45 protein-coding genes and 1 tRNA gene are annotated in these 52,115 nt (G+C 35.4%); 22 read left to right on the forward strand and 24 right to left on the reverse strand.

Annotated features, from left to right (window positions below; translation table 11 throughout):
* Nucleotides 1-44: 44 nt before the first annotated feature.
* Nucleotides 45-1,319: a tyrosine-type recombinase/integrase gene (locus A8L32_RS16655; RefSeq protein ID WP_075591018.1), complete on the reverse strand. Its 1,275-nt coding sequence runs from the start codon at nucleotides 1,317-1,319 to the stop codon at nucleotides 45-47.
* A 377-nt stretch (nucleotides 1,320-1,696) separates the two neighbouring features.
* Between A8L32_RS16655 and A8L32_RS23560 the strand changes: the two genes are divergently transcribed.
* Complete coding sequence (locus A8L32_RS23560; RefSeq protein WP_158027260.1) at nucleotides 1,697-1,837, forward strand: hypothetical protein; 141 nt, start codon at nucleotides 1,697-1,699, stop codon at nucleotides 1,835-1,837.
* A 54-nt stretch (nucleotides 1,838-1,891) separates the two neighbouring features.
* Here A8L32_RS23560 and hflX read toward each other — a convergent pair whose 3' ends face one another.
* Together hflX and A8L32_RS16665 are read right to left on the reverse strand one after the other, a co-directional pair.
* Entirely contained in the window at nucleotides 1,892-3,124 is a 1,233-nt protein-coding gene (gene hflX, locus A8L32_RS16660) for a GTPase HflX (RefSeq protein ID WP_075591019.1), read from the reverse strand.
* A gap of 123 nt (nucleotides 3,125-3,247) precedes the next feature.
* Nucleotides 3,248-3,928, reverse strand: a complete 681-nt coding sequence (locus A8L32_RS16665; protein WP_075591020.1) for an energy transducer TonB — start codon at nucleotides 3,926-3,928, stop codon at nucleotides 3,248-3,250.
* A 281-nt stretch (nucleotides 3,929-4,209) separates the two neighbouring features.
* Between A8L32_RS16665 and A8L32_RS16670 the strand changes: the two genes are divergently transcribed.
* A tRNA-Ala gene (locus A8L32_RS16670) sits at nucleotides 4,210-4,283 on the forward strand.
* A 48-nt stretch (nucleotides 4,284-4,331) separates the two neighbouring features.
* Here the strand turns inward: A8L32_RS16670 and A8L32_RS16675 are convergent.
* Nucleotides 4,332-5,027 carry an SOS response-associated peptidase gene (locus tag A8L32_RS16675; RefSeq protein WP_075591021.1) on the reverse strand — a complete coding sequence of 232 codons (696 nt, stop codon included), beginning with the start codon at nucleotides 5,025-5,027 and terminating at the stop codon, nucleotides 4,332-4,334.
* 160 nt (nucleotides 5,028-5,187) lie between these two features.
* On the opposite strand from A8L32_RS16675, the gene A8L32_RS16680 reads away from it, so the two are divergent.
* Nucleotides 5,188-5,571, forward strand: a complete 384-nt coding sequence (locus A8L32_RS16680) for a hypothetical protein (protein ID WP_075591022.1) — start codon at nucleotides 5,188-5,190, stop codon at nucleotides 5,569-5,571.
* 61 nt (nucleotides 5,572-5,632) lie between these two features.
* Nucleotides 5,633-6,487 carry a TraB/GumN family protein gene (locus A8L32_RS16685; RefSeq protein ID WP_075591023.1) on the forward strand — a complete coding sequence of 285 codons (855 nt, stop codon included), beginning with the start codon at nucleotides 5,633-5,635 and terminating at the stop codon, nucleotides 6,485-6,487.
* 73 nt (nucleotides 6,488-6,560) lie between these two features.
* On the opposite strand, the gene A8L32_RS16690 is transcribed toward A8L32_RS16685, so the two are convergent.
* From A8L32_RS16690 to A8L32_RS16710, 5 genes are all read right to left on the reverse strand, one after another.
* A complete protein-coding gene (locus tag A8L32_RS16690) occupies nucleotides 6,561-7,580 on the reverse strand; it encodes a branched-chain amino acid aminotransferase (protein WP_075591024.1) in 1,020 nt (339 codons plus the stop codon).
* Between the two features lie 243 nt (nucleotides 7,581-7,823).
* Nucleotides 7,824-10,922, reverse strand: coding sequence for a PAS domain-containing hybrid sensor histidine kinase/response regulator (locus tag A8L32_RS16695; protein ID WP_143525148.1), 3,099 nt, complete (start codon nucleotides 10,920-10,922; stop codon nucleotides 7,824-7,826).
* Between the two features lie 38 nt (nucleotides 10,923-10,960).
* Nucleotides 10,961-11,764: a molybdate ABC transporter substrate-binding protein gene (modA, locus tag A8L32_RS16700; protein WP_075591026.1), complete on the reverse strand. Its 804-nt coding sequence runs from the start codon at nucleotides 11,762-11,764 to the stop codon at nucleotides 10,961-10,963.
* A gap of 127 nt (nucleotides 11,765-11,891) precedes the next feature.
* Nucleotides 11,892-12,968: a lysylphosphatidylglycerol synthase transmembrane domain-containing protein gene (locus A8L32_RS16705; protein WP_075591027.1), complete on the reverse strand. Its 1,077-nt coding sequence runs from the start codon at nucleotides 12,966-12,968 to the stop codon at nucleotides 11,892-11,894.
* Nucleotides 12,969-13,095: 127 nt separating this feature from the next.
* Nucleotides 13,096-14,730 (reverse strand): hypothetical protein, encoded by a 1,635-nt coding sequence (locus A8L32_RS16710; RefSeq protein ID WP_143525149.1) that lies wholly within the window; start codon nucleotides 14,728-14,730, stop codon nucleotides 13,096-13,098.
* Nucleotides 14,731-15,068: 338 nt separating this feature from the next.
* Between A8L32_RS16710 and A8L32_RS16715 the strand changes: the two genes are divergently transcribed.
* From A8L32_RS16715 to A8L32_RS16725, 3 genes are all read left to right on the forward strand, one after another.
* A complete protein-coding gene (locus tag A8L32_RS16715; RefSeq protein ID WP_075591029.1) occupies nucleotides 15,069-16,280 on the forward strand; it encodes a glycoside hydrolase family 117 protein in 1,212 nt (403 codons plus the stop codon).
* A 199-nt stretch (nucleotides 16,281-16,479) separates the two neighbouring features.
* A complete protein-coding gene (locus tag A8L32_RS16720; RefSeq protein ID WP_075591030.1) occupies nucleotides 16,480-17,349 on the forward strand; it encodes a family 16 glycosylhydrolase in 870 nt (289 codons plus the stop codon).
* 16 nt (nucleotides 17,350-17,365) lie between these two features.
* Nucleotides 17,366-18,652, forward strand: coding sequence for a glycoside hydrolase family 117 protein (locus tag A8L32_RS16725; protein ID WP_198931805.1), 1,287 nt, complete (start codon nucleotides 17,366-17,368; stop codon nucleotides 18,650-18,652).
* A 115-nt stretch (nucleotides 18,653-18,767) separates the two neighbouring features.
* On the opposite strand, the gene A8L32_RS16730 is transcribed toward A8L32_RS16725, so the two are convergent.
* From A8L32_RS16730 to A8L32_RS16740, 3 genes are all read right to left on the reverse strand, one after another.
* Nucleotides 18,768-19,598 carry a LytR/AlgR family response regulator transcription factor gene (locus A8L32_RS16730; RefSeq protein WP_075591031.1) on the reverse strand — a complete coding sequence of 277 codons (831 nt, stop codon included), beginning with the start codon at nucleotides 19,596-19,598 and terminating at the stop codon, nucleotides 18,768-18,770.
* Nucleotides 19,599-19,676: 78 nt separating this feature from the next.
* The gene (locus A8L32_RS16735) at nucleotides 19,677-21,650 is read right to left on the reverse strand and encodes a tetratricopeptide repeat-containing sensor histidine kinase (RefSeq protein WP_075591032.1); all 1,974 of its coding nucleotides are present in this window, start codon (nucleotides 21,648-21,650) and stop codon (nucleotides 19,677-19,679) included.
* A 164-nt stretch (nucleotides 21,651-21,814) separates the two neighbouring features.
* Nucleotides 21,815-22,423 carry a riboflavin synthase gene (locus A8L32_RS16740; RefSeq protein ID WP_075591033.1) on the reverse strand — a complete coding sequence of 203 codons (609 nt, stop codon included), beginning with the start codon at nucleotides 22,421-22,423 and terminating at the stop codon, nucleotides 21,815-21,817.
* Between the two features lie 214 nt (nucleotides 22,424-22,637).
* Here A8L32_RS16740 and A8L32_RS16745 point away from each other — a divergent pair, with 214 nt between their 5' ends.
* The 3 genes from A8L32_RS16745 to A8L32_RS16755 all read left to right on the forward strand — a co-directional run bounded on the left by A8L32_RS16745 (nucleotide 22,638) and on the right by A8L32_RS16755 (nucleotide 24,503).
* Nucleotides 22,638-23,045, forward strand: a complete 408-nt coding sequence (locus A8L32_RS16745) for an OsmC family protein (protein WP_075591034.1) — start codon at nucleotides 22,638-22,640, stop codon at nucleotides 23,043-23,045.
* A gap of 18 nt (nucleotides 23,046-23,063) precedes the next feature.
* Nucleotides 23,064-24,071, forward strand: coding sequence for an NAD-dependent epimerase/dehydratase family protein (locus A8L32_RS16750; RefSeq protein WP_075591035.1), 1,008 nt, complete (start codon nucleotides 23,064-23,066; stop codon nucleotides 24,069-24,071).
* Between the two features lie 72 nt (nucleotides 24,072-24,143).
* Nucleotides 24,144-24,503 carry a DoxX family protein gene (locus A8L32_RS16755; protein ID WP_075591036.1) on the forward strand — a complete coding sequence of 120 codons (360 nt, stop codon included), beginning with the start codon at nucleotides 24,144-24,146 and terminating at the stop codon, nucleotides 24,501-24,503.
* 20 nt (nucleotides 24,504-24,523) lie between these two features.
* Here A8L32_RS16755 and A8L32_RS16760 read toward each other — a convergent pair whose 3' ends face one another.
* From A8L32_RS16760 to A8L32_RS16775, 4 genes are all read right to left on the reverse strand, one after another.
* A complete protein-coding gene (locus tag A8L32_RS16760) occupies nucleotides 24,524-25,111 on the reverse strand; it encodes a DUF502 domain-containing protein (RefSeq protein WP_075591037.1) in 588 nt (195 codons plus the stop codon).
* Between the two features lie 72 nt (nucleotides 25,112-25,183).
* Nucleotides 25,184-25,537, reverse strand: coding sequence for an MmcQ/YjbR family DNA-binding protein (locus A8L32_RS16765; RefSeq protein WP_075591038.1), 354 nt, complete (start codon nucleotides 25,535-25,537; stop codon nucleotides 25,184-25,186).
* A gap of 31 nt (nucleotides 25,538-25,568) precedes the next feature.
* Complete coding sequence (locus A8L32_RS16770; protein ID WP_075591039.1) at nucleotides 25,569-25,934, reverse strand: YraN family protein; 366 nt, start codon at nucleotides 25,932-25,934, stop codon at nucleotides 25,569-25,571.
* Nucleotides 25,935-25,996: 62 nt separating this feature from the next.
* Complete coding sequence (locus A8L32_RS16775; RefSeq protein WP_075591040.1) at nucleotides 25,997-26,899, reverse strand: S66 peptidase family protein; 903 nt, start codon at nucleotides 26,897-26,899, stop codon at nucleotides 25,997-25,999.
* A 224-nt stretch (nucleotides 26,900-27,123) separates the two neighbouring features.
* On the opposite strand from A8L32_RS16775, the gene metG reads away from it, so the two are divergent.
* On the forward strand, nucleotides 27,124-29,160 hold the full coding sequence (gene metG / locus A8L32_RS16780) for a methionine--tRNA ligase (RefSeq protein WP_075591041.1): 2,037 nt from the start codon (nucleotides 27,124-27,126) through the stop codon (nucleotides 29,158-29,160).
* Nucleotides 29,161-29,646: 486 nt separating this feature from the next.
* On the opposite strand, the gene A8L32_RS16785 is transcribed toward metG, so the two are convergent.
* The 4 genes from A8L32_RS16785 to A8L32_RS16800 all read right to left on the reverse strand — a co-directional run bounded on the left by A8L32_RS16785 (nucleotide 29,647) and on the right by A8L32_RS16800 (nucleotide 34,387).
* The gene (locus tag A8L32_RS16785) at nucleotides 29,647-31,395 is read right to left on the reverse strand and encodes a cytochrome-c peroxidase (RefSeq protein ID WP_075591042.1); all 1,749 of its coding nucleotides are present in this window, start codon (nucleotides 31,393-31,395) and stop codon (nucleotides 29,647-29,649) included.
* Between the two features lie 83 nt (nucleotides 31,396-31,478).
* Entirely contained in the window at nucleotides 31,479-32,933 is a 1,455-nt protein-coding gene (locus A8L32_RS16790; RefSeq protein WP_075591043.1) for an alkaline phosphatase PhoX, read from the reverse strand.
* A gap of 461 nt (nucleotides 32,934-33,394) precedes the next feature.
* Complete coding sequence (locus A8L32_RS16795; RefSeq protein WP_075591044.1) at nucleotides 33,395-33,904, reverse strand: DNA-3-methyladenine glycosylase; 510 nt, start codon at nucleotides 33,902-33,904, stop codon at nucleotides 33,395-33,397.
* A 12-nt stretch (nucleotides 33,905-33,916) separates the two neighbouring features.
* Nucleotides 33,917-34,387, reverse strand: a complete 471-nt coding sequence (locus A8L32_RS16800) for a nucleoside deaminase (protein WP_075591045.1) — start codon at nucleotides 34,385-34,387, stop codon at nucleotides 33,917-33,919.
* A 389-nt stretch (nucleotides 34,388-34,776) separates the two neighbouring features.
* Here A8L32_RS16800 and rplM point away from each other — a divergent pair, with 389 nt between their 5' ends.
* From rplM to A8L32_RS16830, 6 genes are all read left to right on the forward strand, one after another.
* The gene (gene rplM, locus A8L32_RS16805; protein WP_075591046.1) at nucleotides 34,777-35,232 is read left to right on the forward strand and encodes a 50S ribosomal protein L13; all 456 of its coding nucleotides are present in this window, start codon (nucleotides 34,777-34,779) and stop codon (nucleotides 35,230-35,232) included.
* Between the two features lie 5 nt (nucleotides 35,233-35,237).
* Nucleotides 35,238-35,624, forward strand: coding sequence for a 30S ribosomal protein S9 (gene rpsI, locus A8L32_RS16810; RefSeq protein WP_075591067.1), 387 nt, complete (start codon nucleotides 35,238-35,240; stop codon nucleotides 35,622-35,624).
* 180 nt (nucleotides 35,625-35,804) lie between these two features.
* Nucleotides 35,805-36,638, forward strand: a complete 834-nt coding sequence (gene rpsB, locus A8L32_RS16815; protein ID WP_075591047.1) for a 30S ribosomal protein S2 — start codon at nucleotides 35,805-35,807, stop codon at nucleotides 36,636-36,638.
* Nucleotides 36,639-36,668: 30 nt separating this feature from the next.
* Complete coding sequence (tsf, locus tag A8L32_RS16820) at nucleotides 36,669-37,493, forward strand: translation elongation factor Ts (RefSeq protein ID WP_075591048.1); 825 nt, start codon at nucleotides 36,669-36,671, stop codon at nucleotides 37,491-37,493.
* 88 nt (nucleotides 37,494-37,581) lie between these two features.
* On the forward strand, nucleotides 37,582-38,316 hold the full coding sequence (locus A8L32_RS16825) for a tRNA lysidine(34) synthetase (protein ID WP_075591049.1): 735 nt from the start codon (nucleotides 37,582-37,584) through the stop codon (nucleotides 38,314-38,316).
* A gap of 36 nt (nucleotides 38,317-38,352) precedes the next feature.
* Nucleotides 38,353-39,138 carry a class I SAM-dependent methyltransferase gene (locus A8L32_RS16830; RefSeq protein WP_075591050.1) on the forward strand — a complete coding sequence of 262 codons (786 nt, stop codon included), beginning with the start codon at nucleotides 38,353-38,355 and terminating at the stop codon, nucleotides 39,136-39,138.
* A gap of 76 nt (nucleotides 39,139-39,214) precedes the next feature.
* Here A8L32_RS16830 and A8L32_RS16835 read toward each other — a convergent pair whose 3' ends face one another.
* The gene (locus A8L32_RS16835; protein ID WP_075591051.1) at nucleotides 39,215-40,768 is read right to left on the reverse strand and encodes a glycine--tRNA ligase; all 1,554 of its coding nucleotides are present in this window, start codon (nucleotides 40,766-40,768) and stop codon (nucleotides 39,215-39,217) included.
* Between the two features lie 253 nt (nucleotides 40,769-41,021).
* Here A8L32_RS16835 and nadB point away from each other — a divergent pair, with 253 nt between their 5' ends.
* The 4 genes from nadB to A8L32_RS16855 all read left to right on the forward strand — a co-directional run bounded on the left by nadB (nucleotide 41,022) and on the right by A8L32_RS16855 (nucleotide 45,243).
* Entirely contained in the window at nucleotides 41,022-42,596 is a 1,575-nt protein-coding gene (gene nadB / locus A8L32_RS16840; protein WP_075591052.1) for an L-aspartate oxidase, read from the forward strand.
* Nucleotides 42,597-42,602: 6 nt separating this feature from the next.
* Nucleotides 42,603-43,862, forward strand: a complete 1,260-nt coding sequence (locus tag A8L32_RS16845) for a glycosyltransferase family 4 protein (protein ID WP_075591053.1) — start codon at nucleotides 42,603-42,605, stop codon at nucleotides 43,860-43,862.
* Nucleotides 43,863-43,865: 3 nt separating this feature from the next.
* Nucleotides 43,866-44,615 (forward strand): glycosyltransferase family 2 protein, encoded by a 750-nt coding sequence (locus A8L32_RS16850; RefSeq protein ID WP_075591054.1) that lies wholly within the window; start codon nucleotides 43,866-43,868, stop codon nucleotides 44,613-44,615.
* Nucleotides 44,616-44,856: 241 nt separating this feature from the next.
* Complete coding sequence (locus A8L32_RS16855; protein WP_075591055.1) at nucleotides 44,857-45,243, forward strand: DUF4890 domain-containing protein; 387 nt, start codon at nucleotides 44,857-44,859, stop codon at nucleotides 45,241-45,243.
* Between the two features lie 72 nt (nucleotides 45,244-45,315).
* On the opposite strand, the gene A8L32_RS16860 is transcribed toward A8L32_RS16855, so the two are convergent.
* On the reverse strand, nucleotides 45,316-46,497 hold the full coding sequence (locus tag A8L32_RS16860; protein ID WP_075591056.1) for a T9SS type A sorting domain-containing protein: 1,182 nt from the start codon (nucleotides 46,495-46,497) through the stop codon (nucleotides 45,316-45,318).
* Between the two features lie 526 nt (nucleotides 46,498-47,023).
* Between A8L32_RS16860 and A8L32_RS16865 the strand changes: the two genes are divergently transcribed.
* Nucleotides 47,024-47,674, forward strand: a complete 651-nt coding sequence (locus tag A8L32_RS16865; RefSeq protein WP_075591057.1) for a T9SS type A sorting domain-containing protein — start codon at nucleotides 47,024-47,026, stop codon at nucleotides 47,672-47,674.
* Between the two features lie 79 nt (nucleotides 47,675-47,753).
* On the opposite strand, the gene pbpC is transcribed toward A8L32_RS16865, so the two are convergent.
* Together pbpC and A8L32_RS16875 are read right to left on the reverse strand one after the other, a co-directional pair.
* On the reverse strand, nucleotides 47,754-50,120 hold the full coding sequence (gene pbpC, locus A8L32_RS16870) for a penicillin-binding protein 1C (RefSeq protein ID WP_075591058.1): 2,367 nt from the start codon (nucleotides 50,118-50,120) through the stop codon (nucleotides 47,754-47,756).
* Nucleotides 50,120-51,670 (reverse strand): ArnT family glycosyltransferase, encoded by a 1,551-nt coding sequence (locus A8L32_RS16875; RefSeq protein ID WP_075591059.1) that lies wholly within the window; start codon nucleotides 51,668-51,670, stop codon nucleotides 50,120-50,122. The genes pbpC and A8L32_RS16875 overlap by 1 nt, the downstream gene beginning before the upstream one ends.
* Nucleotides 51,671-52,115: the final 445 nt, after the last annotated feature.

The following is a 52,115-nucleotide window of genomic DNA, read 5'->3' on the forward strand; positions in this document are numbered from 1 at the left end:
TTATGCCCTTTAATTCTTAGGCATAAGTGAAGAATGAAACATACTCATTCAACAGTATCCCAAGTTTCACGCATTACCTTACTTTTAAATGCATCTGTAATTTTTAAGTACTTTTTTAAATGTTGTGGCTTTTTAGGAGCCCCCATTTCCTGAATAGCTTGAAGGTTGGCTCCAAGCATCAAGCTATTTGTAATAAAAGTTTTTCTGGCTATATGAAAAGTTATGGCTTCGTACAAAGGTTTAATTTCTTGAGTTATCTTTCTACCACTGATTTTAACCTTGACGACTTTTCTTTTAAATATATCCCTACCAGTATAATTATCTGCAATTTCTTTGCAGCATTCCTTAATGTAATCATTTGCTTTTTGGTTGCTAATTTGCTTTAAAGGATAGACTTCATCAATGTATTTATTAAGTATATTTTTAGCATGCTTATTTAAAGGTACCTTTACTCCTTCATGAGTTTTTTCCGTTGTTTTACTTACCATCCCATTTTCTATATGTTCAGGCAATAAAGTGTGTGCATCAGAATGTCTAAAACCAGTAAAGGCAGCAAAACAGAACAAATCTCGGGCTTGACTTAATCTTTCAAGTTTAAAGTTCCAATTATTTAAAATCATAAGTTCTTCAAGAGAAAGAAAGACTACATCAGTTTCTTTTTCTTTTATGGACAAAAGCTCTTCTTTAGGAAATTTATTAATATCATATAGACCTCTTTTGGCAGACCATTCCATATACCTTTTTAATACATTGGCAATTTTTACAAAATAGTCGTTGTCAATTTTTTCTTTCAAAAAACAATATCTCATAAGTTTGTCTGCAAACGTTACATCAATGGTACTAAATGACATGTTAAACTTTGTGGCTTTCTCAAACTTTGCTAAGAAATTGCGTACAGTTCTATCTCCTCTATAAGTGTTATATGCTTTTGTAGTTTTGCGAAATTCAAGATATTCATCAAACAAGTCAAAGAAATTAATATCCAATTTGCCTTCATCCTTTTCAAAATCAAGGTTAAGGATGTTTCTAATTTCTGCTTCTGTTACCTTTCTTTTTTCAATGAGAGCTTTGTTATCAAGATCTCTAATGGCAGCTTTTAGATTCTGTAAAAGTTCATTTGTTTTTGCAAATTCATCATAACTGTAGTGATTTACCTCCGGTAATTTAAGCCTATGATTTTTTTTATCCCATTGACTTGGTTTACACTTACAAATAGACTTCCTAACCTTTTGGTAATTAAAAGCTATCTGAGCAATAATTGGTTGTTTTCCTTCCTTGTTAGGTTTAACCGATTTTAAATAAAACTTAACTTCTAACATGACTAATAATTTAAAATTTTGGGGGCAAAATGGGGGCAACCATCTTGTAATACTTAGTCAAATCTAGAAAGTGAAAAAGAAGAAAAACCACTTAATGGCCTGTTGTAGAGCATTATGTGTTAAATGATGTAAGGTACTGTCAAATACTGTAAACCACAAATAACTCCGGCTCTGGGTACAGATAAACCTCTTGATTAGTTATTAATCAAGAGGTTTTGTTTTTTAGTGATAGTTGATTGATAGCGAAACTTTTGTTTTACTTGACTTAGTTCTGTAACTTATTAAAAATTAACACTATTTCATATTCTTCAACAGTGTGTGGCATAAAATTGGCTTTAGATCATTCCAGATTTGGTATTAATTTAAAACTACAGTGTATGTCAGAGAAAATGAAAGATTTTGTGAAAGCGTTTGCCATTGAATTACCGCAGGAGATAGATAGTAACCCATTTGAAGGCTTAACAGCAGATGAAGTGATGAGGATCAACACGAAGTTAAAAGAAGAGGAAATATATTAGATTTTTTGAGTTGTTGGAGGATAAAAAAAGCGGCATTGCCGCTTTTTTTATGTCTTATTCTTCTCCTGAAACTTCTAAATCATCCAAACTGATGTTCGGGTATAAAAAGTCGTTATATGGAAAACGAGCAGTATGTATTGTTCTTACTTCGTTATATATTAATTCCTTAAAGTCATTTAAGTTATCCTTGTTTTTGGCAGAGATAAATACCGTATCTAAGTCACGTGCCATCCACGTATTCTTCAAATCCTCTAACGAGTAATTTTCCTGATTCATTGGAGTCAGATCATCATCATCCTTTGGTGTATAGGTAAAGGCATCAATTTTATTGAATACCATAATCATCTTTTTCTCAGTTTTATCTAGCTCTTGCAAGGTTTTATTAACGATGTCTATTTGCTGTTCAAAACCACTATGCGATATATCGACTACATGTACCAGTATATCAGCTTCTCTAACCTCGTCTAGTGTGGATTTAAATGAATCTACCAGGTGATGAGGTAGCTTACGAATAAATCCTACTGTATCAGCTACTAAAAAAGGAAGATTGCCCACAACGACTTTACGTACCGTAGTGTCAAGTGTAGCAAATAGCTTATTTTCAGCTAGCACAGATGATTTACTTAAGGTGTTCATGAGGGTTGATTTACCCACATTGGTATATCCAACCAAAGCCACACGAACCATCTTGCCACGATTCTTTCTTTGCGTTGACTTTTGTTTGTCTATCTTAACTAAATCCTGCTTTAACTTGGTAATCTTATCTCGTATTATCCTACGATCCGTTTCAATCTCTTTTTCTCCAGGTCCACGCATTCCAATACCTCCACGTTGCTTCTGAAGGTGAGTCCACATTCGCGTTAAGCGTGGCAATAGGTACTGATATTGAGCTAATTCAACCTGTGTTTTAGCCGCTGCAGTTTTAGCATTCTTGGCAAAAATATCTAATATCAGGTTTGTTCTGTCTAAGATGCGAACCTTCAGCAAACCTTCTAGATTACGAAGTTGCGAAGGACTTAATTCGTCATCAAAAATAACAGAATCAACCTCATATACTTTAACTCCTTCTAAAACTTCGTCCAACTTCCCTCTTCCAACAAAAGTCTTATTATCGGGCATTGGCAAGCTTTGTGTATATCTTTTTACAGGAATTGCACCGGCAGTTTCTGCTAAAAAAGCCAGTTCATCTAAGTACTCTTCAAGTAATTGATGTGTGATTCCTGGTGTTCTTAGACCAACTAAAATTGTTTTTTCTAATTCTTTATGTGTAGATATCTGTTCTCCCATTCACGTATATAAATAAAATCGTGTAAAGATAAGCTTTTTTAATCAGAAGCTAGTAGCGTAAAATATAGCGCAAAAAAAAGAGGCATCCTAAGATGCCTCTTTATATACTGGTAACAATAAATGTTATTGTAATACAAAGTTAATAGGTACCGTATAAGATACTTTAACTGCTTTACCACGTTGCTTTCCAGGCTTCCATTTAGGCATAGACTGAACAACTCGGATGGCTTCTTTGTCAAGGTTTGGATCTACTCCACGAGCCACTTTAACCTGATTTACAGCACCATCTGTTCCAACAACAAACTGTACGTAAACACGACCTTGAATACCATTCTCTTGAGCAATAACCGGATACTTTACTGATTGCGCAATGTACTTTCTTAATTCTAAGTCTCCTCCAGGGAATTGAGGCATTTCCTCTACAATAAAGAATACAGGTGCATCATCAGTTTCTTCCTCTTCTAAAGAAAGATCAAATTCTACCTCAGTATCTTCATCAATTTCTGTGTCTTCAATGTCAAGTTCTTCATCAAGTTCAACATCATCATCCACGATGTTTAATACATCAGTTACTTTTGGTGGTGGTGGCGGCGGCGGCGGTTTAACTTCTTCCTGTCTTGTGATAGGAACAATTTCTTCCTCTACAGCGTCATCATCTAACATATCAAATTGACTGGCATCTACATCAGATGTAGACCACTCAAAAGCAATTAAGATGATTGCCAAAACCACTACCAAACCGATCTGCATAAAAACCGGTTTTTTGGTTTCTAGATCTGCTTTAGGTGACTTTTTTACTTCCATAATAAAATTAAATTTTGGTGCCTAAAGATAGCCATTTTTATATGGCATATCAACTATTTTCAATTCTAAGTAATACTTTCAAATTTTGAGTGCATAAAAATAGGACTTTATTATAAATATCACATTTATTTGTTTCTTTTTTTAAGCATAAAAAACGATTTTATTTGTAAATGTGCTGGTTAATTAGTGGTTAGCTATTAAATTGGAGTGCATGAAGTATGAAAATGTTATAATAAAGTATGAGGAATGCAAAAATATACTATATTTGCATCGCTAAAAATGGGGGATTAGCTCAGTTGGCTAGAGCGTTTGACTGGCAGTCAAGAGGTCATCGGTTCGATTCCGATATTCTCCACATTGAAGATTAAGGCGTTCGGGAGCTTCCATCCTGGGCGCTTTTTTGTTACCGCAAACTTTCCACTTGATGAGCGACTAAATTAAATTGTACAGGATTATTTATTAGATGCTGAATTTCTGATTTAGTGCTGCTTTCGTTTAACCAAATACTCTCAAGTTCTTTATTTAAAATGAGTGGGGTTCTAGATTCTTTTTTTTTGGGGTTATTGTGAATTTCTTTCACCAGCCCTTCTGCTGTAGTTGTAACTATGCTAAGTGTATGATGAATATGTAGATTTACTGTTTGGCATTTATCCCAAATTCCAGCAAATACCATTGGAGATAAATCTTCATTCTCAATTAAGTAGGGATAAGCTTTGCCATTCATATGTTTATAATCGTAAAACCCATCAACCATAACAATGCATCTTTGGAGGTTTGCAGCTCTTTTAAAAGATGGTTTTTCAAAAATCGTTTCACCTCTGGCATTTAAGGTTTTATTACTAATATCTTTTGCTTTTTGGTCATCTTTTATCCAGTGGGGTATAAGTCCCCAATTCACTAGTTCAGGAACCAATGGTGATTGACTTTTAAAAACCAATAACGGAGGATGAGTAAATCCGGATGCTATGTTTTGTTCGCTCATACCTTTCGTCAACTCATCTAATTGAGATTCAATTTGCGCGATTTCTTCAGGATTATCCCCTCTACGTTTAGCGTATTTTAGTTTTTTTTGAGTTATATATTTAACGGTAAAACACATAATACTTCAGTTTTTGTTAAGGTAGTACGTTTCTTTTAAATTTTAAATGAGGAATGAAAATATCATATCTAAATTATGCAATTATCTTTTTAAATATCTTACAAAGAACAAAAAAGGTTAAAATGACGTTTTCAAATAGACTTTTTTATAATTTTGTAGCATGATTTATATTGTAGTACTTATTATTGTGGCGTTGGTTGTGGCTTGGTTTGTTTCGCGAAGTAAGGGCAATGAGGAGAGCGAAGAAACTAATGAAGTTGCTGACGATTGCTGTGGCGCTCATGAAGTGTGCGAATCGGATAGTTTATTGAGTGCAGATGAAAACTTCGATTATTATAATGATGAGGAATTAGACCAATATAAAGGTGTTGCTGCAAATGCGTACTCCGATGCAGCCATTGAAGAATTTAGGGATGTATTGTATACTTTAAAGGAACGAGAAGTAGCTGCTTGGATGAAGAGCATGCAGTTAAGGCAAATAGACTTACCTTTTATTGTGCGTGAAGAAGCATTGATGATTGTTGAAGAACGAAGAGCCAGTTAAGTAATCCCGTATTTATTATTTTACTTACATTTGAGCAGTATTAATTTTAAAACCTACTCAAATGAAGAGTTTATTTCTTACCCTGACGTTAAGTCTATTTATTTTTATTGGAAGTTTCGCGCAAGAGTCTTCTTTACTTTGGAAAGTAACAGGTAATGGCTTATCTAAGCCATCTTACATTTACGGAACCATACACCTTATCTGTTCTCAGGATTATTCAATGGATGAGGTTGTGAAAACTAGTTTTAGTGAAACTGAACAACTATTTCTAGAGTTAGATTTTGATGATCCTGAAATGATGCAAAACATGATGGCATTATCTGTTATGACGGATGGTAAAACAGCCAAGGATTATCTTACGGATGAAGAATATACTTTACTCGATAATAAGTTTAAATCTACTTTAGGAGCTGGAATGGCTCAATTACAGACCTTAAAGCCGCTTATGCTTTTATCTATGAGTTATATGAGCATTCTTAAATGTCAGCCAATGTCTTTTGAAACAGTTTTTGTAGGAATGGCTAAAGAAGAAAATAAAGAAGTATTGGGCTTAGAAACAGTAGAATATCAGTTTAGTGTTTTTGAAGAAATTCCTGCAGCAGAGCAATTTAAGATGATAGCAAGTATATTAAATGATGAAAGTGCTGCATTGGAAGAATTTGATGCATTGGTAAAAATGTACAATAGTCAAGATATTATAGGTCTATTAGAGCTTATGGATGATAGCGAGTGGAATATGAAAAAATATGAAGATGCTTTGATTAATAATAGAAATATTGAATGGGCTAAGAAGTTTGCCACGATTGCAGAGGCGAAATCTACTTTTTTTGCAGTGGGTGCAGGACATTTAGCAGGAAATAAAGGATGGTTAGCTTTATTAAAAGAAAAAGGTTACAAAGTAGAAGCAGTCAAATAGAAGATATATATCTAACTAAAAATGCCAGATGAATACGTATTCATCTGGCATTTTTCATATAGTGTATGACTTATTATCCAATAATAGTTACCCAGTTATGGGTATCCTCTTCGTCGCCATATTGTATTCCCCTAAGGTGATTGTATAGCTTAGTACTAATAGGACCTGCAACATTTGGGTCACCAAACTTATACGATACATTTTCGTCTACATCATCAATTTGACCTATTGGGCTAATTACAGCAGCTGTTCCACAAGCGCCTACTTCATCAAATTCAGATAGTTCCTTCATTTCTACTTGCCTTCTTTCAATTTCTAAGCCCATATCCTGAGCTAATTGAATAAGACTCATGTTAGTAATACTCGGAAGTATCGAAGAAGATAAAGGAGTAACATACTTATTTCCTTTAATAGCGAAGAAGTTGGCAGGGCCAGCCTCATCGATATATTTTTTTTCTTTACTATCTAAATATAAAACAGAAGAGTAGCCTCCTTCGTGCGCAATCTGACCAGCTTTCATACTAGCAGCATAGTTGCCGCCAACTTTTAAATGGCCAGTACCCTGCGGTGCAGCTCTATCGTATTTTCTGCTTATCATTTGCTTAGTAGGTTTAAAACCTTCTTTAAAATAAGGTCCTACAGGAGTTACAAAAACAATAAATGTATATTCTTCCGCAGGTGATACGCCTACTTTAGGCCCAGACCCTATTAGCAAAGGTCGTATATATAAAGCAGCTCCAGATTCGTATGGAGGTACATAATCCATATTGAGTTCCACAGCACGGATTACGGCTTTAGTAAACAGTTCGGTTGGTACCTGTTGCATTAAAATACCGTCTGCCGAATTTTGTAAGCGTTTTGCATTTTCTTCCATACGGAAAACACGAACTTTACCGTCTTTACCTTTAAATGCCTTTAACCCTTCAAAAGCTTGCTGACCATAGTGAACGCATGTAGCGGCCATATGAATTGTAAGCGCTTCAGAAGTAGATTCTTCTAATTCGCTCCATTGACCATCTTTATAATAACTTCGCAGGTTATAATCCGCCTTGATATAACTAAACGATAAGTTTGCCCAGTCGATTTTGCTCATGGAAAAGTGATTAAAAAATGAACTATTATTTATTTTACCGACATAAAACTATAACAATAAAATGAATAATCACATGATAGATAGCAACATTAGCGTGCTACGGTCATACTTTTACGTATGTAATAGGCAGATTAGTAGTTGTATATAATAAAATAGGAGAAATAATTAATATAAAGAATAATTTGCCATACTTCCCTAGGTATAGCCAAATCTCGGCAATAAAAGATCAAGAAAATAATATTGTTAAATCCACTTATCTATTAGCCTAGCCAAATCATCTAGCTTAACAGGTTTACCAATATAATCATTCATCCCAGCCTCAATACACACTTCTCTATCTCCTTTCATAGCATTTGCCGTCATGGCAATAATTGGAGTTTTTATATTTTTATCTCTTAGTGCTTGAGTCGCATCTAAACCATTCATAATAGGCATCTGTACGTCCATTAAAACTAAATCGAAGCTATAATCGCCACCAGTAATCATTTCAACAGCCTCTTTTCCGTTGTTAGCAATGGCCGTTTTTAAGCCGATTTTATCTAACATTTTTTCGGCAATTTTCTGGTTAATTATATTATCCTCAACCAATAAAATAATTTTATTTTTTATTCTTTCTTCAAATGAAATCTGTTTTCTTGCACCTTCACTTGTGTTTGCCTCATCGGAGAAAAACATGGCATCTATGGTAGAAAATAGCTGTGTATGCTTAATTGGTTTATGAATTACCTGATCAATGCCTTTGAAGTTATAGTCGTTTGACCACCTTGAGTCCGAAGTAAAGAGTATGATTTTTACCTTAGGAATGCTGTTTTTAATAGTATCAATAAAGCTCTCGTCAACTTTACTAAAAACATGAGAGTCGATAATCACCAATTGAAAATCTTTTTCTTTATCGATGATGTCTAAAGCCGATTTTTCATCTAAACAACTCTTGGAGATAATACCCCAGTTATTTAATGTTTTCTTTAATAAGAGAACATTGGTTTTATGATTGTCAACAACCAGTGTTTTAATATCCTTAAACTTTTCTCCTTGAAGCTCTTCCGGTGCTTGGTTTTTATCTATTTTAAACGGCAACACAAAATGGAATATCGAACCAGGGTTATCTTTACTCCAAGCAAAATTCGGATTTGGACTTTCTACCCAAATTTTACCACCCATCAATTCAATAAGCATTTTTGAAATACTTGTTCCTAAACCAGTGCCACCAAACTTGCGGGTAGTTGATCCATCGGCTTGAGTAAACGATTCAAATATCTTTTCTAATTTATCCTTAGGGATACCAATTCCAGAGTCCTCAACCATAAAGTGTAAGGACATTTGCGAACCGATTTGTTTACTTACCTCTACTTTAAGAACAACTTCTCCTTCAGTGGTAAATTTAACGGCGTTACCCAATAAATTAACCAAAACCTGAATGAGTCGACTTTCGTCACCAATTAAAATACTTGGAATAGTCTGCTCAATACTGCTGATAAGCTCAATACCTTTTTCGTTGGTTTTAAACGACATCTGATCAATTAAATAATCAATGGTTGATCGAACATTAAAAGGGTAAGGCTCAATTTTCATTTTTCCTGCTTCAATTTTTGAGAAGTCAAGGATGTCATTGATAATATTTAAAAGATTCTCACACGAACGACTAATGATAGATACAACATTGTCCTGTTCTTTAGTCATTTTAGTGTTGCTAAGTAACTCTGTAGCTCCAATAATACCGTTCATAGGAGTACGAATTTCATGACTCATATTGGCTAAGAACTCGGATTTAGCTTTATTCGATTCCGCTTCTTTTTTCTGAACTTCTTTTTGGGCACTGATATCCATAAATGCCTCCAAGTATACATTTTCATGATTCAGACGAATAGGAATAATATTTTTAAGAATAGAACGAGAAATGTTGTTTTGCTTAACTTCCAAACGTTCTTCAAGCATAGATACCACAATGCGTGTGGTAGGGTCAGAAATATGCTCTTCCTTTTGGGTGAGAAACACTTCTCCATACTCAAGACCTTTCATCGATTCAATAACCTCATCTTGGTTATTGTAACCCATTATTTTGGCAGCGGTATCATTGGCTTGAATAATTCCTTTTTTACTATTTACGATTAGGATTCCAACGGGTAGATTCTCAATAATCGTCTTCATCGAATCAATAGATTCTTCTAAGGATAGTGTAAGAATTCGTTTTTCAGTAATATCTTCCTTTATGGCAATAAAGCTTGAAATAGTATTCTGCTTGCTTAATACAGGTGCCATTAATACCTTTTCCCAATATACTTCGCCATTCTTTTTACGATTATTGACTTCTCCTGTCCAAATGCGCCCCTCTTGAATAGTTTCCCAGAATGCAGGGTCGGTTTCTTCACTATTATTATGAAAGAAGTCAATGTTATTTTTAATAACTTCTTCTTTATCGTAACCTGTAATTTTTTCAAAGCCTTTGTTTACGTACTCAACGTTACCCTTTGTGTCGGTAATCATAATTGAAATAGGGCTTTGCTCAACAGCTTGTAATAACTTACCGTTGTTTTCTTCTGCTTTTTTACGATTTAGAATTACGTTTTTAATTTGTAGAATTAAATAGTACGTAATCACACCTGCAATTAAAGTAAAGATAAAGAGGCTTAGGTATTTGTAATTGTTGTATTTGTTAATAATACGAATGCTGGCGTTGTTGAGCTTAACAACATTCTTATTAATGTCGTACGAAATTTTATTTTCGATTTCGTTAATACGAGAAAAAAGACTTTCAGACTGCTTTAGGTAGTAGGCTACTTTTTGCTTGTATTCGTCGTTATCGTTTTCTTCATTTTCAATATTAGGAGCAATGATAGAATAAATTTTAGTCGCTAGCGTACTAATGTCATTCACCTTTGGTGAAAGCTCTCGAATTTCAGGAATGGTACCTGTATATTTATCAATTTCGTGAATTACTACCTCAGTAACTAATTCCTGATCTTGCAAGTTTACAGGCTTAACTTCATTTAAAGTGCCTCCTCTATCTAAAATTTCAACAATGTTTAAACATTCAGTAACAATGTTGTTAATACTGTTTTTTGTATTGGTTAACTGTTGAGGGTGATCGATATTAGAAAAGTCTTTAAATAGTAAGTTTAGCTTTAAGATATTCTTCTGAAGCACTTTATCTATTTTTTGCTTCTGCTCTTGATTGTGTATAATCTTTTGATATCGAACAATATAAGTTCTGTCAAAGTAATTCTCGATTACTAAGATAGTAGCAATGGTAAGTAAAAATATTGCAAGTAATAAATATAGTTTTGCAATGATAGGCTCTCCCATTTGAAGTAACCCTTTTTGCGACTTAGAAGCTTTTACCACAGAAATAATTTTCTAATTATTTAATTCAGGGTATAAATTTAAAAAATTAATGTTTTCCTCCTATTAAATCCATACTTTCTAAATACAGAAATTCCTTCTTCGCTAGTTGCAAAGTCTAAAAAACTTTGCGCTAATTCAGGATTTTTACTTGTAGAAAGTATTCCCGCGTAAATTTCGGAGGGCGCTTGTTGGAATTCGGGTATAGGGAAAATATCTACAAGCTCACGATTTCCGTTATTGTAAATATCACTCTCCCAATTAATAATTAATTGCGCTTCTTGGTTTTTAAGACTTTTAATAAGTCCTCTGCTGTCGGTAGATAAAGCGACTACATTTAGTATTAAGTCACCGTATAGCTCTTTGTTAACTAAGAATTCCCTTGTATCAGAACCGAGTGTACTTGTTTCTGGGTTGGCAATAATAACGGCGTGCTTTTTATCTATTAAGGTCTTTATATTTCCATCGTAACCAGAAGGATTACCTTTAGGTGCCATTACGACCAATGAATTATAACCTATAAATACAGAATCAAGAATATGAGCATTGTTTTTGTTACTTAGTTTCTTAAATCCAACGCTCGAAGCAGGTAAATAAATATCTCCTTTTTGAGTATATTGAATTAAGCTACTTAAATTCTGAGAACAGTCGTTGTGAAGTTTTACGGTGCACGAGTTTCCTGCTTCAAATTGTTCTTTGAGTTCCATTAAAGGTCCCAGCATTGCATTTTCGCAATAAATAGTAATTTCCTTTATTGTCTCTTCTTTTACTTGTTCATTTTTTGTTTCGCCCTCATTGCAAGCAAATAGAATAAAAATGAATGATATATAAATCAAGTACTTCACTCGAGTAGATTTTATTATAATAAATTGTATGGCGTGTGATACGTATTTTACAAGTAGCAAGTTACGGAGAAACGGTGATTCAGAAAGATTTTTTTGTCTAATAATAATTTGTGTTTGTCAAATATAACTAACGTTTTATGAAGTGCTTCCGTATCCAGCGCGGAACGAGCGCACCTCCAATGAATAAATATGGATAATAACTAATAGAACGCCAGAGGAATGCGAGTGCTATTCCTGTACCTACAGGGACAATGCCTGAAAGAAATTCGTTAAATACATATTCGGCAAATCCACTACCTCCTGGAGTAGGGCTTACAATCATCATAATCCACATTACAAGCTGTTTCCCGAAAACTAAAGTGTGACCCTCAAAATCTAAATAGTGAAAGCCAAAAAAGGAAATGATAACAGTATTGACTACCCAATATCTACTAATCCAGCTTAAAGAGGTGGCTGTGAATGCTTTTAACCAGTTTTTTAAACTCCACTGCTTGAACTCCGTAGATGTATGTATTAAGTCAGTACCAGACTCGTTAGCGTTAGGCCGCCATTTGCGTATGATAGGAAGTTTAAACACCCAAAGTAATAAAAACTTTAACCCTCTTGGGTTGATAAATAGACCGTAAGAGATGATGAGGGTATATAGAAATTTCAGTCCATATCCGCTTAAGGCGAAAATTAGAAACTGATTTTTGTACCAAGGAATATCCTCTATTGCATTAACTCCAAAGCTGAAAATATCACTTCGTCCTATAAAAATAAGTACGGCAGGAAAAGCAATAATAAAGAATAACTCGTCGAGAAAGGAAGTTACCATAACTATGGCCGAGCTTCGTCCTATTTTAATACCCTCTTTATTTAAGAAGAAAATAGCGACACTAGTACCTCCAATAGCGGATGGTGTAATGGCGGAGGTAAACTCCCATAGCATGATGATAGAAAATGATTTTCGCCAACTTAATTCATTACCCGAAAGTAATTTGATTCGATACATATAACCAAAATCTCTCACCACCATTAAAACAAAGGACACCCCAAACCAGAAAACTGTATTTAAGGTAAACTGCATAGTATCAAAACTGCCTGGTTTATACTCCCGATAAAGCATAAATGCAGAAAACCCTATGCCTATTATAATAGGTAGTATGATTCGTGATGGACGAATGCTTTTTACAATTTTTCCAGAGTTATCTTGAGATGGCATTTTTTAATGATATACTAATTTATGGTTTTAATCACGTAAAGCAGATTTTAAATGACAAGTACGACAATACTTATTACAAGCAGCAAAAGATACATTACTTGTATTTATAAGTCAAGAAAATATTAAGTTAAATTTTAGCGATGAATTCAGTCAGATTTTCTCCTTTGTCTAAACTCAATTTTTGCCTAAGTCTATACCTTGAGGTATGTACACTTTCAATGGAAATACCCAATAGTAACGACATTTCCTTACTTGAAAAATTAAGTTTGATAAGTGCACATAGTTTATGATCTCGTTGAGTTAATTCTGGGAACTTCTCACTAAGTGATTTATAAAAGCCTTGGTTTACAGAAGTAAAACGAGTGTCAAACTCTTTCCAGTCGTGTTTGCTATTGGCATTTATTTTAGCAATAAGCTCTTTTAAATCTTTATTCTTTACCGAACTAAGTTTGTTTTTAATTTCAATTAATAGCTGATCCTTCTCAATTAATTGGAGGGCTGAAGAAGTTAACTCTTTGTTTTTAAGCTCTAGTATTTCATGATTCTTTTCTTCCTTTATCTTTTGCTTGTTTTTAAGTATTTTTTCGGAAACACGATGTCTATGACGTAAGTAAAAGAAGGTTACTACCGAAATGAGAATAGATGAAATAAGAATGATAGTTAAAACCGTATTTCTTAGGAATAGGATTCTTTTTTCTTGCTTAAGTTCTGTAACATTAGCCTGCTCCAGAATTTCTTTTTGCATTTCTTGCTTTTGCCTGAAATCATCTTTTACTTCTAATACTTTTCTGTTATTGGCATTTCTAACACCAAACAAACTGTCTGTTGTATTAAACGATTTCTCCAGATATTGATAAGCGCGCTTGGGTTGGTTTATTGATAAATATAAGTCGCCAAGTTTCTTGTATACATCAGGCACAAAGTTTTGGTGACTTTTAAATTCTTCAGCAATAGCTAATGATTTAAGATAGTATTCAGAACTTTTGTCTACCTTATTCATTTTTGCATAAATATCTCCCATAAATGAATAGAGAATTACAAGGTAGGATTCATTTGAACTCAAAAAGCTTTGCTCAACGTCAAGCAATAAATCTTCAGCTTCTTGTAATTTGTTGTTATGGTATAATAAATAACCTTGTTCTGCATCAATATAGCTAGTGCTTCCTACGTTTCCGGCTTCCTTTCTGGTGATGTAACAACTATCTAAATAGGTTTGAGCCTTTGAGTAATTCCCTTGATCGCGGTAATTAATAGCCATCAAATAATATGTGTTGACAACATTAGTTGTAGCGAGTTGCTTAGAGGCGATGAGACTTTTTTTAATATTTAAGGATTTCTGAAAATTTGCCAAAGCTTCTTGATGCCTGTAGTATAAACCATACAGAACGCCTAGGCCATCATAAGCACTCCCAGTGTACATACTATCTTTCATGTCTTGAGATAAACTTAAAGCTTCCCAATAACCGTCATACGATTCGGAATAATTACCTTTTGTAGCATGTAGAGTTGAGGCCTCAATGTTACATCTGATAACCTTAGTAGTGTCTCCTAAAAGCATAAAACCGTCGCTGCATTTTTTAAATAAATAAATAGCAGTATCGGGTTTATTATACTTATTAGCTTTTGCTAATTCAAAATCGGCGAGTAAACTTTCTTTGTTTTGAGCATGTAAATTACAAACTACAAAGGTCACTATTAGAGTGTAAAAAATAGCAATCGCTTTTTTATTTAAACGGAAACGTAGGAATTGTAAATTAATCATTGTTGTGAGTATTGTTTTTGGCAACAATTAAATAATGTTAGGTTGGCAAATATACAAATACTTGATAATTCCACTAAAAATGCAGCGAAAATTCAGTAAAACTTACATAGGTGTCTAGCTAAAATATTACTTTGTCAAGTTTTGGTTCAGTAACTAGAGGTGTGATTGGCGAGTTTATTTACCATTTTTGAATTTGATAATATTTTACAAACTGTAAAGTTCAATATTTTAGAATATCTTAAAGTTTTGATGAAATGCCATCGTATAATTTAACTTAAATTGTATTTGGCTTTAGCAGGATAAATAATTTTAAATAATAACCTTTTAAATTGAAATCAATGAAGATTTTTAAGCATCTACTATTAGTAACAATAGTGAGTTTATTGGCTATTAGTTGTAGTAACAAATGTAATTGCGAAAAAGAATGTTGTGCAACCGAAACTGAGGTTTCTGATGATTTAATTTATCGTTATGGTATAACGGACAAAAATCATTTGAGTGCAGCGAGTAAAAGAGCATTAAAGTGGCCTGTTAAAGGTAACGAATGGTTTATTCGTTTCTCGGAGCAATATTTAAAAGGTGACCTAGCCTACGAAGAGGGAGTGGTTAGAAGAGATCCAAGTGCGATGATCATGAATGATGGTAAATACTACGTTTGGTATACCAAGAGTACAGGTCCAACTCAAGGTTTTGATGGAGATGTTGAAAAGGATAAAGTATTCCCTTGGGATAGATGTGATATTTGGTATGCGACTTCAAAGGATGGAGAGACTTGGAAAGAAGAAGGTTTAGCAGTGCCAAGAGGTGAAAAGGGAGCGTATGATGATCGTTCGGTTTTTACGGTTGAAATTATGGAGCATGAAGGTATGTATTACTTATGTTATCAAACAGTAAAATCACCTTATTCACATAGAGTAAAGAATCAAGTTGGTTTAGCTTGGGCTAGTTCTCCAGATGGGCCATGGACAAAAAGTAAAGATCCTATATTAAGTCCTGCAGATAATGGAGAATGGTTAGCTGGAAAGAAAAACCGTTTTGAGGTAGTTAATAAAGGAGACTTTGATAGCCATAAAGTACATGATCCATGTATCATTCCTTTTAAAGGCAAGTTCCTTTTGTATTATAAAGGAGAGCGTATGGGTGAGGAGATGTATTTTGGCGGTCGTGAAATACGACATGGTGTGGCTATTGCTGACAATCCTAAAGGACCATATGTAAAGTCCCCTTATAATCCAATTAGTAATAGTGGACATGAAATTTGTGTTTGGAAATACAATGACGGAATTGCGGCTTTAATTACAACAGACGGTCCTGAGAAGAATACAATTCAATGGTCACCAGATGGAATTAATTTCGAAATCATGTCATCTATTCCTAGTGCACCGCATGCTATTGGTTTAAATAGAACTGTAGATGGCGAAAAAGATCCTACTGAAGTAATGCGTTGGGGATTAACACATGAATATGTTACTGGAGATTATCAGTGTATTAAAAAGTTTACTTCAAGACGTAAAGAACGTCATGGAAACTTTGTTGATTTTGCGCAATAGCAACATTAAATTTATATTAGAAACAAGCCCGAAGATTTTAGATTTTTGGGCTTGTTTAGTTTTTAATGAGGATTTTTGCGGTGGTAAAATAAGCGTTTAAGAATAAGCCATCCAAAAAGCACTTAAAATACACCTAAGCTTTACAAGCTATAAAACTACTTTTAAACTTTAGTATTTACCAGTGTAAATGAATTGAATCATGTTAAAAATTCTATCAATTATAAGCCTTGTTTTTTTAGGAGGCATAATATCCATGTCAGCACAAGATTATAAGGTGAAAAAGGTACCTGCAAAAGCAGAAAAAGGATATAAGTGGGAGCTTGATAAAACTTGCTCTAACGATTTTAATGCCTCAAGCAAAGAAGATGCATTAAGTCCATACTGGAAAGATATGTACATGGGTAACTGGCGTGGTCCTGGTTTAAGCTACTTTAATGAAAGTCACTCTATTGTTGAAAACGGTAAATTGGTTTTGAAAGCTTCTCGTAAGGACGAGACTAATAAAGTAAACTGCGGTATAATCACCTCCAAAGAAACAGTGGTGTATCCAGTATTTGTTGAAGCTAGGATTAAACCTTGTAATCAGGTTTTGTCATCTAACCTGTGGTTATTGAGTAAAGATAGTAAGCGAGAGATAGATATATTAGAAATATATGCGGGCGATAGACCATCGGAAGTGAAAAAGGCGCAAAGCGCGTCGCATAACTACCATGTTTTTATGCGCGACCATACTGGCATTAAGGAGAACTTTAGTTTTGTGCAATATCATAAGCTAAAGGATAATGAGCCTTATAGAAACGACTTTCATCGCTTTGGTATGTATTGGAAAAACCCTACAGACATAGATTTTTATATTGATGGGAAACTTGTAAATACCTTAAGAAAGGAAAATATGACAGATCCTGATAGTTTGTACTTTGACAGACCGATGCATTTAATATTTGATGTGGAAGATCATGATTGGCGCTCGAAAAAAGGGATTGTGGCTACAGATGAAGAGTTAGCTAACGATAGCAAGAATAAAATGTATGTAGATTGGATTAGAGTTTATAAACCGATAAAGAAATAAATTAACACCTATAGAAATGATGAAGTTCGTATTGAGAAACATGACTATGCTGATGGTGGCTGTGTTTGTGCTGAGTGCATGTACAGGTCAATCAACTGCTGAAAAGGAGCAGGAAGCGCCAACCAAAGGATTTCCTTTTATCCTACCAAAGGAAAAACCTAATCGCCCATTAAGTAAAGCGATGGAGCGTAATTACGATAATTATATGGCACCTCGTCCTGAAGATAATGAACTGTATTCGCAGTTTAAGTACACTGAATTAAAGGGTTTTGATTATAACGATCATGATGGAACTATTTCGAGAAGGGATCCATCAAAAGTAATTTTCGAGAATGGTAAATATTACGTTTGGTATACCTATCGTAATACACCTACAAAGCCAATGGGTGCTAAAAAATGTAATGATACAATTCCTTCTGCGGATTGGGATTTGTCGGAAATTTGGTATGCAACCAGTACAGATGGAATTACCTGGGAAGAGCAAGGTGTTGCTGTGCCTCGTCCTCCAAAACCAGAGGTAGGTTGGAGATCTGTTACTACTTGTGATATCTTAAAGTTTAAAGGGAAATATTACATTTATTACCAGGGGTTTATGCAAGCCAGCGGATTGCGTGGTGATGATTGTCCAGTAGCAGTTTCGTATGCTGATTCGCCAGATGGACCATGGACAGCTTATAATAAAGTAGTGGTTGATAATGGAGCAGAAGGAGAGTGGGATCAATATTCTATTCACGATCCACATCCATTTGTATATAACGATAAGATTTATTTGTACTACAAGTCTGACTTTGATGGAGATCCTCGTTTAGTTCGTATGACAGGTTTAGCTACTTCAGATAATCCTCTTGGGCCATTCGAAAAGCATCCATTAAACCCAGTTATCAACTCAGGCCATGAAACTACAATGTTTCCTTTTCAGGAAGGAATGGCAGCTTTAGTAATTAAGGACGGTAACGAGCATTTTACTATTCAGTATGCACCAGATGGAGTAAATTTTGATATTGCTGCCATTACTATGTTAATGCCTACAGCAGCTGGCCCATATACGCCTGACGCATTTACCAATACCAAAGATGGAAGAGGTATTACTTGGGGTATTTCGCATTTAACTGCAGCTACAGGTTGGGATACTAACCACGCAATTTTGTTACGTTTCGATTGCGATTTAAGTCTTGATTTAGATGACAAAGATATGAAGCACCATAATTACTATTATAAGCCTGAGCATTATTACAAGCACGGTTTAAATGGTAAGCAGAGAAAGCGTATTGCAGAAGAGAATAAGAAATTGACAGGGAAATAATTTAATTGAACTGTTCAGATAATTAACAAGCCACCTTATGGGTGGCTTTGTTGTTTAGTGATGTTGAGGCGGATGTCATTGTAGAAGGGCTTAAATCTATAATTCTGTTGGGTTTTTACACCATTTTATAACAGGGCGTTGCAGACAAATCTTCAGCCACCACTTGGCTAAGTCTACGTTTTAAACCATCAAATCGGCGCGCATCTACGGGAATAGCCATTCCATTGCTCATTAAAACAACTTTAGCTTCGTATTCAAACTTAACTACATGGTTTAAGTTGATCACAAATTGTGTATGGCATCTGTAAAATAGATAGCTCTGAAGCATGGATTCGTACCTGCGCAAAGGGCGAGCAGTTTCAACGCTTTTTTGTGCAATAAAATAGAACCTTGAGCGCCCAAACATCGATTCGCCGCAAACAATATCATGTATTAAAACCGATGTAATGCCACTATCTGTATTTAATACAATTTGTTTATCCTTATTATCTATCTCTGAGTTTTTAAAGAAGGTCTGAATTTTAGTTTCGTAGCCCACATCCATTAAATCAGCTATAGCTTGGTCTATGGTAACTATTAATTCGTTAATGTCAAAAGGTTTGTATATAAAAGGAATTTGAGCAAAACGAATGTCCTCTAAAGCATACTCCTGATATGCCGACATAAATACAACCTTATAATCAAGATGGCTAGTTTGTTTGATGACTTCTATGGCAGTACCTCCCAATAGGTGGATATCCAGAATGGCAATTTGCGGTTTAAGTTCGTTCAAACTATCTATTGTTTGGTCAACAGAATCCGTCTTTGCAACCACCTCAATTGAAACAAAATTCTGTTTTAAAATTGTTTCAAGGGCATTACAAACCTTACTGTCATCATCCGCTATTAGTACCTTCACCGTATCCATCTGTCTATTCATTTCAATAACTAAACAACTATAGCTCATTTTTATCACCAAATTATATTCGGAGTAAACTAAGTTTCTGTGTGTCTAATTAATTTGCTCTGGCTATGCCAGTTTTACTTATTTTTTTATACCTACTGTTTTTAGTTTAGTGTCAGGATTAATTAATGGCATTCTAATTTTCACTAAAACGCCTGTTTGGTTTTCTGAGTTATCTTGTAAATCGGTTATTCTAAAAGATGTATTTCTTTTGGTCATCTTCTGAATTACCTCTAGTCTTTCGTTGGTTATTTGCGTAGCCATTGATTGGTGCTTGCTACTTTCTGTTTTTAATACTTGAGAACCTGCAAGACCTATGCCATTATCTTCAATAATAACGACTAAATCATTTCTGCTCTTGGTAAATCTTACCGTTACCTTGCCATGCTTGCCAATCGATTTAATTCCATGCTCAACGGCATTTTCTACAAACGGCTGAGTAATCATTGGAGGAATTAGAGTTCTGTCTTTATCTAATGATTCATCAATAACTATTTCGTATGAGAATGGTGGGTTAAACCTGAGCTGCTGAAGTTTTAAATAATACGTAATCATGCTTCGCTCTTCTTCTAAGGATACATAGTCACGTTGTGAACTCTGTAATACTTGTCGCATTAATCGTGCAAAATCAGATAAAAAACGAGAAGAGTTCTCCATGTCATTTTCGAGTATGTATACCTGAATAGCGCTTAAGGCATTGAAAATAAAATGTGGATTCATCTGCGAACGCAATAAACGTTGCTGCATCAATATGCTTTTGTATCCTTCGTTTAATCGAATTTGACGGAAGATTAAAACTCCCGCTGCAATAAGGGCCAGTACGAAAAATGAGAAATATAGGATCGCCTTTTTTTGTTGAGAAATTAGCTTTTTTTGCAATGTGCTTTCATTGTTCAGTTGCTGAATTTGAGCTTTTGCTTTATCCGATTCGTGACGTGCAGTAACAACTGTAATGTGCCTTAAGTTGGCTTCATCGAACAGGCTATCTTTATACACCTGTGCCATTCGTAAATGTTTTATAGATAATGATAAAGCATTTGTTTTTTCATAGGCTAAAGCGAGTAACTTACTACAGGCTTCAATTTGGTATTTAGATCCTATTTCTTGTGCTATCTGTAAACCTGATTTAAGGTTGTTAATGGCATTGTAATAATCGTATACTTGGATGTATGTTTCACCTAGCATGGAATAGCTGGTAGATACATTAATGCGATCTCGGGTTTCTTTATTTAAGATTAAGGCTCTTTTTAAATACTTAAGAGCTTGGCTATAATCTTTTTTTAAGCGGTAAGCATCACCTATACTATTGTAACATATAGCTTGTCCTACCTTAGATCCTAGTTGAGTATTGTAATCTAACGACTGATAAAAATATACCAAAGCCGAATCTAAATCATTAGCTAATTTTAACGCTTCTCCAATGTTATTGGAATTTATGGCTTGTCCTAGTACGTTACCTCTAGCAACGGCTATTTGAAAGGATTTCTTAAAATATTCAACCGAAGCGTGATGTCTTTTTAATCCTAAATAAACATTTCCAATACCATTTAAAGAAACGGCTATTTGAAAAGAATCACCCACCGACTCGGCCAGCTCCATGGCCTCCATGTGCATTTCTAATGCTTGTTTGTTTTCATCAACACGACGATAAACAACCGCTGCCATATTAATGTAGTTGGCCAATCTGGAATTGTCATTTAAGTTGCGGCCAATCTCAATGGCTTTATCCGCATATTTAATAGCATTGGCATATTCCGAGCGATTGCGGTATCTAACTTCAAGCGTGTGGTATATGGAGGAAAGGGGTGTTCTAAAATTATTTTTCACAGAGATTTCCTCGGCCTCTTTCAAAAAATCATCAAATACAGGTCCAGTAATAAGATTGTCAGAATAAAAAGTTTCTGATCGATCAATAAGTGTTTTTACAACAATGGAATCTGTTTCACGTATCGATAAAGGAATATCTTCTGTTTGAATAATTATCTCGGTATCATGCCCAGAAGTGCACGAAACGATGGAGATTAACAAAACGATTGTATAGAAAAACCTATTCACAGAAGAAAAATATTAATGTGTCAAAAGTATGAAAATAAGCTTAATAACGCAGCATGTTATGCTATGCTTTTATAAACTACTTATAAACAACTAACCTAGGGTATTGGAAATATATGGAGTGGTAAAAAAAAAGCCTCCATTTAGAGGCTTTTAAGTATGATTTATTATTCGCCTTTCAACGACATAATTCTACTGATATACTTTCCTAGAATATCAAATTCAAGGTTGATAATACTTCCTTCTTTAAATTGGTGGAAGTTTGTAAAGTCATGAGTGTAAGGTATGATAGCTACCGAAAAGCGATCGTCTTTGCTGTTTACAACAGTTAAACTAACGCCGTTTACAGTTACCGAACCTTTTTCAACGGTCATATATCCTTGGCCGGCTTTTTCCTTATCTATATCATACTGAAATGTATAGTACCAACTTCCGTCAGCTTCTTTAATTTCAATACACTTGGCTGTTTGGTCCACATGTCCTTGAACAATATGTCCATCTAAACGGCCATTCATTACCATGCTACGCTCTAAATTCACTTTGTCGCCAATATTAAGAACGCCTAAATTGGTTTTATCTAAAGTTTCCTGAATAGCAGTTACGGTATATGTTTTATCTGTTTTTTTAACTACCGTTAAGCATACACCATTGTGTGCAATGCTTTGGTCTATTTGTAATTCATCCGTAAATGAACATTCCATGGTGATATGAAGATTGCTTTGCTCCTTTTCAAGACCTACAATAATAGCAGCTTCTTCAACAATTCCTGAAAACATATTCTTTGCTTTTTAGTTTATTTATCGTGTTTGAAAGCGCAAAATTATAACAATTTAATGAGATTTGTGTAATCATTTTTTTCTATCCACTTGTAAATGATAGAAGAATGCATACTCATGCAATATGTAAATGCAATAAATTCATTATCAAACCAAAGGTTTAAAAGGATTTTTGTTTCTTTGATAGCTGTATGGTAAACTAACAAAAGTAATTATGAGTATTACTGTTAAAACAAAATATATTGGTGGCCTAAGAACTGAGAATGTACATATTCAGTCTGGAGCAAAAATTATTACGGATGCTCCTTGCGATAATAGGGGTAAAGGTGAAGCTTTTTCTCCTACCGATTTGCTGGCTACTTCGCTGGGGAATTGTATAATGACAATTATGGGAATTAAAGCCATGGATAATCAGATTGATATTGATGGTACAGAGCTGAATATTACTAAAATTATGGCGGCAGACCCAAGAAGAGTTTCTGAAGTTGTGCTGGCTTTTCATTTTCCAGCTAAAGGATATACTGATGCACAAAAAGAATTAATTGAAAGTGTAGCTGGAACTAGTCCGGTACCTTTGAGTATTCATCCTGAATTAAAACAGACCATTACGTTTAATTGGTAGTCTGACTAAGATAAATATATGGTATTAGTAACTGGTGGTACAGGTTTAGTAGGAGCACATTTAATATATCAACTCATTTCGAGTGGAGTTCAAGTGCGTGCTTTAAAACGAGAATCATCCGACATTGAAAAAACGCGATTTGCTTTTGCTTTTTATGGTGAAAAGGGGGTGCAATCATTTGAAAAGATTGAATGGGTGAATGGGGATTTGTTAGACTACGATTCCTTGTGTATTGCCATTGATGGGGTTGATAGAGTTTATCATACAGGAGCTTTAGTGTCTTTTAATCCTTCGTTAAAAGATGATATGATGGAGGTAAACGAAGCAGGAACGGCTAACTTGGTGAATGCTTGTTTAGAGAAGGGAATCAGTAAATTTTGTTTTGTGAGTTCTATAGCCACATTAGGTAATTCAAAAAGTGGAGAAACCATTGATGAATTTTCGTACTGGCAAGGTGGTAAGGATCATTCGGCTTATAGTATTAGCAAATTTAGAGCAGAGATGGAAGTGTGGCGTGCTACAAAAGAAGGTTTAAGTGCAGTCATCGTTAATCCATCCGTTATTGTAGGTCCTGGAGATTGGAATCAGGGAAGTCCTAAAATTATAAAAACAGTGTATAAAGGCTTGAAATTTTATACCCCAGGAGGCACCGGTTTTGTGGATGTAAGAGATGTAGTTAAAGGCATGGTTCAATTAATGGATAGCTCCTTAGAAAATGAGCGTTTTATTTTAAATGGTGCTAATATCTCTTATCAATCTTTTTTTAGTCAGGTGGCAGGTGCATTAAAGGTAAAGGCGCCAAGCATAAAAGCAAAAAAGCATTTAATAGGCTTAGCCTGGAGGTTTGAAAAAATAAGAAATAAAATATTTGGTACGGAGCCTCTGATAACAAAAGATTCCGCCAGAACTTCATTAAAGACTACACGCTATTCGGGTAAGTTTATTCAGGAGAAATTAGATTTTGAATATACACCGATCGAAAAAACAATAGTGGATACAGCAAACTACTTCCTTAAGACAAACTAATTGTTTTTAGAAAACAATATGCTTGGGCATCTGTTTATGAGTCATATAAACGTGTGATTAATAATTATTGTTATGAGTAAAACGAATAGAATAGTTTATTACGTTTCAACAGGTTTGCTGAGCTTAATGATGCTGATGTCAGCCGGAATGTATTTTTTTAATCACGAAATGGTGGCAGCCACTTTTACTAACTTAGGTTACCCCACCTATATTATTTATCCATTAGCAGTAGCAAAGATATTAGGTGTAATCGCCATCTGGACAAAGAAATCAAAGGCCTTAAAAGAATGGGCTTATGCTGGTTTTTTCTTTGATTTAATTTTAGCAGCTGGAGCGCACATCGCTATTAAAGATGGTGAGTTTATTCCTGCTGTAGTGGTTATTATATTGTTGGCTATTTCGTACAAGTACGATAGAAAACTTTTTGCTTAATGGCAGTTGTATAAAAAGGATTAGTCATTTTTAATTTTTGAAACACCACCAGAAACAATAAATTTCATAACCTCTGCAGAGTTTGCCTCAACAGGGGTTATTTGTTTTTTAGGCACCACATATAATTCTCCCAGCATTCCGTATGAGCTCGGAAGATAAACACCTACCATGTCATCTACCCCTAATTCTTCTAAATTGGTGTTGGTGATAAAACCAAATCGGTGTAATATTCCTGTTTCATCTAGCTTAACGATTACGGGCTGGTTGAATTTCTTCTCTCCTCCAACAAAGGCCGATAATAAATCCTTCACCGACGAATAAATCATTTTTATCAGTGGCGCTTTTTTCATCATTTTATCATATGCCTCTGATAATGGTGTAGAAATCATTCTTTGTCCAATATACCCAATGGCCGTTACGAGTACTAATATTAGTACTATACCTACGCCAGGAAAATTGTACTTTGCTAATTCACCACTTTTAAATAATTCTCGCTCCATGAGCAGACCATCTACCCATATTACGCTGAATACAATAACGTATACTGTAACCGCTAGAGGTACTATATATAATAATCCTTGAAGAAAAAATCTGATTAGCTTTTTCATGTATTTAAAAAATTGTATCAAGACAGGCGAGCGTCGAAAGCCCAGCTTTTAAATCATTCCCCTGCATTAGATTTATAAATTATTGAGCTCTTCTTTTTGCTTTTTAGTTAATTTAGAAACAACTAACTCGTAAGAATGATCAATCATCTTTTTAAGCAATTCAATTTTTAAGCTTCCTTCCATTTCAACTGTGTTCCAATGGCGTTTATTCATATGATAACCTGGCTGAATAGTCTCGTATTCTTCGCGTAAAGCAATAGCTTTTTCAGGATCACACTTTAAGTTGACCGAAAAGTTCTTGTTCAAACTAGTTAAAGCATACATTTTTCCAAGAACCTTAAAAACTAATGTTACCTCATCAAAAGGAAACTCTTCAGTTGTTCCTTTTTTTGAAAGGCAGTATTCTCTAAATTCTTCTATATTCATTTTTGCAATACATTATAATATATAACCCGCTTTAATTAGTGGGTGGATAAAAAGCTTCTTTAATATGATCGATTTTCCATGTTGTGCCATCCGGAATTACAGAAACCACATCGAAACGAACTTCTAAATCAATATCGTTCTCCATGATATAAGCTTCGGTGGCGTCTACTAAAAAACGAATCTTGCTGTTTGTAATAGATTCTTGTGGATGCTCCCAATCTTCGGTCGATCTGGTTTTTATTTCTGCAATTATCAATAGATCATCCTTCTGAGCAATTAAATCAATTTCTTTAGGATGATAACGCCAGTTCCGTTCTAATATTTTATACCCCTCAGAGGCAAAATAAACGGCAGCTCTTTCTTCTCCTTCTTTACCTAGTTCGTTATGGTCGGCCATGGTTTTTGTTTTTCAAAATACAACATAATCATGTTTAATACAACCTTGATGCGTAAGTGCGTTTAAAAGGAAACCAGACTTACTTCATCATTCATAACGTTTAACTCAACTTTCTCTCCTAATATTAAAGGGTAATTGGTTTCAATATGTCCTGCAGGGAAGTTAAAGGCTACAGGGTAATTATATTCGGCAACAGCATTATAAATAATTTCTTCTATGCCTTGTCCAAAGGGAGTTTCATTGTCGTGCATATCCGTAAACTGACCAACTACCAAGCCCGACAATTTCTCTAGAACTCCGCCTAGCTTTAGGTTGTACATGGTTCTATCCAAGTGATATAAATATTCAGATAAATCCTCTATAAATAGGATTTTGCCATTTGGGTCAAAGTCGTATTTCGTTCCACGCAAAGCATGAATTAAAGATAAATTTCCGCCAACTAATGTTCCTGTTGTTTTTCCTAATCGGTTAGTAGGATAAGGATTAATCACATATTCGGGAGACTGGCCTTCTAAAAAAGCAAAAAGAATATCAACGTCCGCCGAGCTATCTGTATAATTCGAAAAGCTCTTGGTCATTGGTCCATGAATAGAGGCTAAATCATGCTTTTGTAACGCAGCGTGCAAAACGGTAATATCGCTAAAGCCCACCAACCATTTAGGACTTTTTATTATTCCAGTAAAATCCAGTTGGTCAACAATTCTGATGGCACCATAACCTCCGCGTGTGCAAACAATCGCTTTTATGTTTTCGTCATCCATCATTTCTTGTAAATCATCTTTCCTGTTTGCATCAGTAGATGAAAAGTTAAAATGATGCTGATGAACAGATTTGCCAACTTTGGTTTTGAACCCCAGGTGCTCTATGCGAACACAGGCTTGTTTTACAATATTGCTATCAATTCGTCCTGCAGGAGCCACTATTCCAATAGTATCGCCTTTTTTAATTGAAGGAGGATGTATCATGAATTATATTCTTATCTAAAACTAAGTTGTAAATGTAAAAAAATACTTAAGTGTTCGCCAATGCAAATAAACATGCTTGTGAACTTTAAAAACTTTTAACCTTACCAACTTTATAAACTTTAAAAAACCTTATCTTTGCGGCAATCATATATGATGATGATAAATCCGTGCTTAAATATTTAGCCGGATTTTTATTTTTCACCATACAATTAGCGCTTTAGAAAATGGATAATTTTAAAAGAACACTTGTTACAACAGCTTTACCGTATGCTAACGGACCTGTTCATATTGGCCACCTTGCCGGAGTATATGTTCCTGCGGATATTTATGTGAGATATTTACGAATGAAAGGTGAGGATGTTTTATTGATTGGAGGTAGCGATGAGCACGGTGTTCCTATTACTTTAAAGGCTAAAAACGAAGGTGTTACTCCGCAAGATATTGTGGATAGATATCATGGCATTATTAAAAAAGCCTTTGCTGATTTTGGGATGACCTTTGATGTTTATTCCAGGACAACTTCAGAAACTCATTACGAAACAGCTTCTGAATTCTTTAAAACTCTGCACGAAAAAGGTGAGTTTGTAGAAAAGGTTTCTGATCAGTATTATGATGATGAGGCTAAGCAGTTTTTAGCGGATAGATATATTACGGGTACTTGTCCGCATTGTGGGAATGATGGGGCATATGGTGATCAGTGTGAGAGCTGTGGTACTTCTTTAAATGCTACCGATCTTAAAAATCCAGTTTCGGTCATCTCGGGCAGTGTGCCAGTGGTTAAAAAAACCAAGCATTGGTATTTGCCTTTGGATAAACATGAGCCTTTCTTGAAAAAATGGATTTTAGAAGATCATAAAGAATGGAAGGCAAATGTATACGGTCAGTGTAAGTCTTGGATTGATTTAGGTTTGCAGCCACGTGCAGTAAGTCGCGATTTAAATTGGGGTGTACCTGTTCCTGTTGAGGGAGGAGATGGAAAAGTATTGTATGTGTGGTTTGATGCACCTATTGGGTATATTTCTGCTACTAAAGAATTAACTCCTGAGTGGGAAAAGTATTGGAAAGATCCAGAAACAAAAATGCTACATTTTATTGGCAAGGATAATATTGTGTTCCACTGTATTGTATTTCCAGCTATGCTAAAAGCTGAAGGTTCTTACAATTTACCAGAGAATGTTCCTGCCAATGAGTTTTTAAATTTAGAAGGTGATAAAATATCTACTTCAAGAAATTGGGCAGTTTGGTTGCATGAGTATTTAGAAGATTTTGAAGATCAGCAGGATGTGCTGCGTTACGTTTTGTGTGCCAATGCGCCAGAAACAAAAGACAACGATTTTACCTGGAAAGATTTTCAGGCTAGAAACAATAATGAATTGGTTGCCATATTAGGTAATTTCGTGAATAGAGCTATTGTGTTAACCCACAAATACTATGGCGGTAAAGCGCCTGCAATGGGCAGTGTTGTTGAGGATTTCGACAATGAAACTTTAGCGCAGATAGATGGAATAGTTAAAAAGGTTGAAGCTAGTTTGAATACTTACCGTTTCCGTGAAGCGGTTAAGGAGATGATGAATTTAGCTCGTTTAGGGAATAAATACCTAGCGGATACAGAGCCTTGGAAGTTGATTAAAACGGATGAGGAGCGTGTTAAAACAATCATGTATGTATCTCTCCAAATTACCGCTAATTTATCGGTTTTAATGGAGCCATTTTTGCCTTTTAGTGCAGTGAAGCTTCAAACCATGTTGAATTTATTCGGCGTTAACTGGGAGGATTTAGGACGTACAGATTTAATTCCCGAAGGGCACGAAATTAATAAGCCTGAGCTTTTATTTGCTAAAATTGAAGATGAGCAAATTCAAAAGCAGCTGGATAAGTTAGAAGCTACAAAAACCGCTAATGAAGCTGCTGCTAAAACAGTAGAGCCAGCAAAAGACAACATTAGTTTTGATGATTTTACCAAAATGGATATTCGTGTTGGTACAATTGTAAGTGCCGAAAAGGTAGCCAAAACGAAGAAGTTGTTAAAGCTTGAGGTGGATACAGGTATTGACGTAAGAACCGTTGTGTCTGGAATTGCAGAATATTACCAAGCGGATGAAATAGTTGGAAAGCAAGTGAATATTTTAGTTAATCTTGCTCCAAGAAAAATTAAAGGAATAGAATCTCAAGGAATGATTTTAATGGCTGAGGATGCGGATGGCAAATTTGTGTTTATACAGCCTTCAGTAGAAGTTAAGCCTGGTTCAGGTGTAAGTTAGTATACGTTGAAAGCGAAAATATATAAATAGCTGCCTCGTTGAGGTGGCTATTTTTTTGCCCCAAAAAAGAAAAGCTAAAGATTCGTTAATCAATAGCTTTTCGGGTCATTTGGAAAACAACTAATTATACTTGGAGAATTAGTTTCTATGTTAAAATAAATCGGAAATTAAATGGAATGTGTCATTCTGATATACGATACTAGAACGTATCTATAAAACTGTTTCATTGTGTCTTTTATAGGGTTATAGTTAATGAATGCTCTCCGAACAAAATACATTGTTGTTTTGGAATGACCATTTTAAAGATACGATAAAGAATTAAGAATCAAAATAAAAATTCTAAAAAAATATAATCGGAAATGACTAGGGTGCATAGGATTAGTCGCATTTTGTATTCAAAATGATAAGTTTTTGGCAGTGCTTTTCGGTAGGTGTAACTGCAAAAAAATAATTAATGTTTCAATTTATGTCCAAATGTTTTATATCCTACTGATCAGATAGTGTTTTTAAAAACTCAATAATTTCTTTCATTTCCTTATCGGTCAGATTTAAAGGTTCTAAAGGCAGGGTTTGATACGTACTAATTAAACCTAAGCCATGCCCGCCTCCTTTGTTATAAAAGTCCATTACCTCTTCTAGTGAATCGTATACCCCATTATGCATATAAGGTGCAGTTACTGCAATATTTCGTAGAGTTGGGGTTTTAAAGAAGTGTTTTCTTTGTTCTGCACCAAGTACATTGTATCTCCCTAAATCAGCCGATAAAAATGAATTTATGGTATCCTTGTTTGCTGGTGTTCCGATCATTTCTAATTCTGAAATATTAAAGTTGGGAGGTAAAGTGCCGTTGAATAAAGGAGCAAAGTGACAAGTAGCGCATTGTGCTTTTCCCATAAATAAGTTAAAACCGTTTATTTCAGCTGCGCTTAAATCGTTTTGCTCGCCTCTCATGTTCTCATCAAACGTAGAGTTAAACGGAGATAAAGTTCTAATATAATCAGCAATGGCGTTGCGAATATTAAACTCAGTTAAGCCATCCTTGTAAATAGAATCAAAACCGATCACATAGGTAGGATTAAGGTTAGCAGAGGCTTTTAAGTTGGAAAGGTTAGTATGGAATTCAGTTTCGTTATTTATTACGGCTACAATTTGTCCTTCTAAGCTTCCCGCTCTACCATCATGAAAAAATGCCTGTTGTAAAGCTGCGTATTTTAAAGTGGGACTATTTCGCATTTGGCCTTCAGCTAATTTTCGTCCATCTGTAAAAGCTAACTCAGGTAAATGACAACTACTACAACTAAATTTACTGTCTGTAGATAAGGTTTGGTCGTAAAACAGCATTTTGCCTAATTCTGCCTTTTGTGGAGAAAACTGGAGGTTGTAATCCATAAAATACTCCAAGTTGAAAGTAGAATCAGTAAATAAGTTCTCCGTGCTGTTAAGCAAGGCCAAAGTAAAAGGAAATTCAACTTTCCATTCGGAAGCTAAATCGTTAAGTAGAGCTAACTGTTTGTGCGTATGTTGCTGTATGAAATAGTATCGGTCAAAGCTTACGAAGTCATCATTTAGTGTATTAATAGCATGTTTAAATTCAATCAATAATGGCTCAATGCTTATAGTAGAATGTGATTCGAAGCATTTTAAGTACTCCATATTAGCTTTATATACCACTTGACTTTCATTTAATGAATTGGCTAATATAGGAGAGTCATAACCCGATAAGCCAGTAAGTGCTATTTGAACAATTGATTGCTTTAACATCCAGATGATGTGATGAGGTTGGTAGTCTATTACGGTAGAATAACTTTTAATCAGTTTTAAGCGATTAGAGATGAGTTCGGTATGATGTGTTATTTCGTTATAATTAATGCTGTCTGCGTATATAAGTTCTTCCAGAACCTGAAAACCCGAGGCCTTCATTACTTTAATGTCAGTAGCATCTTCATCGTAAACTTTAATAAATGGTGATTGGTTTAAGAAGCTGTAGTTTTCTTTGTCAACAAAAGATAGGATTGGTTCTGTTTTTTTGAAGGCGTATCTAGCGTTTAGGTAATGTGCTTGTTGCTTATGTAGATCTATCTCAGTTTTTACACTGTCAAGGTATGAGATAGAGGCTTGAAGATTCGCCGCATATAGGTTTTGAAGTTTCTTGAAACCTGATTTTTGCGTAGTTGGAGTTTTGCAGCTAATTAAAAATAAAAGAGCAAGAATGAGATAATTGACTGGGGTATTCATGATGGTAAATAAAATAGAAATCCTGCCTACTACAATAATGTGTAGCAAGCAGGAGATGGTTTATAATTTAAAGGAGTTTTAATTTATCTAGGTAGGCCATTTATTAAGTAAAGCATGCTACCTTCTTTTCGGCTGTTGGCCACATCGCTATTGGCTGTAGGGTCAGTAAATGGCGTTCCATCAGCTTTTTCCCAACCATGGTTTTGAGTAATTAATAAGAATGAGCCATTTTTACCAATCACATCAGAAACATCTATCATACCTGTTATTTCCCAAGCTTTACTTGTATTGCCATATCCTTGAGAAGCGCCTTTGTCTTGGTCGCACTCCAATACAACTTTCAACTCTCCACTTTTAAGGTTATACTGATAAAGTCTGGCATAATGCTGTTTATCGCTATTGTCAAAATATCCATTCGGATCTTCTTGAATGTAAGCGTAGTTCTCAGTAACGCAGATATTGTCAGGACTATGGAAAGCTTTTGCCTTACCATCCATTTTATCGCCATCTAAAACGCAAGTGATTTTTCCGCCTTTAGTAGGATCTTCATTATTTAGCTCTACCTTATATACTCTACCATAAATTGAGCCTTTACCAACTAAACCATCTTTTTTTCTTCCTGTCACACAGAAATATATCTCACGGTTATTGCCTGCAGAGCCTCTTCTCCAATCAATATCTTCTAAACGTGAAAAGCCCATAATACCTTTGGTTTTAGCCTCGGTATCTAATAAATCAATGCTTTTTTCTGTTAGTTCAACAAACTCCATGTCGTATGAAGTTCCTTCTTGCATATCTACTTCGTACATAATTCCGTCAGAAGTAACTTTTAAGCCATAAAGCTTCCCGTTTTCTAAATCGCCATGGTTTCCAACATACATACCTAATTGTCCAGAAGGTACTTCGTTATCACTATGGTCATCGCCAATAAAAACAACTGTTTTTCCAGGGTATGCATTTTTACCTATAGCCACTGCGTTTTCAGTAGACCATTGTCCCATGGCAGTTAACATTTTTGGTAGGCTTGCATTGTTTGTACTGCGGTAAGGGTCTGTTAAGAATACACCTTTTGAGCTACCGCCCCATTCTCCACCAGACATATATAATGGTCCGAAACCATGTTCCTCAGGAGTAATTAATGAACCACTACATTGTGCAGTTGCTGCAGTAGCACTAGCATTTAAGATATGCTCGCCCTTAACTGGAGCGAATGTTTCATCGAAGGTAATTCTGGCAATAGCATAATCAGCCTCAATATTATTAATTAAAGAAAAGGTGCCATTCTGGTTTTTTAAAAGACCAGCTCCATCAGCCATTGAGCCATAAACAAAGCTGGGTGACTCTTCTAGTTGATCTTCAGACGAAAGTATAGGATAAACCTTTAGTGTAGCAAAAGCATCATCCAGTTTTAGTAGGGTTGGTGTAGAAGAATGTGCCATTAGCTCAACCTTGGAGCTTTCGTTGTTATCATCTTCTGTGCAGGCAGCAAATAAAAAAGTTGTTGCTGCTAATAAAATCATAGTTTTAAAATTCATCATCTTTACAGTTTATTGTTTGCTGCAAAGTTGAGTTGTTAGTATAAAGGAAATATTAGCCTTGTGTTAGGGAATTGAAATTAATAACAGACAAAAAAGTCTGAAATAGGAGTGCCTTGACTTTCTATTAACACGCAAAGAAGTGACGAATTGTCTAAGATGCCTGATGGTAAAGGAGCTGTTAGAAAGAGAAGCTTTAAGAAATCATGAAGTGGTCTGAAATGTTGTGAGGGTGATACGGCCTTAGGATTAAGTACAGCAATGCTGTTTTAACACGCTTTAACTTTTTTTTGTATCGCTTCACGCTATTATGCCTTACATTTGTCATGTAGATTTTTTTTCATAGATTTAGATTTGGTTAACAAAGCTGATTTTAAGGGTAAAGGATAGATGTTCCATCTATCCTTTTTTTATGCCTTATATTTTAGGAAGATCAATGGAGGATAGGTTTTATAAAGATATAGTCAAATATAAAAGCGCCATAGTTTGTTAGCCCACACTTCGCCAGCATAGTCAATGCCTATTCTTCTATCGCGTTTGATCATGTGCTTTTTCTGAGGGTAAGTATCTTCAATCCAAATTCGTTGTGATGAATGAGTGTCTTCGCCATAAAAGCTTTTATCTATTTTCAATGCTTTGCCAACTCTGCCTGGACCAGAGATTTTATTTATACCTCTAATTAATACTGCTTGGGGTTTGTTCTCAATTCCGCAAACAAAATTAAGCATCCAATGTATACCGTATATTAAATATACATATACTTTTCCGCCTTGGTGATACATTACCTCTGTTCTGGCTGTTCGGCCTTTGCTAGCGTGGCAGGCCAAATCTTCTTCGCCACAGTAGGCCTCTGTTTCGGTAATTATTTTTCTGAGTTCAGTTCCATCTTCAAATTTACGTACTAATGTTTTTCCTATGAGTTGTTGGGCTAACTCAACGGCATCTTGCTGAAGGAATTCAGAAGGGACTCTCATCTGTAACTAATATTAGTATTCGATTTTCTCGTCGGTATCTTGCCATAGCTTAAAAGCTTTAAATGCCTCTGCATTCATTAGGGGAATAGACTTTAAACTTCTTTCGTGAATAGGTTTATCTATTTCTTGATAAATGAAATCATCACTAAAGCCTATTTTGTCTGCATCCTTTTTAGTATTGCCATAGTACATGGTGTCTATCTTGGCCCAATAAATAGCTCCCAAGCACATTGGGCAAGGTTCGCATGATGTATATATAGTGCACCCTGATAAATCAAAATTACCTAGATTCTTCGAAGCATTTCTAATGGCGGTAACTTCGGCGTGAGCAGTAGGGTCGTTGTTGGTGGTAACTTGGTTAAATCCTTCTGCAAGTATTTTATCGTTTTTTACAATAACGGCTCCAAATGGACCTCCTCCATTTTTCACATTCTCAATAGAAAGCTCAATAGCTCGTTGCATATATTCTTGATGATTGCTCATATTTTAATTTTTAGGTAAGGACAAATATAAGTAATGAATCTAGTATTAATATACCATCATGAGGAAAGAAATAGTACTGTTGATAACTATGCAGCTCATTAATAAAAGAAATATCCTAAGTGTATCATATTGAGTAGGCTTGCATATATGCATGTAATTGAAAAAGTTGTTGATATTTTTTAATTTTTATTGGGTAGATATAAAAATTAACTGTACTTTTGCGCCCGATTATTATTTGTGCCGAACAGATTAAGACGATATAACTGAGGGATTTATAAGCATATCTTCGATGGGAAGTTGATATCTATGATCTTGTCAGATAGATTGTTATGCTGTTTGAAACTGTATATTGTAATAATTTTTAGTTTAATTTTTTAACAAAGAAGACTGTGAATACTTTAAGTTACAAAACAGTATCGGCAAACAAAGCAACCGCTAACAAAGAGTGGGTTGTAGTAGATGCAAAAGACATGATTGTAGGTCGTTTGGCTTCGAAGGTAGCAAAGTTGCTACGTGGTAAGTACAAGCCTAACTATACACCTCATGTAGACTGCGGAGATAATGTAATTATTATCAACGCTGACAAGGTTCGTTTAACAGGAAACAAGTGGGAAGGTAGAACATTCTTTTATCACTCAGGTTATCCGGGTGGACGTACTGATGTTACTCCTGCACAATTGTTTGCAAAAAGTCCTGAGAGACTTGTAGAGAGAGCTGTAAAAGGTATGTTGCCTAAAAATCGTTTGGGTAGTCAATTATTCAGAAACCTATTTGTGTTTGCTGGACCTGAACACAAACAAGAAGCGCAAAAACCAAAAACAATTGATTTAAACTTATATAAGTAATGGGTATGGAAGTAACAAACGCAATTGGTAGAAGAAAAGCTGCTGTGGCTCGTATTTATTTGGGTGAAGGTAAAGGTCAAATTACCGTAAACAAGCGTGATCTTAAGGATTACTTTCCATCGCCTATCTTACAGTATATCGTAACTCAACCTTTAGCTACTTTAGGAGTTGCTGAAAACTACGATATCAAAGTTAATATCTACGGTGGTGGTATTAAAGGACAAGCGGAAGCTATTAGATTAGCTATCTCTCGTGCACTAGTTAAAATTAACGAAGAAGATAAGCCTGCTTTAAAAGCACAAGGATTTATGACTCGCGACGCTAGAGTTGTTGAGCGTAAAAAACCTGGTCAGCCTAAAGCACGTAAGAAATTTCAATTTAGTAAGCGTTAATATTTTTCGGGTGCGTTTAGTATCTAAATTCACAAGATTCTCTTTGGAGTTGAAAGTGAAAAGTGATAAAGTTGAAAGTGTACTACACTTTATAAACTTTAGGCTTTACGAACTTTTGAACTAAAGACGGCTACTTGGGGATTGTATTTACAGAATGTAAACGACTTTAAAAAAAAGAAAATGGCAAGAACAAATTTCGATGAGTTATTAGAGGCTGGAGTACACTTCGGTCACCTAAAAAGAAAGTGGAACCCAGCAATGGCTCCTTATATTTTTATGGAGCGTAATGGTATCCACATTATCGATTTACATAAAACAGTTGCAAAGATTGAAGATGCAGCTGAAGCATTAAAGCAGATTGCAAGATCTGGACGCAAAATTTTATTTGTTGCTACTAAAAAGCAAGCAAAAGAAATTATTGCTGAAAAAATGAAAGGCATTAACATGCCTTACGTTGTAGAGCGTTGGTCAGGTGGTATGTTGACTAACTTCCCTACTATTCGTAAAGCAGTTAAAAAAATGGGTTCTATCGATAAAATGATGGCTGACCCAACTGCCTGGAAAAACCTTTCGAAAAGAGAGCGCTTACAAATTACTCGTCAGAGAGCTAAATTAGAGAAAACATTAGGTAGTATTGCTGACTTAACTCGTCTTCCAGCTGCTATGTTCGTTATTGATGTAATGAAAGAGCACATTGCTGTACGTGAGGCTAAAAAGCTTAATATTCCTGTGTTTGGTGTGGTTGATACTAACTCTGATCCTTCAGAATTAGACTATGTAATTCCAGCTAATGATGATGCTACTAAGTCTATCGAATTAATCACTGATATTATGGTGAAAGCTATAAGCGAAGGATTAAGCGAAAGAAAAGTAGAGCGCGAAAATGAAGCTGCAGCTAAAAAAGATAGAGCCGCTAAAAAAAGTGAGCCTAAAAAAGAAGCTGCTAAAAAAGTTGAGGTAGCTGCTGAAAAAGCTCCTGAAGCTCCAGCTAAAGAAGAAGGTAAAACTGAATAATTGATTTAATCATCTTAAATAGATAATATCATGGCGATTAAAGCTGCTGATGTAAGCAAACTCAGAAAAATGACCGGTGCCGGTATGATGGACTGTAAAAAGGCATTAACCGAAACTGATGGAGATTTCGACGCTGCTGTTGAAATTATCCGTAAAAAAGGTCAAGCAATGGCTAATAAGCGTGCCGACCGTGAAACTACGGAAGGTTCATCTAGAGCTAAAGTAAGTGCCGACGGTAAAAAAGGTGCTGTTTTAATTTTAAAATGTGAAACAGACTTTGTTGGTAAAAACGAAAGTTTTGTTGCTTTGGCGGATTCAATCCTTGAAACAGCGCTTAATAGCGATGTTACTTCTAAGGAAGCGATCCTTGATTTAGAAATGAATGGTGCAGCTGTAAAAGATGTAATCACTGAGCAAATTGGTGTTATCGGTGAAAAAATCGAAATTGAAGATTACGCTGTGATTTCTGCTGAAAAAGTAATCCCTTATATCCACCCAGGAAGTCAACTTTCTGTAATCGTTGGTTTTAACCAAGCTGATTTCGAAGAGCAAGCGGGTAAGGATGTAGCAATGCAAGTTGCTGCAATGGCGCCAGTAGGTGTTGATAAGGAGTCTGTGCCAGCTGACATTGTTGAAACTGAATTAAGAATTGGTAGAGAAAAAGCAAAAGAAGAAGGTAAGCCTGAAGCTATGCTTGATAAAATTGCACAAGGTCGTTTAGGTAAATTCTTTAAAGAATCTACACTACTTGAGCAAGCTTTTGTTAAAGACAACAAAAAGTCTATCAAACAATATCTTAATGAAACAAGTGCAGGTTTAACTGTTACTGAGTTTAAGCGTTTTTCTTTAAGCTAATTAGTTTTACGCTTTACAATATATTATCCCGACCTGCATTGCAGTGTCGGGATTTTTTTTGATTTATTGCCATATAATAATGTAGAAGATGCAAAAAGCAGATAAAAGCTTCTTTCGAAAAATAATTAACCTATCAGGAAAAGCCATAAATCAATATAAGATGATTGAAGCCAATGATCGGGTATTGGTAGCGGTGTCTGGAGGTAAAGATTCCCTTTCGTTATTAGATATATTGGTAGAACGCCGTAAATTTTTGCCTATTGATTATGAGATACACGCCATTCATGTTATTACAGATGATGTGCCTTACGAGATAGATAAAGACTTTTTAGCTCGTTTTTGTATCGAACTGGATGTCACCTTGCATTTAATCACAACACATGCAGGTATAGAAGAGAAGTCTGATAAAAAGCCTTGTTTCACCTGCTCTTGGAATAGACGTAAAGAACTTTTTGATTTTGCTCGGAAAAACGGTTTTAAGAAGGTAGCTTTTGGTCACCATTTAGATGATGCCATCGAAACCTTAATGATGAATATGCTGATGCATGCAAACATATCTTCTATACCAGGTAAATTGTCTATGTTTAATGGGGATATAGAGGTTATTAGGCCTCTAATTTTCCTGACCAATGCAGAGATGATCAGATATTCAGAAATGAAGGAATTTGTATCCTTAAAAAAGGAATGTCCTTACGAAGATCACACGATGCGATATGCAACCCGTCAAATGATTCATCAATTCGAGAAGCTCAACCCTCAGGCTCGGATCAATCTTTTTAAAAGTATGAGTAATATTGATGAAGAATACTTGCCTAAAGTTTAAAGATTTACTTCTTTTAAATATTAATTGACTCGTGATATGCTCAGGTTTCTCATTTGGCTCACTATTAAATTCATCAATGCTAGTTATAAGTTTTTCAATTTCTGCTGGAAGCGCTTAGTATGGTTCGACTCTGTTGTTGAAGGCTTTTGGTTATCCGTATTGTCTGAGGATGAGTTGAATAAATCGATTATTAGTTTTTATAAGAGGAATAAGCAATATACCCAAGATGAGCAGACAACAAAAGGTTTGTTTAATTGGGAGAAGAATATTGCCAATAATATTCCCATTAAAAATGCACGAATTGTTGTACTTGGAGCAGGAGGAGGGCGTGAGTGTTTAGCTTTAAACCGTTTAGGGTATAAGTTGAGTGGATATGAGAGCGATAAAAAAATGGTAGAGTATGCCCAAAAGTATTTTGCTAATCTAGAGATAGATATCGCTTTTAATCATATCCCAATAAATACAATTCCTCATTCAAAATGTGATATTTTTTGGTTTGGTTGGGGCATGTACACGCATATCTTTAGTCAAGAGAGAAGAGTTCAGATGCTTTGTGATGTAAAGAAGCAAATACCACAAAATGGTTATATCATTATCTCCTATTGGAAGGAAAATAGAGAATTTACTAGAAGAAAGATAATAGAGAATATGACAAAAAAAATAAACCGTCGTCCTGTGGAAGCAGGTGAAGGTTTTAGAAATGGTTTTTGGACCAAACGATTTACCCCCGATCAAATTAAAGAAGAAGCAGCATTGGTTCAATTAAAAGTGGTTCATATAAGTGAAGTTGAATATGGGCATGCAATACTTGCACCACAATAATTTCACACAATAAAAGCAGCCCATCTGGCTGCTTTTATACTTTCAACTAGGAACTTTTAACTTTCAAACTCCTAGTTTACACAATCTCTTTAAATAAGTTTTTCATACTTACTTTTTCTTCTAGTATCTTTTCAAGATCTGCAATAGCAACACGCTCTTGCTCCATTGTATCACGGTAACGTATAGTAACGGTATTGTCTTCCAATGTTTGGTGATCAATCGTAATACAGAAAGGTGTACCAATAGCATCCTGACGACGGTAACGTTTTCCGATAGAATCTTTTTCGTCGTATTGTAAGTTGTAATCAAACTTTAATGTATTAACAATCTCACGTGCTTTATCCGGTAAACCATCTTTCTTTAATAAAGGAAGAACAGCCATTTTAACAGGCGCTAGTGCAGGTGGAAGCTTAAGCATAATACGTGCTTCTTTTTTACCTTTACCGTCTTCCACAATATCTTCGGAATAAGCTCCAGCCATAATGCTTAAAAACATGCGGTCAACACCAATAGAAGTCTCTACCACATAAGGAACGTAGTTTTTATTTAATTCAGGATCGAAGTATTGCATCTTTTTGCCTGAGAACTCTTGGTGCTGAGATAAATCGAAATCAGTACGTGAGTGAATACCTTCAACCTCTTTAAATCCGAAAGGCATACGATATTCAATATCAGTTGCAGCATTAGCATAGTGCGCTAATTTCTCATGATCATGGTAACGGTATTTTTCATCACCCATACCTAATGACTTATGCCATTTCATACGGAAGTCTTTCCAATAGTCAAACCATTTCATTTCTTCACCTGGGCGAACGAAAAATTGCATTTCCATTTGCTCGAATTCGCGCATACGGAAGATAAACTGACGAGCTACAATTTCGTTACGGAAGGCTTTACCAATCTGTGCAATTCCAAAAGGAATTTTCATACGACCTGTTTTCTGAACGTTCAGGAAGTTGACAAAAATACCTTGAGCCGTTTCAGGACGTAAAAATAGTTTGCTTGCAGAATCAGCAGTTGATCCCATCTCTGTTGAGAACATTAAGTTAAACTGACGAACATCGGTCCAGTTTTTAGTTCCTGAAATAGGACAAGCTACTTCGTAATCAACAATAATTTGCTTTAAATCTTCCAAATTATTGTCGTTTAACGCTTTTGCAAAACGAGTATGGATAGTTGTTATCTTCTCTTGATTAGCTAATACACGAGGATTCGTAGCTTTAAACTGCTCCTCATCAAAAGACTCTCCAAAACGTTTTTTTGCTTTAGTAACTTCTTTTTCAATTTTAACCTCAAACTTCTGAATCAAGTCCTCGATTAAAACATCGGCACGGTAGCGTTTTTTACTGTCTTTATTGTCGATCAAAGGATCGTTAAAAGCATCTACGTGTCCAGAAGCTTTCCAGGTAGTAGGGTGCATAAAAATGGCAGAATCTAGTCCTACTACATTTTCATTTAATTTAACCATGGCATCGTACCAATACTTTTTAATGTTGTTTTTTAACTCAACACCAAGCTGACCATAATCGTAAACCGCTCCCAATCCATCGTAAATTTCACTTGATTGAAAAACAAACCCATACTCTTTACAGTGGGCTACTAACTTTTTAAAAACATCTTCCTGAGCCATATTTTATCTAGATAACAGATGATTAGATTTAAGATAAGTAACCTCCAAGAGATTATATCTTGCCTCCTTGTTGTTTATATTTTATTGAGAGCAAAAATACCTATGTAAATAATTGAATGCAGGTATTTTGCTATTTCAGTTTGCAAAAATAGTCCAAAATTCTTTTTTTCCGAATTATTCAGAATAGGAATAGTGAAATAGCTATATTTGCTTACTATTTTTTAACACTTGGAGAGGAAATTCAATATTTAGGATGAGAAAAAAAGTGGACTTTCTGGTCATCGGTTCCGGGATTGCGGGCTTAAGTTTTGCTTTAAAAGTTGCGCCGTACGGTAAAGTGCTGGTCATCAGTAAAACTAAAATGGCCGAAACAAATACCGCCTACGCACAAGGAGGAATTGCATCGGTAATGTATAAACCCGATAATTTTAAAAAGCACATTGAGGATACTATGATTGCTGGCGACCAGCTTTCAAATCCTGACGCTGTTAAAATGGTTATTGAAAATGGACCCGAACAAATTGAGCAATTAATTAATTGGGGAACAAATTTCGATAAATCGGAAAAGGGAAAGTACGATTTACATAAGGAAGGTGGACATTCTGAATATCGAATTTTACATCACCTCGATAATACCGGTTTTGAAATTCAGCGTGCGCTAATTGAAGAAGCAAAGGGGCACGAAAATATTGAATTTGCCGAGGATTTTTACGCAGTAGATATTATTACGCAGCACCACACTGGAGAAATTACCTATCGTTGGCGTACCGATGTGGAGTGTTACGGGGCCTATGTACTCAATGAAAAAACGGGTAAAGTAGATACTATTTTATCTAAAATTACCATGATGGCAACTGGAGGTATAGGTAATATTTACCAGACGACCACCAACCCAACAATTGCTACCGGCGATGGAATAGCCATGGTATACCGAGCAAAAGGTATCATCGAAAACATGGAGTTTGTGCAGTTTCATCCTACCTCATTATATAATCCTAAAGAACGTCCGTCGTTTTTAATTACTGAAGCCATGCGTGGTTATGGTGCCATTTTAAAATGTAAAAATGGCGAGGCATTTATGGAAAAATATGATGAGAGAGCCAATCTAGCTCCTCGAGATATTGTGGCTCGTGCCATTGATAATGAAATGAAAAACAGTGGGGATGACTTTGTTTATTTAGATGTGACCCATAAGGATGCAGAAGAAACCAAAGAGCATTTTCCAACGATATATCATAAGTGTTTAGAGTTAGGTATTGATATTACCAAAGACTTAATTCCAGTTGTTCCCGCTGCACATTACGTGTGTGGAGGTATTAAAGTGGATTTACAAGGACGAAGTTCTATCATACATTTATATGCTGCAGGAGAATGTTCATCGACAGGCTTACATGGCGCCAATAGATTAGCTTCTAATTCACTTTTAGAGGCGGTTGTATATGCGGATGTTGCTGCAAAGGATGCCATTGAAACGGTAAAGGATTTAAAGCATAATACTAAAATACCAAGTTGGAATGATGAAGGAACCACCCATAATGAAGAGATGGTTTTAATTACTCAAACCAATAAGGAAGTAGAGCAGATTTTAAGTAATTATGTGGGAATTGTTCGTTCTAACTTACGTTTAAAAAGAGCTTTAGATCGATTGGAGTTGATATATCGAGAAACAGAAAACTTATTTGATGATTCTATTGTAACCAAAGAATTGTGTGAGATAAGAAATAAAATTAACGTGGGCTATTTAATTATTAGAATGGCCATGCGCAGAAAAGAAAGCAGGGGACTGCATTATACCCTTGATCATAATAGATTAAGAACCAAAAGGTAATAGGGGTTGAAGGTACTGATTATAAATAAGTCGGCTTCTAATGGAGGTGCTGCAGTTGCTGCCCGACGTTTGTTTAATGCTTTAAAAAGCAATGGAACGGATGTTAAAATGTTGGTGGAGGATTGTAGCGATACTGCCCAAGATATTGCTTGCGTTGCGAATAATAAGGTTAAGCGAAGAGCTTCGTTTAAGCGCTTTGTATACGAGCGACTTTATTTTCTACCCTTCGAAAGAAATAAATCAGTGCGATTTCAGTTTTCGCCTGCTGTTGCAGGATTAGATCTCAGCAATCATCCTTGGGTGCAAGAAGCTGATATTATCCACCTGCATTGGTTTAATCAAGGTTTTATATCGCTTAAGGGCTTGGATAAACTTTTTCAACTCAATAAACCTATTGTATGGACACTTCATGATATGTGGTCCTTTACAGGGGGGTGTCATTATTCTGGAAGTTGTTCTGAGTATGTTGAACATTGTGGTCACTGCCCATTTTTAAGATATAGGCACAATACTGATTTATCGTATACTATTCATCAACGTAAAAAGAAAATTTGGAAGAAAGCCGAGATGCATGCAGTTACCTGCAGTAAATGGTTAGGATCCTTAGCTAAGGAAAGTACACTTTTACGAGGTAAGAAAATTTCAGCTATTCCAAATCCAATAGATAGTGAGTTGTTTAAACCTATTGATCAGCTTGAAACCAGAAAGAAACTGGGTTTACCCTTGGATAAAAAGTTGTTGTTGTTTGGTGCCGCTAATATCAACGACCCACGAAAAGGAATTAAGTACTTAGTTCATGCATTAGAAATTTTGGAGATTAAACAACCTGAGCTAAAATCAAAGTTTGAGCTGGTCGTTTTCGGAAAATCGAACAAAGCATTTCTAAAAAATATTCCTTTTAAGATTCATGAGATGAATTTTATTTCGAATAATGAAGAGCTGGTGCGATTATATAATGCGGCGGATGCATTTATCTTACCTTCATTACAAGATAATTTACCCAATACTGTAATGGAATCATTATCGTGCGGAACACCGGTTATTTCTTTTAAAATAGGCGGTGTGCCAGAGATGATATCACATCGTAAAACGGGTTATTTGGCCGATGCAAAAAATAGCGATCACTTATCTAAAGGGATTTATATAACCTTGTTTAAGTCGCATAATGAAAAGATGCAGCAGGACGCTCGCGAATTTGTGCTGAATAATTACTCTAATCAGATTATTGCCGAACAGTATCAAAACGTATACACCTCTTTAGTTTAAAACATGACTCTAAAGCCAAAAATTTCAATTATTACAGTTGTATATAATGGTGAGTCTACACTTGAGGCAACTATTAAAAGTGTGGCGGCACAATCCTATTCTAATATCGAGTATATTATTGTAGATGGGGCTTCAAAGGATTCAACGCTTAAGCTGATAAAAAAACACGAAGGCTTTATTTCTCAGTGGATAAGTGAGCCAGATACAGGAATCTATGATGCCATGAATAAAGGTGTTGGTTTATCCACAGGTGATTACTTATGGTTTATGAATTCTGGCGATGAAATTGCGGAACACGAAACCCTTCAGCTGGCAATTAATCACTCTCAAGGTGCGGATATCTACTACGGAGAAACGCTCATGATTGATGAGAATGGGCAAGAGATTGGCGATAGAAGATTAAAAGTGCCAGACCAACTCACATGGAAAAGTTTTAAAAGAGGAATGTTGGTAAGCCATCAATCGTTTATTGTAAAAAGAAGTTTGGTAGGAAAATACAACTTAAAATATAAATATTCTGCCGACTTTGAATGGTGCCTTAAAGCCATGAAGAGCGCTAAGGTTATTTGTAATACAGAACTGGTACTGTCTAAATTTTTGGATGGCGGATTCACCAAGCAGAATATTATTCCTGGCCTTAAAGAGCGATTCCGAATTATGGTGCAACACTACGGTTTCTTTTCTACCTTGTATCACCATTTTTTTATAGCCATTAAATTCTTTTGGTTTGTGCTAATAAATAAACGGTTTTAATACGCTACCCTTACGCACAAACAAATATAATATGTTTGATCTAAAGGTAAGCTCTAAGCTCTAAGCTCTTTAGTTATTGTTTTCTTCTCTAAAGTGATGTAAGGTATTTATTGAGATATGTGCATGTGAGCTCCCTCTTATAAGTATTGCAATATTTTTTCGAGGGATATAAACTTATTCATCGTCTAATACTTTAAATGATCATTAATTAAATAGTTTACTCATTTAAATTTTAGATAAGATGAAGAATTTAATATTTACCCTAGCTGCATTTCTAGTATTAAGTATATCTGTTAACGCTCAAGGCCCTCAACGAGGAGGTACGCCAGAAGAAATGGCCAAAAAGCAAACTGAAAAAATGAAGAAAGATTTATCCTTATCGGAAGATCAGGTAACAAAAGTTTCGGCCATTAACTTAAAGTATGCAAAAAAGATAGACGAAGTAAGAAACAATGCCAGTGGAGATAGAGCAGCTATGCGTGAAAGTATGCAGCCTATTCGAAAAGCAAGGAATGCTGAAATGAAAAAAGTGTTGTCTGAAGATCAGTATAAGACAATGGTTGAGAAGGATAAAGAAATGATGGAGAAAAGAAGACAAGGTGGAGGTCAGGGCAGAGGCCCAAGATAATATAGTGAAATTTTCATAGTTTGGTTTTTTTTGGTGCAGCTCCATCGTTACGATGGAGCTTTTTTATTAATATTATTGTTTAACTAATTTTTCAGATCCCCAAAAACCATCCTTATCAACCACATGCATAATATACATGCCTTTATCTAAATCGGTCAGAGAGATAATGTGTTGATCTTGCGATAAATAATTAACAGATTTTGCAAGTCGTCCATTAACATGATAAAACATGATGCGATCGATATTAGCGTTTGCTTTAACCGTAATCTGATTCTGAATGGGGTTTGTAAAAGAAACTTTATCTGACACCTTAATTTTTGAAACAGAACTCGTAGCATCTATTCTTTTGTAAGAGCGAATCCAATCTACTTTAAAAATATTATCTTCCGCCACTGCCAGTTCGTTGGCGGTAGGCCAAACACCATTATTTACTTGCCATCCTTGCGCTGCTCCAGATACGATAATATATTCCCTCTGGGTTAAGCCATTCCCTCCCAAATGTTCATTGGGGTCAATTATATCCGGTCCGGAAACTGTTCTTACCAGTTCTCCGTCAATATAATATTCCAGGTGGAATGGATCTCTCCAGTAAACACCTACAGTGTGGAAATTATCTCTCCATTTTGATCCGGCCGGTTGTAAGCGATAATAACTGCCTGCATCCGTTGGTTGATAATCTGAGGTTGTACCATTTTCTCTTTTAAAGGTATGATGACTAAGATGCATACGTTCTGCAAACCAGTTTTTCGAAGATTGTGCACTCTCCGAATCGCTCGAGCCATAAGCTTCAACAATATCAATTTCTTCTAAACTATTGTCACTTAGCATCCATACCGCGTTTGCCATTACAGAATTCATTACTTTCATTCTGGTTTCTACATAAACCGGATAAACTAATAATTCCTTGGAGTGAATAGCACTAAAGAAATTTAAATTTTGTCCGCTAGGATTTACCGTAGCTTTAACTTCAAGGTTACCTCCAGTTACTTTTGAATTATCAGGAGTCCATGTAGTGTTACCAAAGCCTGGCCACGAGTTGATGTAGCCATTTTCCCATCGTTCATCAAATTCAGAACCTTTATTAGATCCGGCTGGCGTTTCGTAGTTAAAATCATCTGATAATTCGTCCACTAATTCCCAGTTGTAATTAGCGTTATTGGCTTCTGCCGGAACGTCAATTCCATCCCAATCGTACTGTCCATAACATACCGTAGTATTAATGCCGAGCCAAATAATAAATAAAGCTTTTTTCATTTTGAGTTTTTAAAAATTTAAACTTAGAAATGTATGTGCTTAGCGTTTGGATTTGAGTTTGTAAAAATAGCTCTTGCTTTATGAATACTTAGGGGGAGCGAGATTAGTTTATCGTACCTGTTTGATAATACATTAGGTTTATCCCCTTGTTCATTTTATTTACCCGCTTATGAGACTTTATTCCAATAAAACTTCCTTTTGTTAATAAGGGTATTCAGAATAGTAAGTTTCAAAAAACCTCAGATGAGTTATCTGGGGTTTGTGCGATTATAGGCGATGCAGTCTTTCTTTTTTAATGATTTGCATATCTATGGTGGGCTTTTAAAAGCTATTTGTTTTGTTTTTATCCCCTGTGCAATAGTATAGACTAGTATTTGATAAGTCCTTATAATCTTGTTTGTTATCACTCTGCCCTTACATATGTATCAAGTGCGGAGGGTGAAGTAGTGAGTGGTGATATATATTTGAATGTAGATAGTTTTATCTAAAAAATGTAAACCTTATTTATTAATTAAAAGTTTAAAACATGAAAAAAATTTACACATTAATTGCAATTGCTCTTATGAGCATTTCGACATTTGCACAAACGATTACTGTGGGTACAAAGACCCTGGATAATAATGGCTTTATATGGGCCTTAACTGCGGCAGCAGGTTCATCATTAACTATTGAAGGATCAGGCTTTGCTGAGGGTGATGTAGTGTCCGGTAATTTAACCAATTGGGTAGGATGGAATGCTGGCCCTACCGTTTATGGTTCATATTCGGCCACAGCTGATGCTTCAGGAAATATTTCAGGAGATTTAGATATCGATGGAGCAACACCTCCTGGACCTTCACACGTTGTTAATCCTGGTGGATACATGATTCAATTGAATATAAACGCCCCGACTAAGGATAATTTCTATAACGGTTTCAATTATGCAAATCTTAAAATTGAAATAACAGTTTCAACTGATATTGATTCACCTGAATTAAGTGCTGGGTCGGTTTATGTTATTGGAAAGAAATTATGTATTAACGATGCAACTGCCGCTAACTACAAAGTATATAACTTGAGTGGAACAATTGTGCAAACAGGTTCAATTGATGGATCATCGGTACAAATACCATTAACATTAGCTAAGGGTATTTATATTGTAAAAGTTGGTGATACAACAACTAAGATATCATTATAGAATAATTCTATTATTTATCACGTAAAGCTCCATCATTGCGATGGGGCTTTTTTTGTACAAGAAATTTGAAGAGCCATAATTAATCATCCCCTCTTCCAATACAATTAATCCATTTATAGAGTGTATTTCCATCTTCATCCAATAGCGTTATTTTGTGCTTACCTGCTGTAGGTTGAATGGCCATTTGATGCACAAAGCTAGTTTCTCCCAGGTATTCATCATCCATATGCCAATAAATACTTGAAGAAGAATTACGATGAGCTACTTTTAATACAATAGCCTGTGTTTGTCCATCCAGACCAACTGGTAAATAAAGCTTATTGGTATTTTGAGGATAAATAAATTCCATCACTTGTGAATGTATGGATGCACAGTTAGGATGCATGGGAGGAAGTTTTTTGTATAAAGGATGATTTCTCTTATAATACCATTCCATTACTGGCGGCAATGTAAACCATTTTACGTGTTGCATCTTTGATGTGCTATAACAATCAGAATGCACCCTGTAAATCCCATTTTCATCCAGATGAACTAATTGATGATAAGGGCATAACTCACTTTTTTCTCCTTGGGTGGGCATGTAAGCCGAATCTATTCTACAGTTTGATCCGGCTTTAAAACCAGAATCTTTACATACAGGTATTTTTACCATATCATCATAAGGCGGCTCAAACCATGTAGTCTTTGGTAGATGACGAAATACATCAAACATAATGGGCCCAGCAGTCGTTCCTCCCACAATTCCAGGTCTTCCTTCGCCCGTTGCATTACCTACCCAAGCAGCAACTACATATTGGGGCGTAATGCCAATGGCCCAAGCATCTCGATAGCCAAAGCTAGTCCCCGTTTTCCAGGCTATTTTTCTACTCGAAGAAAACAATTTCCACCCCGCTTCTTCATCAGGTCTGGAGACACTGGTTAATGCTTCAAAAGTGTGAAAGGTGGCAGCAGCACTATACACTGGAAAAAACTCAGTGGAGTTTCCTTGTTGAAGGCTATCATCTGCAAATAAAATAGGCTTTTGAAATTCTTTGGAGTTATAGGTACTGTTGTTATCGGTGTAATTAATTAAGCCGCGAGTCATGGATGCATAAGCGCCTGACAACTCAAATAAGCTTGCTTCAGCACCTCCTAATATCAGTGATAGCCCATAATGGTCGGGGGACTGTTTAATGGTGCTTAAAGTAGATTTTTCTAACAGATCACAAAACCTTCCAATATCGTATTCTTCCAGCATTTTTACGGCTGGCACATTTAGCGATCGGCTTAAGGCCTCATCGGCGGGGACTGCACCCGCATATGTACGATTATAATTTTTAGGTGCAAAATTTTTATAATAAGTAGGTATGTCAGCAATTAAGGAAGTGGATAATAGTTTTCCGTCTTGCAAAGAACCTGCAAATAAAAAGGGTTTTAAAATACTGCCTGTGCTTCTGGGCGCTTGAATAACGTCTACATGGTTTTGGTGAAACTGCTGTTTAATAGGTCTGGTGTTACCACAATAAGCCAGAACCTTTCCTGTTTTAACTTCTAAAACTATGGCAGCAGCGTTGTGAATTTCATTCAATCGTAATTTATGATGATGAAAATGAATGGTTTGGTTTACGCGTTTTTGCAGTTGATGGTTGAGGGTGAGATGATATATTTTGCCTTCCTCCTGTTTTCTGCAATAATCTAATAGGTGTGGAGCCAGTTGCGGCAGCGCATAGGGGTGTTCAGGAATAGGCTCGTCTAGCGAAAGATGATAACTGGTAGAATCAATCTTTCCTTTGTTAAGAAGTTTGCCTAATAAGCGATCTCGTTTTTGTAATAATAATGTTCTGTTTTTTCCTGTATGAATTAACCCTGGCGCATTGGGTAATACGGCAAGCATAGCACTTTCAGCCCACGAAAGTTGATGCGGAGGTCGTTGAAAATATCGCCATGAGGCAGCTTCTAAACCAACTACATTTCCTCCAAAAGGAGCATGGGTGGAGTAGAGTTCCAATACTTCTGTTTTAGAATGGCTCAGCTCTAAACGAAATGCTTGAATCATTTCTATAAATTTGCTCCATACTGTTCTTTTGCGTTGGTGGGCCAAACGAATAATCTGCATCGTGATAGTACTTCCTCCACTCACTACTCTTTGCTGCGATATATTCTGAGCCAATGCGCGTCCCATAGAAAGAGGGTTTACACCAGGGTGTTTATAGAAATGCTCATCTTCAAACATCAATAAACAAGTAGCAAATTTATGAGGTACAGAATCTCCTTTGGGGAAACGCCATTGTCCGTCAGAGGCAATGTGTGCGCCTAATAATTGGTTGTTGTTAGAATATGTTACGGTGGAATAGTCAACCTTAAAAAGAGGAAATTGTAAAGAGAACCAAAATAGAACGATAGCCACTAATAAAAAAGAAAGAAGGGTTCCTTTTTTATGCTTCTTGACTGTGTGGCTCCATCTCATTATAAAGGCAATTCTTTTTGTAGATTTTTATATTTCCATATATAAACATTTAATGCTTTTTTTCCAGCTCTTTCAATGCTAATTACTTTAGGTTCTTTAGTGTAGTTTTTAAAATAGTCGGCTAATTCGGGTTTAGGTTCCTTGTGGTATAATGATGTTGTTATAAAGCAAGCATCTTGTCCAATGGAAATACCTCCTCTTAAATGATTTATTTTTTTATAAATATGTTGTGCCTTAATATCTCCTAAAACTAACAATGGCTTTTCGTTGGGCAGAGCAAAATAGAAATCAAGATGTGCTGCAGGAAACCATTTATGAGTCAGCACTACATAGTTTTCTTGTAGTTGCTTGTTCTCTATTTCTTCGTTCAAGTAAACTTGAATCTCTTCGCCAATTTTATCCCAGGCGTAAAGATCAAGCGTTGGATCTTTTCTGCCAATTTTATTTTCCTGCGTTTCGTTATCTAAGGGAATAAAACCTGTGTAGGTCTGCACCATGGCAAGCATTAAAATGGCCAGAATAAAAATATTTCCTCCATACACATATCTAGCAAAAGCTTTAGGCGATTTACGAATTAACTCTGTAGTACTAAAAATAGATGCTACTACTAATAAACCATAGTACCCTGGTCCGCTCCAATGCGGCAATGTACCGTTATACATCGACATCACTAAAACAATAAGAGATAACGGAACGCCAGTGTAAATTAAAAATGCAATGGGTTTTGAAACCGCCCAATCTCTATTTTTAAAGAAATACCATAAACTCGCTACAATAAGTACAACGTTAAACGGATTGTTGTAAAATAGCTGCCCGAAAAATTCAGGAAAGAAGTTTTTAAAATTTGGCCATATAGAACCGCTTCCCACTCTATCGCTATGAAAGTTAAGGCTAGATAAATCGTTAAAGTAATTCCAAAGTATAACAGGGCTAAATACGATTATTGATAATAATACAGAGAAAATAAACTCTTTACTAAACAGCTTTTTCCATTTATAATGAAGGAAATATAGGCCTGCTCCGCCCCAAAGAAAAACACCATGGTATTTACTTAGCATGGCAAATCCCACGACAATGCCAAAAAAGTATAGGTATTTCGATTTATCTGTATGAATGAATTGTATAAATAGATATAATGAAATTATCCAAAATAAGCTTTGTGGCGTATCGGGTAAAATAAAAACTCCCACTATAACCGAAGCATAAATAGATGCTGAAGCTAGTAAGGCCGCAACAATTCCTGTTTTCCTATCCTTTAGCAAGTACCCAATGCGATATAAAAGGTAGATATTAACCGTGCCGATGATTAAAGCGCCTAAGCGAATAAAAAACTCATCCATCAAAAGCATATCAAAAGTTGTGATACGCATTAAAACACTGATCATTGGAGGATGGTCGAAGAAACTCCAATCAGGAAATAAGCCATAAGTAACGTAATAAACTTCATCAATACCAAAATTGGTAAAGCTTGCTAGAATGGCACGAACCACAAGATTAATGGCAAGAATATAATAAATGCTTTTTCGGTGATTGAATAAAAAGGCAGTCATGGTTTTTTCAATTGTATTTTACGCTACGAATATACTGGAAATGTCATTTACTTGAATCATTAATGATGTATTTTATGGTATGGAGTATACTACTTCACTGATCATTTAACTAGTTAAAAATTTCATTAATAGCGGTTAATACATGTTAATATGTAGATAATTGAATACCTATGGCATAATGATTGATTCGCTAATCACTGAAAAACAATTTGTTTTCATGACTAGGTTAGTTTTTCGGTTTAGTAATCGAGGTGCCACAGTACCTCGATTACATTTTAAGGTAAAATAGTTTTTTCATAGATTAGGGTTTAGGTTTATAAAAAGAGCGTTTCAACGGAGGCGCTCTTTTTTTATACATATACTCAAACCTTAATCATTTTTGGAGTGCAGAATATTTGAAATAAAAGCTAGAAAAATAATTAACAATATTACACAAAACTGACAT

It is taken from the genome of Labilibacter marinus, from assembly GCF_001659685.2.
In the GTDB taxonomy this organism is placed as follows: Bacteria; Bacteroidota; Bacteroidia; order Bacteroidales; family Marinilabiliaceae; genus Saccharicrinis; species Saccharicrinis marinus.

What these genes read in the sequence shown, in the direction of transcription:
- A8L32_RS16655 (WP_075591018.1), bottom strand. Translation starts at nt 1,319, where the DNA reads ATGTTAGAAGTTAAGTTTTATTTAAAATCGGTTAAACCTAACAAGGAA.
- A8L32_RS23560 (WP_158027260.1), top strand. Translation starts at nt 1,697, where the DNA reads ATGTCAGAGAAAATGAAAGATTTTGTGAAAGCGTTTGCCATTGAATTA.
- hflX (WP_075591019.1), bottom strand. Translation starts at nt 3,124, where the DNA reads ATGGGAGAACAGATATCTACACATAAAGAATTAGAAAAAACAATTTTA.
- A8L32_RS16665 (WP_075591020.1), bottom strand. Translation starts at nt 3,928, where the DNA reads ATGGAAGTAAAAAAGTCACCTAAAGCAGATCTAGAAACCAAAAAACCG.
- A8L32_RS16675 (WP_075591021.1), bottom strand. Translation starts at nt 5,027, where the DNA reads ATGTGTTTTACCGTTAAATATATAACTCAAAAAAAACTAAAATACGCT.
- A8L32_RS16680 (WP_075591022.1), top strand. Translation starts at nt 5,188, where the DNA reads ATGATTTATATTGTAGTACTTATTATTGTGGCGTTGGTTGTGGCTTGG.
- A8L32_RS16685 (WP_075591023.1), top strand. Translation starts at nt 5,633, where the DNA reads ATGAAGAGTTTATTTCTTACCCTGACGTTAAGTCTATTTATTTTTATT.
- A8L32_RS16690 (WP_075591024.1), bottom strand. Translation starts at nt 7,580, where the DNA reads ATGAGCAAAATCGACTGGGCAAACTTATCGTTTAGTTATATCAAGGCG.
- A8L32_RS16705 (WP_075591027.1), bottom strand. Translation starts at nt 12,968, where the DNA reads ATGCCATCTCAAGATAACTCTGGAAAAATTGTAAAAAGCATTCGTCCA.
- A8L32_RS16710 (WP_143525149.1), bottom strand. Translation starts at nt 14,730, where the DNA reads ATGATTAATTTACAATTCCTACGTTTCCGTTTAAATAAAAAAGCGATT.
- A8L32_RS16715 (WP_075591029.1), top strand. Translation starts at nt 15,069, where the DNA reads ATGAAGATTTTTAAGCATCTACTATTAGTAACAATAGTGAGTTTATTG.
- A8L32_RS16720 (WP_075591030.1), top strand. Translation starts at nt 16,480, where the DNA reads ATGTTAAAAATTCTATCAATTATAAGCCTTGTTTTTTTAGGAGGCATA.
- A8L32_RS16725 (WP_198931805.1), top strand. Translation starts at nt 17,366, where the DNA reads ATGATGAAGTTCGTATTGAGAAACATGACTATGCTGATGGTGGCTGTG.
- A8L32_RS16730 (WP_075591031.1), bottom strand. Translation starts at nt 19,598, where the DNA reads ATGAGCTATAGTTGTTTAGTTATTGAAATGAATAGACAGATGGATACG.
- A8L32_RS16740 (WP_075591033.1), bottom strand. Translation starts at nt 22,423, where the DNA reads ATGTTTTCAGGAATTGTTGAAGAAGCTGCTATTATTGTAGGTCTTGAA.
- A8L32_RS16745 (WP_075591034.1), top strand. Translation starts at nt 22,638, where the DNA reads ATGAGTATTACTGTTAAAACAAAATATATTGGTGGCCTAAGAACTGAG.
- A8L32_RS16750 (WP_075591035.1), top strand. Translation starts at nt 23,064, where the DNA reads ATGGTATTAGTAACTGGTGGTACAGGTTTAGTAGGAGCACATTTAATA.
- A8L32_RS16755 (WP_075591036.1), top strand. Translation starts at nt 24,144, where the DNA reads ATGAGTAAAACGAATAGAATAGTTTATTACGTTTCAACAGGTTTGCTG.
- A8L32_RS16760 (WP_075591037.1), bottom strand. Translation starts at nt 25,111, where the DNA reads ATGAAAAAGCTAATCAGATTTTTTCTTCAAGGATTATTATATATAGTA.
- A8L32_RS16765 (WP_075591038.1), bottom strand. Translation starts at nt 25,537, where the DNA reads ATGAATATAGAAGAATTTAGAGAATACTGCCTTTCAAAAAAAGGAACA.
- A8L32_RS16770 (WP_075591039.1), bottom strand. Translation starts at nt 25,934, where the DNA reads ATGGCCGACCATAACGAACTAGGTAAAGAAGGAGAAGAAAGAGCTGCC.
- A8L32_RS16775 (WP_075591040.1), bottom strand. Translation starts at nt 26,899, where the DNA reads ATGATACATCCTCCTTCAATTAAAAAAGGCGATACTATTGGAATAGTG.
- metG (WP_075591041.1), top strand. Translation starts at nt 27,124, where the DNA reads ATGGATAATTTTAAAAGAACACTTGTTACAACAGCTTTACCGTATGCT.
- A8L32_RS16785 (WP_075591042.1), bottom strand. Translation starts at nt 31,395, where the DNA reads ATGAATACCCCAGTCAATTATCTCATTCTTGCTCTTTTATTTTTAATT.
- A8L32_RS16790 (WP_075591043.1), bottom strand. Translation starts at nt 32,933, where the DNA reads ATGATGAATTTTAAAACTATGATTTTATTAGCAGCAACAACTTTTTTA.
- A8L32_RS16795 (WP_075591044.1), bottom strand. Translation starts at nt 33,904, where the DNA reads ATGAGAGTCCCTTCTGAATTCCTTCAGCAAGATGCCGTTGAGTTAGCC.
- A8L32_RS16800 (WP_075591045.1), bottom strand. Translation starts at nt 34,387, where the DNA reads ATGAGCAATCATCAAGAATATATGCAACGAGCTATTGAGCTTTCTATT.
- rpsI (WP_075591067.1), top strand. Translation starts at nt 35,238, where the DNA reads ATGGAAGTAACAAACGCAATTGGTAGAAGAAAAGCTGCTGTGGCTCGT.
- rpsB (WP_075591047.1), top strand. Translation starts at nt 35,805, where the DNA reads ATGGCAAGAACAAATTTCGATGAGTTATTAGAGGCTGGAGTACACTTC.
- tsf (WP_075591048.1), top strand. Translation starts at nt 36,669, where the DNA reads ATGGCGATTAAAGCTGCTGATGTAAGCAAACTCAGAAAAATGACCGGT.
- A8L32_RS16825 (WP_075591049.1), top strand. Translation starts at nt 37,582, where the DNA reads ATGCAAAAAGCAGATAAAAGCTTCTTTCGAAAAATAATTAACCTATCA.
- A8L32_RS16830 (WP_075591050.1), top strand. Translation starts at nt 38,353, where the DNA reads ATGCTCAGGTTTCTCATTTGGCTCACTATTAAATTCATCAATGCTAGT.
- A8L32_RS16835 (WP_075591051.1), bottom strand. Translation starts at nt 40,768, where the DNA reads ATGGCTCAGGAAGATGTTTTTAAAAAGTTAGTAGCCCACTGTAAAGAG.
- nadB (WP_075591052.1), top strand. Translation starts at nt 41,022, where the DNA reads ATGAGAAAAAAAGTGGACTTTCTGGTCATCGGTTCCGGGATTGCGGGC.
- A8L32_RS16850 (WP_075591054.1), top strand. Translation starts at nt 43,866, where the DNA reads ATGACTCTAAAGCCAAAAATTTCAATTATTACAGTTGTATATAATGGT.
- A8L32_RS16855 (WP_075591055.1), top strand. Translation starts at nt 44,857, where the DNA reads ATGAAGAATTTAATATTTACCCTAGCTGCATTTCTAGTATTAAGTATA.
- A8L32_RS16860 (WP_075591056.1), bottom strand. Translation starts at nt 46,497, where the DNA reads ATGAAAAAAGCTTTATTTATTATTTGGCTCGGCATTAATACTACGGTA.
- A8L32_RS16865 (WP_075591057.1), top strand. Translation starts at nt 47,024, where the DNA reads ATGAAAAAAATTTACACATTAATTGCAATTGCTCTTATGAGCATTTCG.
- pbpC (WP_075591058.1), bottom strand. Translation starts at nt 50,120, where the DNA reads ATGAGATGGAGCCACACAGTCAAGAAGCATAAAAAAGGAACCCTTCTT.
- A8L32_RS16875 (WP_075591059.1), bottom strand. Translation starts at nt 51,670, where the DNA reads ATGACTGCCTTTTTATTCAATCACCGAAAAAGCATTTATTATATTCTT.